At 57.7% G+C, this 57,671-nt stretch carries 45 protein-coding genes and 1 tRNA gene (1 of these 46 running past the window's edge); 12 read left to right on the forward strand and 34 right to left on the reverse strand.

The window, feature by feature from the left end; all coding sequences use genetic code 11:
* Window positions 1-219 precede the first annotated feature (219 nt).
* Complete coding sequence (locus tag HMPREF2894_RS02765) at window positions 220-756, forward strand: GTPase (RefSeq protein ID WP_231840270.1); 537 nt, start codon at window positions 220-222, stop codon at window positions 754-756.
* A gap of 47 nt (window positions 757-803) precedes the next feature.
* Window positions 804-2,237: a D-mannonate dehydratase gene (locus HMPREF2894_RS02770; RefSeq protein ID WP_070593888.1), complete on the forward strand. Its 1,434-nt coding sequence runs from the start codon at window positions 804-806 to the stop codon at window positions 2,235-2,237.
* Window positions 2,238-2,261: 24 nt separating this feature from the next.
* Here HMPREF2894_RS02770 and HMPREF2894_RS02775 read toward each other — a convergent pair whose 3' ends face one another.
* Window positions 2,262-2,894, reverse strand: coding sequence for a LysE/ArgO family amino acid transporter (locus HMPREF2894_RS02775; RefSeq protein ID WP_044150899.1), 633 nt, complete (start codon window positions 2,892-2,894; stop codon window positions 2,262-2,264).
* Window positions 2,895-3,102: 208 nt separating this feature from the next.
* On the opposite strand from HMPREF2894_RS02775, the gene HMPREF2894_RS02780 reads away from it, so the two are divergent.
* Window positions 3,103-4,020, forward strand: a complete 918-nt coding sequence (locus tag HMPREF2894_RS02780) for a LysR family transcriptional regulator ArgP (RefSeq protein WP_049350261.1) — start codon at window positions 3,103-3,105, stop codon at window positions 4,018-4,020.
* Window positions 4,021-4,219: 199 nt separating this feature from the next.
* Here the strand turns inward: HMPREF2894_RS02780 and HMPREF2894_RS02785 are convergent, their stop codons facing one another.
* Window positions 4,220-4,534, reverse strand: a complete 315-nt coding sequence (locus tag HMPREF2894_RS02785; protein WP_005507388.1) for a cell division protein CrgA — start codon at window positions 4,532-4,534, stop codon at window positions 4,220-4,222.
* Window positions 4,535-4,693: 159 nt separating this feature from the next.
* On the opposite strand from HMPREF2894_RS02785, the gene HMPREF2894_RS02790 reads away from it, so the two are divergent.
* The 3 genes from HMPREF2894_RS02790 to HMPREF2894_RS02795 are packed head-to-tail and all read left to right on the forward strand — an operon-like array spanning window position 4,694 to window position 6,271.
* The gene (locus HMPREF2894_RS02790) at window positions 4,694-5,443 is read left to right on the forward strand and encodes a class E sortase (protein ID WP_070593887.1); all 750 of its coding nucleotides are present in this window, start codon (window positions 4,694-4,696) and stop codon (window positions 5,441-5,443) included.
* Between the two features lie 18 nt (window positions 5,444-5,461).
* A complete protein-coding gene (locus HMPREF2894_RS09090; protein WP_005507386.1) occupies window positions 5,462-5,623 on the forward strand; it encodes a hypothetical protein in 162 nt (53 codons plus the stop codon).
* A gap of 15 nt (window positions 5,624-5,638) precedes the next feature.
* Entirely contained in the window at window positions 5,639-6,271 is a 633-nt protein-coding gene (locus tag HMPREF2894_RS02795) for an aminodeoxychorismate/anthranilate synthase component II (protein ID WP_070593885.1), read from the forward strand.
* A gap of 212 nt (window positions 6,272-6,483) precedes the next feature.
* Here the strand turns inward: HMPREF2894_RS02795 and pknB are convergent, their stop codons facing one another.
* The 14 genes from pknB to HMPREF2894_RS02865 form a co-directional block, all read right to left on the reverse strand.
* Window positions 6,484-8,643 (reverse strand): Stk1 family PASTA domain-containing Ser/Thr kinase, encoded by a 2,160-nt coding sequence (pknB, locus tag HMPREF2894_RS02800; RefSeq protein ID WP_049345746.1) that lies wholly within the window; start codon window positions 8,641-8,643, stop codon window positions 6,484-6,486.
* Between the two features lie 47 nt (window positions 8,644-8,690).
* Complete coding sequence (locus tag HMPREF2894_RS02805; RefSeq protein ID WP_070505496.1) at window positions 8,691-10,448, reverse strand: protein kinase domain-containing protein; 1,758 nt, start codon at window positions 10,446-10,448, stop codon at window positions 8,691-8,693.
* Window positions 10,445-11,884, reverse strand: coding sequence for a peptidoglycan D,D-transpeptidase FtsI family protein (locus HMPREF2894_RS02810; protein ID WP_049345751.1), 1,440 nt, complete (start codon window positions 11,882-11,884; stop codon window positions 10,445-10,447). The genes HMPREF2894_RS02805 and HMPREF2894_RS02810 overlap by 4 nt, the downstream gene beginning before the upstream one ends.
* Window positions 11,877-13,337 carry an FtsW/RodA/SpoVE family cell cycle protein gene (locus tag HMPREF2894_RS02815; RefSeq protein ID WP_005507381.1) on the reverse strand — a complete coding sequence of 487 codons (1,461 nt, stop codon included), beginning with the start codon at window positions 13,335-13,337 and terminating at the stop codon, window positions 11,877-11,879. Before HMPREF2894_RS02815 ends, HMPREF2894_RS02810 begins: the two co-directional genes overlap by 8 nt.
* Window positions 13,330-15,111 carry a PP2C family protein-serine/threonine phosphatase gene (locus HMPREF2894_RS02820; RefSeq protein ID WP_070677706.1) on the reverse strand — a complete coding sequence of 594 codons (1,782 nt, stop codon included), beginning with the start codon at window positions 15,109-15,111 and terminating at the stop codon, window positions 13,330-13,332. The genes HMPREF2894_RS02815 and HMPREF2894_RS02820 overlap by 8 nt, the downstream gene beginning before the upstream one ends.
* A 3-nt stretch (window positions 15,112-15,114) precedes the next feature.
* Complete coding sequence (locus tag HMPREF2894_RS02825) at window positions 15,115-15,579, reverse strand: FHA domain-containing protein FhaB/FipA (protein WP_070677708.1); 465 nt, start codon at window positions 15,577-15,579, stop codon at window positions 15,115-15,117.
* Window positions 15,579-16,460, reverse strand: coding sequence for an FhaA domain-containing protein (locus tag HMPREF2894_RS02830; RefSeq protein ID WP_049357188.1), 882 nt, complete (start codon window positions 16,458-16,460; stop codon window positions 15,579-15,581). Before HMPREF2894_RS02830 ends, HMPREF2894_RS02825 begins: the two co-directional genes overlap by 1 nt.
* 228 nt (window positions 16,461-16,688) lie before the next feature.
* Window positions 16,689-16,775 (reverse strand) — tRNA-Leu (locus tag HMPREF2894_RS02835).
* 88 nt (window positions 16,776-16,863) lie between these two features.
* Window positions 16,864-17,205, reverse strand: a complete 342-nt coding sequence (locus HMPREF2894_RS02840) for a PLDc N-terminal domain-containing protein (protein WP_049341963.1) — start codon at window positions 17,203-17,205, stop codon at window positions 16,864-16,866.
* Between the two features lie 209 nt (window positions 17,206-17,414).
* The gene (locus tag HMPREF2894_RS02845; RefSeq protein WP_070677711.1) at window positions 17,415-18,977 is read right to left on the reverse strand and encodes an alanine/glycine:cation symporter family protein; all 1,563 of its coding nucleotides are present in this window, start codon (window positions 18,975-18,977) and stop codon (window positions 17,415-17,417) included.
* A 337-nt stretch (window positions 18,978-19,314) separates the two neighbouring features.
* Complete coding sequence (gene lysX, locus HMPREF2894_RS02850; protein ID WP_080975569.1) at window positions 19,315-22,665, reverse strand: bifunctional lysylphosphatidylglycerol synthetase/lysine--tRNA ligase LysX; 3,351 nt, start codon at window positions 22,663-22,665, stop codon at window positions 19,315-19,317.
* Window positions 22,666-22,717: 52 nt separating this feature from the next.
* A complete protein-coding gene (gene nhaA / locus HMPREF2894_RS02855; RefSeq protein WP_049341966.1) occupies window positions 22,718-24,070 on the reverse strand; it encodes a Na+/H+ antiporter NhaA in 1,353 nt (450 codons plus the stop codon).
* A gap of 245 nt (window positions 24,071-24,315) precedes the next feature.
* Complete coding sequence (locus tag HMPREF2894_RS02860; protein WP_049341967.1) at window positions 24,316-24,840, reverse strand: ferritin; 525 nt, start codon at window positions 24,838-24,840, stop codon at window positions 24,316-24,318.
* Window positions 24,841-25,354: 514 nt separating this feature from the next.
* Entirely contained in the window at window positions 25,355-25,906 is a 552-nt protein-coding gene (locus tag HMPREF2894_RS02865; protein WP_083309903.1) for a MarR family winged helix-turn-helix transcriptional regulator, read from the reverse strand.
* A 1,497-nt stretch (window positions 25,907-27,403) separates the two neighbouring features.
* Between HMPREF2894_RS02865 and HMPREF2894_RS02870 the strand changes: the two genes are divergently transcribed.
* Window positions 27,404-28,027: a superoxide dismutase gene (locus HMPREF2894_RS02870; protein ID WP_005507370.1), complete on the forward strand. Its 624-nt coding sequence runs from the start codon at window positions 27,404-27,406 to the stop codon at window positions 28,025-28,027.
* A gap of 135 nt (window positions 28,028-28,162) precedes the next feature.
* Here the strand turns inward: HMPREF2894_RS02870 and HMPREF2894_RS02875 are convergent, their stop codons facing one another.
* The 5 genes from HMPREF2894_RS02875 to HMPREF2894_RS02895 all read right to left on the reverse strand — a co-directional run bounded on the left by HMPREF2894_RS02875 (window position 28,163) and on the right by HMPREF2894_RS02895 (window position 34,437).
* Complete coding sequence (locus HMPREF2894_RS02875) at window positions 28,163-29,638, reverse strand: ATP-binding protein (RefSeq protein WP_210398970.1); 1,476 nt, start codon at window positions 29,636-29,638, stop codon at window positions 28,163-28,165.
* Window positions 29,639-29,899: 261 nt separating this feature from the next.
* Window positions 29,900-31,723 (reverse strand): ATP-binding cassette domain-containing protein, encoded by a 1,824-nt coding sequence (locus tag HMPREF2894_RS02880; protein WP_070677713.1) that lies wholly within the window; start codon window positions 31,721-31,723, stop codon window positions 29,900-29,902.
* Between the two features lie 602 nt (window positions 31,724-32,325).
* Window positions 32,326-33,138, reverse strand: coding sequence for an NUDIX hydrolase (locus HMPREF2894_RS02885; protein ID WP_070677714.1), 813 nt, complete (start codon window positions 33,136-33,138; stop codon window positions 32,326-32,328).
* A 262-nt stretch (window positions 33,139-33,400) separates the two neighbouring features.
* A complete protein-coding gene (locus tag HMPREF2894_RS02890) occupies window positions 33,401-33,721 on the reverse strand; it encodes a putative quinol monooxygenase (protein ID WP_049350269.1) in 321 nt (106 codons plus the stop codon).
* A gap of 137 nt (window positions 33,722-33,858) precedes the next feature.
* A complete protein-coding gene (locus HMPREF2894_RS02895; protein WP_049350270.1) occupies window positions 33,859-34,437 on the reverse strand; it encodes a TetR family transcriptional regulator in 579 nt (192 codons plus the stop codon).
* Window positions 34,438-34,613: 176 nt separating this feature from the next.
* Here HMPREF2894_RS02895 and HMPREF2894_RS02900 point away from each other — a divergent pair, with 176 nt between their 5' ends.
* Complete coding sequence (locus HMPREF2894_RS02900) at window positions 34,614-36,179, forward strand: MFS transporter (RefSeq protein ID WP_070677716.1); 1,566 nt, start codon at window positions 34,614-34,616, stop codon at window positions 36,177-36,179.
* Window positions 36,180-36,371: 192 nt separating this feature from the next.
* Entirely contained in the window at window positions 36,372-37,691 is a 1,320-nt protein-coding gene (locus HMPREF2894_RS02905) for an ICP22 family protein (RefSeq protein WP_060824076.1), read from the forward strand.
* 490 nt (window positions 37,692-38,181) lie between these two features.
* Here HMPREF2894_RS02905 and HMPREF2894_RS02910 read toward each other — a convergent pair whose 3' ends face one another.
* The 6 genes from HMPREF2894_RS02910 to HMPREF2894_RS02935 form a co-directional block, all read right to left on the reverse strand.
* Entirely contained in the window at window positions 38,182-39,252 is a 1,071-nt protein-coding gene (locus HMPREF2894_RS02910) for an alcohol dehydrogenase catalytic domain-containing protein (RefSeq protein WP_070677717.1), read from the reverse strand.
* A 292-nt stretch (window positions 39,253-39,544) separates the two neighbouring features.
* Window positions 39,545-40,399, reverse strand: a complete 855-nt coding sequence (locus HMPREF2894_RS02915) for an anchored repeat-type ABC transporter permease subunit (protein WP_070677719.1) — start codon at window positions 40,397-40,399, stop codon at window positions 39,545-39,547.
* On the reverse strand, window positions 40,396-41,298 hold the full coding sequence (locus HMPREF2894_RS02920) for a metal ABC transporter ATP-binding protein (RefSeq protein WP_070677720.1): 903 nt from the start codon (window positions 41,296-41,298) through the stop codon (window positions 40,396-40,398). The genes HMPREF2894_RS02915 and HMPREF2894_RS02920 overlap by 4 nt, the downstream gene beginning before the upstream one ends.
* The gene (locus HMPREF2894_RS02925) at window positions 41,295-42,362 is read right to left on the reverse strand and encodes a TIGR03773 family transporter-associated surface protein (RefSeq protein ID WP_070677723.1); all 1,068 of its coding nucleotides are present in this window, start codon (window positions 42,360-42,362) and stop codon (window positions 41,295-41,297) included. The genes HMPREF2894_RS02920 and HMPREF2894_RS02925 overlap by 4 nt, the downstream gene beginning before the upstream one ends.
* Window positions 42,363-42,455: 93 nt before the next feature.
* Window positions 42,456-44,201, reverse strand: coding sequence for an anchored repeat ABC transporter, substrate-binding protein (locus HMPREF2894_RS02930; RefSeq protein ID WP_070665787.1), 1,746 nt, complete (start codon window positions 44,199-44,201; stop codon window positions 42,456-42,458).
* Window positions 44,188-46,536, reverse strand: a complete 2,349-nt coding sequence (locus tag HMPREF2894_RS02935; protein ID WP_070677725.1) for a TIGR03773 family transporter-associated surface protein — start codon at window positions 46,534-46,536, stop codon at window positions 44,188-44,190. Before HMPREF2894_RS02935 ends, HMPREF2894_RS02930 begins: the two co-directional genes overlap by 14 nt.
* A gap of 290 nt (window positions 46,537-46,826) precedes the next feature.
* Between HMPREF2894_RS02935 and HMPREF2894_RS02940 the strand changes: the two genes are divergently transcribed.
* The gene (locus tag HMPREF2894_RS02940) at window positions 46,827-49,829 is read left to right on the forward strand and encodes a choice-of-anchor M domain-containing protein (protein WP_070677727.1); all 3,003 of its coding nucleotides are present in this window, start codon (window positions 46,827-46,829) and stop codon (window positions 49,827-49,829) included.
* Between the two features lie 96 nt (window positions 49,830-49,925).
* On the opposite strand, the gene HMPREF2894_RS02945 is transcribed toward HMPREF2894_RS02940, so the two are convergent.
* The 7 genes from HMPREF2894_RS02945 to HMPREF2894_RS02975 all read right to left on the reverse strand — a co-directional run bounded on the left by HMPREF2894_RS02945 (window position 49,926) and on the right by HMPREF2894_RS02975 (window position 54,766).
* Complete coding sequence (locus HMPREF2894_RS02945; protein WP_070677729.1) at window positions 49,926-50,237, reverse strand: hypothetical protein; 312 nt, start codon at window positions 50,235-50,237, stop codon at window positions 49,926-49,928.
* Window positions 50,238-50,326: 89 nt separating this feature from the next.
* Entirely contained in the window at window positions 50,327-50,983 is a 657-nt protein-coding gene (locus tag HMPREF2894_RS02950; RefSeq protein WP_070665797.1) for a hypothetical protein, read from the reverse strand.
* Window position 50,984: 1 nt separating this feature from the next.
* On the reverse strand, window positions 50,985-51,686 hold the full coding sequence (locus tag HMPREF2894_RS02955) for a hypothetical protein (RefSeq protein WP_070665800.1): 702 nt from the start codon (window positions 51,684-51,686) through the stop codon (window positions 50,985-50,987).
* A 178-nt stretch (window positions 51,687-51,864) separates the two neighbouring features.
* Window positions 51,865-52,539, reverse strand: a complete 675-nt coding sequence (locus tag HMPREF2894_RS02960; protein ID WP_070665807.1) for a hypothetical protein — start codon at window positions 52,537-52,539, stop codon at window positions 51,865-51,867.
* Between the two features lie 24 nt (window positions 52,540-52,563).
* A complete protein-coding gene (locus tag HMPREF2894_RS02965) occupies window positions 52,564-53,229 on the reverse strand; it encodes a hypothetical protein (protein WP_070665810.1) in 666 nt (221 codons plus the stop codon).
* A gap of 192 nt (window positions 53,230-53,421) precedes the next feature.
* A complete protein-coding gene (locus HMPREF2894_RS02970; RefSeq protein WP_070665813.1) occupies window positions 53,422-54,081 on the reverse strand; it encodes a hypothetical protein in 660 nt (219 codons plus the stop codon).
* A gap of 214 nt (window positions 54,082-54,295) precedes the next feature.
* Window positions 54,296-54,766, reverse strand: a complete 471-nt coding sequence (locus tag HMPREF2894_RS02975; RefSeq protein WP_070665816.1) for a DUF4190 domain-containing protein — start codon at window positions 54,764-54,766, stop codon at window positions 54,296-54,298.
* A gap of 302 nt (window positions 54,767-55,068) precedes the next feature.
* Here HMPREF2894_RS02975 and HMPREF2894_RS02980 point away from each other — a divergent pair, with 302 nt between their 5' ends.
* Both HMPREF2894_RS02980 and HMPREF2894_RS02985 read left to right on the forward strand, forming a co-directional pair.
* Window positions 55,069-55,353 (forward strand): pyrophosphorylase, encoded by a 285-nt coding sequence (locus tag HMPREF2894_RS02980; RefSeq protein WP_005507345.1) that lies wholly within the window; start codon window positions 55,069-55,071, stop codon window positions 55,351-55,353.
* A 623-nt stretch (window positions 55,354-55,976) separates the two neighbouring features.
* The coding region annotated (locus HMPREF2894_RS02985) for a DUF6531 domain-containing protein (RefSeq protein WP_246826998.1) crosses the window boundary (this coding region is incomplete at its 3' end): on the forward strand, window positions 55,977-57,671 show 1,695 of its 3,238 nt. Its footprint extends 1,543 nt past the window's final position.

Raw genomic sequence — 57,671 nt, forward strand, 5'->3', positions numbered from 1 at the left:
GCGTTCACTGTATGGTTTTTGGATAACAATCCAATAGGCAATAAAAAGAGCCCGCTTGCGCGGGCTCTTTTGCTTTAACAGCTAAAGTTAGAAAGGGGGCAGACCCGCATGGGTCTGCCCCCTTTTTTTGTACCCTCAGACCCTTGTCTATGGCTCTGACTACAAGGAAGAATGCTCTTCACAGACACACTGGGATAGAGTAGAACCATGCACTACCCCATGTTTTCCCACGCACCAGAGCCCGTCGATCAGCAGCACCAACACAACGGTGAAGAACGAACGGCAGCCCTCTACGTAGAGAGCACACTGGAGCCTCACGAAACCTGGGCGGCACTGACCGAATACATTCACCTCTGGTGGCCCAGGCAGCTCCTACAGAGCGAGGAAAGCCATATCGACCTCTCCACTGAGCTACTGCTCGAAGAGACCGCAGCCGGGGATATCATTCCTGTCGCACGCATTATCCAATGCGAGAACGAAGACGTCCTCACCATCGCACCCTACCCGGGTACACACTTGGGACGCCTCCTGGGAGTAGCTGAAGAATCAGAAGAAAGCCTGAGCTTCATCCTGGATGCCCTGGCACCGGAGACCGCAGAAGGACCGTTATCCCTGCTCGAAATCAGTAGCGGCACCTACACTGGTCGTGAAGACGAGGAACTGGGCATCTACGCTGAACAGGAAGCAGCAGCAGCCCTACTTATGGGTGCCTACAGTCGTTTCATTGGAACTGAACTCCAGCGAGAAGAGCTATAGGGGCCTTCGGATAAAAGAGGTTCTCAACCCCTGTAGAGTGGTATGTCATGAGCACACAGGACCAGAACACCCCGCAGCAGAAGGACGCACGCCCCATCTGGGCGCGGCTGCGTACTAAAGCCACAGCAGAAGAGGCGCAACCTCACCATTACACCAGGGCTGACATGCTAAAGCAGAGCAATATCTGGTTCCGTAAACAGGGCGTGCCCCTCATTATTCCTGCCCGTCAACGTGCTCTCGATGCGTTCCCACGCTCCGTGCCGTGGATCCTGTGGGCTGGCATCATGCATATCTGCTATATCTTCCTGCGCGACATTCTCCTCTTCGTCGTAGAGGACGTGAAGGGTTCCCTACCGAACTACATCAAAGCTCTCACAAGCGATAGCGCCCTCAGCAACGAAGTACTCCCAGTGCTCGTACTCGGCGGGATTTTCCTCGTTATGCCGATTATCTCCGGTGCGTTCATCGCTCTTGCTCACATGCTGATGGTCCGTACCCCGCAGTGGGTTCAAATCACCACGGGTATTCTTACCCTACTTTTTGCCGGAATGCTCTTCACCACCGGCGTCTTCGAAGCAAGCACCCTTGAAGGCATAGACTTCGTCTATGACGGCGGACAGGTCTTCCCCCTGATTGTTATCGGAATCTACCTCGCCATCTTCTTGGGCGTAGATACCGTACTCGGCTGGTCCCTCAAGCACGCCATCCACCAGCTCGCATCCCTGTCGCCCATGATCGCGAAAGTACTGCCCGTACTCATGGTGTCCGTACTCTTTATCTTCGTGAACGCAGACCTCTGGAAGCTCGCCAACGGACTCAGCTTCCCGCGGACCTGGGCGGTTCTGGGCCTCATGGGGCTACTCGCCGTGTTCGTGGTCGTCACAACCTCCCTGGAACGCACAGCGCGCCTGCTGGGGCGCTCCAGAGGCGACGACATCGCACGCTTTAGCGACAACGACTACGAGTATGCCGCAGCCCTCGAAGGCGGAATCTGGAACACTGCCCAAGACTGGGTCGAAGAGAAGAAAATCCTCGAACACCGACCCCTCAAAATCGCGCCCTGGAGCAACCTCATCATCATCCCCATGATCGGGCAGATCATTCAGGCGACCCTCTTCATGCTGCTCGTCTTCGGATTCTTCATGGGCTTCTCGTCCATCGCCATTAGCGACACCACCATCGAATCCTGGATGAGCATCAAACCCGAACACCTCAAAATCCTCGGCGTAGACACCAACATCAACGCCGTCGTCATCAAGGTGTCCATGATCGTTGCCGTGTTCTCCGGGCTCAACTTCGTTGCAACCACCAGTAGCGACGAAAAATACGCCCGAAGCTTCCTCAAGCCCATGATTGAGCGAATCAAACACATCCTGATCATTCGCGATATCTACCTGGGCCTACTCACCATGCCCAAAAATGAAGTGCTCATACCCCTCGAAGAGGAGAAGAGCACTGAAAAAGAGACTGACAAAGCATAAAGAGGCAAGTCAGGGGGATAAAAGCTAATGAGTCGACAGGTTCACTGTCAGCAGGTTGAATACCAGATACACCATGAGTAGGGCCACCGCCGCATCAAGTACACGCCAGGCCTCCGGGCGGGCAAAGAGCGGACGTAAAATTCGTGAGCCGTAGCCAATCATGAGGAACCACAGCACGCTACCGCAGCAGCATCCCAGGTAATACCACCAGCGGCCGGGATCGCCCTGCGTATTAGCCAGAGAACCGAGGAAAATCGTTGTGTCCAACCATGCCAGCGGGTTGAGGTAGGTGACCGCCGCCGTGGTCAGCAGGGCCGCCTTCAAAGACTGCGCATCCTCGGTACCCTCCTCAACGACAACCGCATGCGGGATGAAAACACGCTTCGCCGACTCGTAGCCGAACCACGCCAAAAACGCCGCACCCACGTAGCGGAACACCTCAATAAACCACGGCGCCGCATCCAACAGGGCACCCAGACCCACAACGCCCAAACCAATCATCAGAGCATCCGACAGAATGCAGAAAATAATAATCGGGGTAATATGCCGACCCAAAATACCCTGACGCAGCACAAAAGTTCCCTGGGCGCCAATAGCCGCCACCAAAGAAATCGTGGTGGTAGCACCCAGAAACAGCAGGGAGAGGGATGCGGACATCGTGAAACTTTCTCTGTTGATCAAACGGGGTATGAACCCGCGTACGCAGTGGTGGGTAGCGGCTCTCTTACTACCAGCTTGCCAGGCAAAAGCTCGCGACGCAGGGATAAAGCCTGCGTTAGCTGAAGTGTGAAGTGCCAGAGACGAGAATACGGGAAAAAGGACCCTAAATCTATCTAAATATTTTCACACTGCGTAAGATATTCTTATGACACGTTTCAGTACCGACCAGCTCACCACCTTCGCCACCGTCATTGAATACGGCACCTTCGACGCGGCAGCAGATATCCTGCGAGTGAGCCCCTCCGCCATCTCCCAGCGCATCAAAGCCATGGAACAGATTGCCGGAAAAGTCCTGGTACGCCGAAGCAACCCCGTCACCCCCACCGACGCCGGACAAAGCGTACTGCGCATCGCCCGACAAAGCGAATTCCTGCAGCAAGAAATGGAACGCGAACTCATGGGCGCCGGCGGCTTCCAGAGCGTCTCCGTTGCCGTCAACGCCGACTCACTCGCTACCTGGTTCCTCGACGCCGTAGGAATCCTCAGCCGCGAAGACAGCATCTTCTGTGACCTGCGACGAGAAGGCGAATTCCACTCCTCCGCTATGCTCCGATCCGGAGAAGTCATGGCAGTCATCACCTCCAAACCCGAAAAAATCCCCGGCTGCTCCGTCGAAACCCTCGGTGTGGCACGCTACTGGTGCGTTGCCACCCCCGACTTCGTGCAGCGGTACCTGCCCGGCTGGCCCAAGACCATGAGTCGCGAAGAGCTCAATCGTGCCCCCGTCGTCGAATATGACCGTAAAGACTTTGTGCAGGATGTGGCGCGAGCCCTCATCGAAAAAGAGGTAGGTCTAGAGGCTGAAGAAACCTTCACCCAAAGCCCCACCATCTACATTCCCTCATCTCCGGACTATGCGCGAGCCGTCAGCTCCGGTATTGCCTGGGGTCTCATTCCTGAGGCGCAATGCGCCGAAGAGCTCGAAAGCGGGCACCTCGTGAAGCTCGCCGCAACCCCGGTAGAATTCCCCCTCTACTGGCAGCGCTGGAACATCAACTCGCCCGTTATGGAGACCGTAACCCGCCGCGTCCACGAAGCGGCACGAGGCGACCTAATCTACTAAAGGGTTCATTGATTCAAGATTCTGAAATTAACCAAATTGTTAAAAATATATGTCTGACTAGACTATATTCTTATATAAGAATATAAGAACCGGGTAATAAAACCCTATAACACCCCACCACACATACAGAGGCGGCCGCCCCACACGGGACGGCCGCCTCTCTATAAGCTCTAACGCCTAAGTCATAACGCCTAAAACTCTAGCGCCAACGAGTCATCATCAGCATGCTCACCATCATGGCGCCCACACCAACACTCACATTCCACATACCCAAATCAGGAATCGGGAACAGGCCCTGCGTAATGTAGAAAACAATAATCCACAGAATGCCCACCGCCAGCAGCGAGAACATAATCACTCGGTACCACAACGGAGTCTGCTCCTTCAGCTGCGTGCCGCTCTCCATCTCACGAGCAATCTCACGCAGACGCAGCTCGCTTGCATCCTCCACCTCAGACTTAGCAGACTTCTGAGACTTCTTCTTGGACGATGCCTTAGCCGAGTTGGTCGACATACTTCCTCCGCTTATTGTTGTATGGGTAACCTAAAAATATATGTTCACACCTATCTTTGCAGACTTACGGGATGATTTCACCTTCTCCGTGCGTTGAAAGATAAGGAACGCCACCCGGCGCCCAAGAACATACACAACCCAAAGGACAAAGGAGAACGCATGAGCCAAGGAACGGCACCCACCGCAGAGCGCCGCCCCCGCACCGTGCTGCACTGGATCATCCAGATTACAGGCGAACTCCTTATCACCGTCGGCCTCCTACTGTTGCTCTTTGTTGCCTGGCAACTCTGGTGGACCAACATCGACGCCGACCGCACCCAATCCCAAGCCGTCAGCACCCTCGTTCAGGAATTCGACTCCAATCCCGGCGAACCCGTCCCCGACTGGGACCCCAACACCCCTCCCGCAGGTCTGAGCGAACCCGGCCACGGTGAAGTCTTCGGCGTCGTCTACATCCCCAAGTTCGGATCCGACTACCAGCGCCCCGCCACCCAGGGCACCAGCTCCGACGTGCTCGACTCCCTCGGACTCGGCCACTACGAAGGAAGCGCCATGCCCGGACAGGTCGGCAACTTCTCCCTCGCAGGCCACCGCCAAACCCGCGGTAAAGTCCTCAACGACATCGACCTGCTCACCGAAGGCGACCACATCTACGTGCGTACCAAAGACGGCTACTACACCTACACCGTCTACAGCCACGAAATCGTGCAACCCGACCAGGTAGAAGTCATCGAACCCGTCCCCGGACAGCCCGGCGTAGCACCCACCGAGCGCCTCCTGACGCTCACCACCTGCCACCCGCGCTACGGCGACACCGAACGATACATTGTCCACGCCCGCCTCGAATCCTGGCAGCCCGCCGCAGCCGGAGCACCCGCAGAAATTGCCGCCTCCGTTGCAGGATCCTAAATCTGAGAGGAAAAGCAGATGTACGCATGGATTTTCCGCCACCTTCCCGGCCCCCTGTGGGTTCGCATCATCATCGCCATCGTGCTGATACTCGCCGTAGTCTACCTGCTCATGGAATTCGTCTTCCCCCACTTCGCAGAGTACGGCCCCTTCAACCTGAACGTCACCATCAACCATTAGCGCTAAGGACGTGCCATGACCCGCATCCTTGTTATCGACAACTACGACAGCTTCGTCTTCACCCTCGTCGGCTACATCCAGCAGCTCGGCGCTGAAACCACCGTCATCCGTAACGACGAATACGAGCTCGCCGAAGTCATCAAGCTCGCCGAAGAACACGATGGCGTGCTTGTCTCTCCCGGCCCCGGTGCCCCCGCAGAGGCAGGCGTCATCATTGACACCATCCGCTGGGCAGCCGAAGCGAAGAAGCCGCTACTGGGTGTCTGCCTCGGCCACCAGGCCATCGCGGAGGCATTCGGCGGCACCGTCACCCACGCCCCCGAGCTGATGCACGGCAAGACCTCCCGCCTCGTGCACGAGAACGTCTCCGTGTTCAAGGACGTGCCCTGCCCCTTCACCGCGACCCGCTACCACTCCCTGGCGGTTATACCCGAAACCATGCCCGAGGTCCTGGAAACCACCTCCACCACCGACAACGGCATCATCATGGGCCTGCGCCACCGCGAGGCCCCCATGCACGGCGTGCAGTTCCACCCCGAATCGGTCCTGACCGAAAGCGGATACCTCATGCTTGGCAACTGGCTCGAAGAAACCGGCCTGCAGGGAGCCGCAGAGCGCGCTAAGAGCCTCTCGCCCCTCATGGCCTAGTACTTCTAGCCTAAGAAGCCCTCAACGGCTTATATCGCCTCCAGAAGCCCCGTAGCAGACACGCTACAGGGAAACTGGAGGCGATAGCTATATCTGGACCCCTAGCTACGAGCAAACCCAGATACACGAACAAGCCCAGATACGCGAAAAGGGGCGGCACCCCACACCCAACGGTGTGGAGCGCCGCCCCTTTTGCTAACCGCTAGAACCCCTTAGCGGGCGTTAGCGTTTGCATTATTAGCGTTGTTCGCATTGGTATTCGCGTTAGTACCCTGAATCGTACGGGTACCCGCAGTAGCGGACGCAGCCGGTGCCGGAGTAGCCGTAGCGGTAGAACGCTGCTGGTTCTGGTTACCAGTGGTAGCGTTCTGGTTACCGGTCGCCGCCGCAGGCTGAGTAGCCTGCTGGTTAGCCGCGGTAGAACGCTGCTGGTTCTGGTTACCAGTAGTAGCGTTCTGGTTACCGGTCGCCGCCGCAGGCTGAGTAGCCGCAGTAGTCGGAGCGGTCGTCTGAGTCGGAGTAGCAGCCACACGGATCGTCACAGTGCTGTTCTGAGCCACCAGAGTACCCGCCGCAGAGCTCTGCGAAAGCACAGTGCCCGCAGGACGCTCGTTAGTCTGAACAGTCTCAATGTTGGTGTTCAGCAGAACATCCTGAGCGGTCAGAGCAGCAATCGCCTGATCCTTGGTCAGACCCACCAGCGAGGGGACCTTTACCTTACCGGAGGACAGGACAATGTTCACGGTGCTACCAGCCTCAACGGTCTGAGCGCCCTTATCGTCGGTCGAGCCCTTCTCCGGGGACAGCTCCACAACCATACCGGCAGGAACGGAAGCGCTCTCCACAGTGGAGACGCGGCCATCCACCAGACCCAGGTCCTTCAGAGCGTTACGGACATACGCCTCACTCTGACCCTGCAGGTTATCCGGCAACTTGACCTTCTCCGGACCGCTCGAAACAGTCACAACCACGGTCGAGCCCTTATTAACCGTAGAACCGACACCCGGCTCAACGTTGATAACGTCGCCCTTCTTGATGTTGTCCGAGTAGCCCTGACGGTACTCCACCACGAAGCCTCGGTTACGCAGCTGGTTATCGGCATCATCGCGGGAAACATTCACCACAGCCGGAACCTGAACCTGCGGAACCTCATTGAGCTTGTTCTGGTAGTACAGAACCGAGCCGACACTGAAAACCAGCAGAGCCACAATCAGAGTACCCACAAGGAAACGAACCCACGCACGCTTACGCGGCGAAGACTCATCGTACTCTGCGTACTCCTCCTCGTCATACAGTTCCTCATCGTCTTCATACTCGAAGAAGCCGTTGAGGCCGCCGTCTTCCACCGAAGCCTCAGTAATCGAGGTGGTGTACGGGGCGTAATCCTCACCCAGGGAAGCAGTAGTCGCCGAAGGAACAAAAGCAGTAGTCATCGCTGCATCCTGAACCACGGTCTCTTCACCCGGGCGAACAACCGACGCCAGAGCCTGAGCGAACTCAGCAGCACTCTGATAACGCTCATCCGGGTTCTTCGCCAGACCCTTCAGAATCACAGCATCCAGACCAGCAGGAACCTCAAGCGGGGTGAACTTGCTCGGAGGCTCAGGGGCATCCGAAAGATGCTTAGCCGCCAGATCAACATTCGACTCAGCGTCAAACGGAGAACGACCAGCAATCATCTCGTAAATTACGCAAGCAGCAGAGTACAGGTCGCTACGGGCGTCAACTTCCTTGCCGCTCACTTGCTCAGGGGACATGTAGCGTGCGCTACCCATCACCACATTAGCCTTGGTCAGCGCCTCGCCAGCTTCCTCAATGGCACGGGAAATACCGAAATCCATGACCTTGATCTGGCCCGGCTGACCCTTAGCGATATCCTCGCTGGTACGCTCCAGCACCATAATATTCGCCGGCTTAATATCGCGGTGAATGATGCCCATCGAGTGGCTGTACTGCAAAGCACCCAGCAGCTGCTCGGAATAACCCAAAGCATCACGGACCGGCAGATGACCGCCACGGGACAGAATGGAACGCAGAGTATGACCCTCCACGTACTCCATCACGATATAAGGAATAGCGGTGCCCTCTTCCGAAGAAGCAGACTCCCCACCATCCTGCGAAGGGTTATACGAACCGGTGTCATAGACAGCAACAATCGCAGGATTGTTCAGAGACGCCACAGCCTCCGCCTCACGCTTAAAGCGTGCGCGGAACGTATCGTCCTGGGCCTGCTCCGGGCGCAGAATCTTAAGCGCAACCTTGCGGCCGAGGCGAGTATCCTCAGCAGCATAAACGGTTGCCATCGCACCGGTACCGATTACCTCGAGTACCTTGTAACGGTTATCAACCGTGTCGGGAACCGACAGGTCCATAAGTTCTCCTGGATCACTAAGACTAAAACTAAATCAAAATGTAGGGGCTAACGCGCCGACGCAGAAGCGGAAGCAGAAGCCGACGCAGACGGTGCAGCAGAAGCGCTCGCACTCGAACCCCTACCCGAACTGGAAGAGGCCACATACATGTCTACATTACTACCAACCGTGACCTTGGTGCCAGATGAGGGGGTAGTACGAAGCACCGTACCGGGGGCCGCCGTGTCCGAATTCTCATAATGCAGAGAAACATTCACACCCAGAGCGGCAACAGCCTTCGACGCCTCATCAACGTTCTTACCCTCAAGGTTCGACGGCAAAGTCACCGACTTCGGACCGGTGGAATAGCGAACAGTCACGCTATTACCCTGCTCCAAAGTACCCGTCGGAGAAACCGAAATCACCGTGTTCTCCGGCTGAGTAGACTCAACACCCTCAGTCTTGGGGGACAAGCCAAGGTTCTTCAGCTCGTTCACCGCATCCTGCAGTTCACGACCCTCATAGTTAATCGCGTTGATGGTCACCTTCTGCTTTGCAGCACGGGCAGAAGCAGACTCAGTCGGCTCCACCGTCGAAACGGTACCCGTGTTCGTCGGAACAACAGACGAAGAAGCGCTCGGAACCGGATCAGTCGAACCGCCACCACTATTGGAGGAGAGGACCGTCCAAATACCGCCAGCAATCAGCACGATTGCCAGAAGCAGAGCAACCCACATCCACACGTTCGATCCACGCTTAGCCGGAGGGGCAACAGCAGCCTTCACACGACCCGAAGCTGGACGCATGGTCTGCGCACCCGTACGAGGAATAGGCGCCGTCGTCGGCTCCGGCGAGAAACGACCACCAGAACCAAAACGCGGAGTAGCAGAAGCGCTAATCGGCTCCGCCGCCACATCCATAGCAGTCATAGCGACAGTACCGTCGTCAGCATTCTCCTCAGCCAAGAACTGCGCCAGCGGAGGAACAGCCTTCACCGCTGCCTTCAGATCGCGGCGACGAATCGCATCCACCGCAGACGCCAGAGCGGTCGCATCCTTAGGACGCTGAGCCGGGTCCTTCGCCAGCAGACACATAATCAGCGCACGAGCAGGAGCCGGGATGGTCTCCGGAAGCGGCGGCGGCGGGTCATTCACCTGAGCCAACGCAATCGCAATCTGCGACTCACCTGTAAACGGACGACGACCCACCAGGCACTCATAACCAATAATGCCCAATGAGTACATATCCGAAGACGCGGTAGCCGCCTGACCGGTTGCCTGCTCCGGCGCCAGGTACTGGGCGGTACCCATCACCTGGCCGGTAGCCGTCAACGGCACCTGGTTAGCCAGACGAGCAATACCGAAATCGGTCACCTTCACACGGTCATCCGGAGTGATGATGAGGTTACCCGGCTTCACGTCACGATGCACCAGACCCTGCGAATGAGCCGCAGCCAACGCGCGAGCGGTCTGAGCAATGAAGTTCAGAATACGGTCCGGCGGCAGGGTAGTCTCATGCTCGATGATGCTCGAAAGCGGATTACCCGGCACCAGTTCCATGACCAGGTACGCGGAGTTGTCCTCCTCACCGTAGTCAAAAACATTCGCTACGCCGGGGTGGTTCAACAGCGCCGTATTACGGGCCTCAGCGCGGAAACGCTCCAAGAAGCCCGGGTCACCGGTGTACTCCTCCTTGAGGATCTTGACCGCAACGATGCGCCCAAGCACCTTGTCGCGAGCTTTCCACACCTCGCCCATACCGCCAATCGCGATACGTTCGGTTAGGGTGTAGCGCCCGCCCAAAGTGATATCAGCCGCAGGCCTCACTTGTTCAACACCGCCTCAAAGAGTTGCTTACTAGTACTGGTTGCCAACTGGGCACCGGTCGCCACGTCAATATCCTCATAAACCACAGCAATCGCAATCTGAGGATCATCAGCCGGCGCGAAACCGGTAAACCAAGAATTATTCAAACCTGCCGTGGTCTCCGCGGTACCGGTCTTACCCGCCACCTTCACACCGGAGACACCAGCATTACGTGCAATACCATTATCAACCGCATTCACCATCCACTGCTTCACCTGGTTAGCAATTTCAGGGCTAGTGGACGTACGCAGCTTCTCAGGAGAGAACTCCTGCAAAGTGCTCAGGTTGCTGGTCTTCACCGAACGAATCAGGTTCGGCTTCATCTGCACGCCGCCATTTGCAATCGCTGCAGAAGTCATCGCCACCTGCAGCGGAGTGGTCTTCACGTCGTACTGACCAATCGCCGACTGGGCCAGCTGGCTCTGCGTCAGATTCGACGGGAAAGACGACTTAGAAACCGTCAACGGAATCTTCAAATCCTGGCCGTAACCAAAATTCTCAGCGGTCTTCGCGATACGCTCCTGACCCAAATCCATCGCAATCTGCGCAAACGGCGTATTACAGGACTGAGCCAAAGCCCACTCAATCGTCACCTGAGTGCGGGTCGAACACTGACCGCCCGTATAGTTCGGCAGGCTGATGTTCGTGCCCGGCAGCGGCAACTGCGCGGGGTTCGCAATGACCGAAGATGCGTTGTACTTGCCGGACTCCAGCGCCGCCACCGCATCAATAATCTTGAAGGTCGAACCCGGCGAATAGGTGTTACCCGCAATCGCACGGTTAAACAGGGGGCTGTCCTCATCAGAAGTCAGAGCCTGGTAATTTGCCAACACCGAAGAGCTCGTATGAGACGACAGAAGATTCGGATCATAGGACGGCGAAGAAGCCATCGCCAGAATCTCACCAGTCTTCGGGTTCAACGCCACCACAGCACCCTTACGGCCCTGCAACGCGTTATAGGCAATATCCTGAAGCTTCGAATTAATCGTCAGCTCCACGCTAGCGCCCTGCGCAGAAGAACCACTGAACAGCTGCGCCACACGGTCGTAGAACTGGCTATCGCTCGTGCCGGCAAGCTCCTTATCCATAGCAGCTTCCAAACCGGTCGCGCCATAAATCGTGGAGAAATAACCGGTCAGAGCCGCATACTTAAGCGGGTGGTTATACACACGCTGGTAGTTGTACTCATCATCAGACTTCACCGACGAAGCAATCTCCGTACCATCAACCACAATCGAACCACGTGCCGAACCGTAATTGTCGTAGAGCGCTCGAGAATTCCACTGATTATTCATCAGCGTCTTCGAATCGAAGAACTGAATATAGCTGAGGGTACCCATCAGCAGGACAAACACGCACGCGGCAGACATCCACATGCGGCGAATAGCCCTATCCATTCTTCTCACCTCCAGAATCCTTAGCCGTAATACGCGCCAGAACGCTAGTAGCACCCTCCGGCTCGTAGCTAGTGTCCGCATGGTCAATACCCTGCGGAGCATCATAACCAGCCACCAGGTGAGGTGCGCGGGCACTATGAGAAATCGACAGCCACAGCGCCACAATAATCCAGTTAGCCACCAACGAGGAGCCACCGGCAGACATGAAAGGAGTCGTCAGACCAGTCAGCGGAATCAAGCGAGTCACGCCACCAATCACCACGAACAGCTGCAGAACCATGACCGTAGACAGGCCAGCAGCCAGCAGCTTACCGAAACCATCACGAGTACCCAACGCCGCACGGTAACCGCGCGAAACCAGGAGCATGAACATCATCAGGATCGCGCCCAGACCAACCAGGCCCAGCTCCTCACCCAACGAGGAAATAATCATGTCCGAGTTAGCGTACGGGACGAGGTTCGCGCGGCCCTGACCCCAACCGCGGCCAAAAAGACCGCCATAAGCCAGGCCGAAAACGCCCTGCAGAATCTGACCCGAACCGCCAGGAGACGCCTGGTAAATCTCCGGATCAAAAGCATGCACCCACGCATAAATACGGGCGTGCACGTGCGAGACATAGTGGTACGCGAAATAGCCACCCACAGCCATACCGATACCCGCAACCACCAGCCACGAAATACGACCGGTCGACAGGTACAGCATCGCCATGAACAGACCAAAGAACATGATTGCCGAACCAAGGTCCTTCTGGAACACCAGAACACCCAGGCTCACAATCCACGCCAAGAACACCGGCGCCAAATCACGCAGACGCGGCAGATTAATCGGACCAATACGGCGGCCAGCCACCAGAATCAGGTCACGGTGCGTCGCCAAATAGCCGGCGAAGAAAATCGCCAAAGTAATCTTCGCGACCTCACCCGGCTGGAACGTGCGGTTACCGATATGAATCCAAATACGAGCACCATTAAGCTCCATACCCAGACCCGGAACCAGCGGCATGATGAGCAGAATCATCGACAACACCAGCGAGGTGTACGTGACCTTACGTAGCAGACGGTAATCCCTGAGCACGAACACGATAATCGCGCACAGCACCATAGACACGCCGGTCCACATCAGCTGACCATCACCCACCGGCGCCGCAATCTGCGGGTCCAGACGATAAATCATGGTCAAACCAATACCGTTCAGCGCCACCACCAGCGGCAGAATAAACGGATCAGCATAACGTGCGCGGAACTGCATGACTAGGTGAATCAGAAGAGCACCGGCACCCAGCACCACCGTGCACGGCAACCACTGGCTCTTCGACGTATCAAAAGCATGCTCCGGATCAATCAGATACATGCCGAACGAGCTGATACCCACCGCCAAAACCAGCAGGAAAAGCTCCGTGAAACGGCGTGCACGAGGCGCATCCGACTCACGACGGAACGAGAACTTAGCCATTATTCTCACCGCCTACCGCAGCAGGAGCCTCCGAAGAAGCCTGCTCAGGAGCCGGGGATGCCGAATCAGAGCCCGGTGCTTCAGAGCTCGGAGCCTCACTGGGAGCCTCAGAGCTCGGGGAAGCAGATGCCGAGGCAGACGCAGAAGCCGAGGCAGACGCAGAAGCTGCAGCCTGCTCAGCCTTCTCACGCGTCTGATCCGCCTGAGTCTTCAAACGAGACACAATCTGGTGCGCATCATCCAGGTCCTTCGCCGTAATCGCATTACGCAACAAAGAACGCGTATGATCGCTCAGCTCACTCGTAGGAATATCGGTATTCTCCACCACGTGAGAAAGGCGAATCGGGCCCAACGCATGCGGAATACCGTTGTACACCGCAACCGTGCCGTCACTCTCACCCACATAGTAGCTACGCTCTACATAACGCAGACCGGTCCACGCAGCCAACGTCAAAACAGCCGCAACCAGCAGAGTAATAAACAGGCGAATCGGCCACGACCTCGGACGCGAACGCTCCTCAGTGTCCTCAGCAATCAGCTCCTCCAGCTCAGCCGGCAGGGCCGCCTCATCAGACTCAACCTTCAACGGCACACGCTGAGCCACCGTCGCACGATGCTCCAGGGTACGAGAAGTCACCGCCGGAATCATGCCGGTCTCAGTAGCCACCGAAGCGGCACCAACCAGCTGATGCGGGCGGGAACCCAACTCGCTACGCAAAATCGCAGCGTTCGTAAGAGCCGCATCCACGGCGTTATCGTACGTACCGATATGGTGACGAACCGCCCCAGAACCGCTGTGCAACAGGGTGCCAGAGAAGTCACGAGCACGACGGAAACGGCGCAACGACCGACGATGATGCTCCTCAGAGTCCTCATCATGGTGCGCACCCAAAAAAGCCTCAGCAGCTTCAGCCGTGGCAGCAACCTCGGGAAGCTTCTGAGTGTTCGTGCTGACCTCCTGCTCCGCCACAATCGAATCAGGCAGAGCAGACTCAGGCAGGCTCGAAGGACCCACCGGCTCATCCACCGGCAGAACCTCACGGTCAATCACCTGCAGAGACACAACCGTGACATTGTCCGGAGCGCCACGCTCCAAGGTCATCGCAATCAGAGTGTCAGCAATCTCAGACAGGTCATCGGTAGAACGCATGACCTGCTCAATCTCCGACAGGGACACCACAGCATCCAAACCATCCGAAGAGAGCACCCAGCGCTCGCCGGGAACAGCGTCCAGAGTCTTCAACTCCAGCTCAGGGGACGCGTCAACATCACCCAGAACGCGCATAATCACGTTCTTATGCGGGTGGTTCTCCGCCTCCTGCGGGGTAATACGACCCTCATTGAGCAGGCGCTGCACAAACGTATGGTCAGTAGAAATCTGCTCAAACTCGCCATCAGCACCCGGACGCAGACGATACGCACGCGAGTCACCAATATGGGCGAACTCAATGCAGTCACCGTCAATCAGCAGGGCAGTACAGGTCGTACCCATACCCGCCAGCTGCGGATCATTTGCCGCCAGCTCATTAATAATCAGGTTCGCGCTCTGAATCTCATCAGCCAGGTAAACGCTGCCGGTACCATCCTCAAAGTCAGGGTGGTCAAGCGGAGTCAGATTCAGAACCGTCGTAGCCGACGCGACATCGCCGCCCACGTGACCGCCCATGCCGTCAGCAACGACCGCAAGGAAACGACCACCGTAGCCGGAGTCATCATTCTTCGAGCGTTTCAGACCCGTATCAGAGCGGGCCTCAAAACGAAAAGCAATCTTCATACACTAGCCCCTCAACTGCATGGTGGTACCGCCAACGCGGAAATCATCACCGGGCTCAATCGGGGTCGCACGAGTCAGACGCTCGCCATTGACGAACGTACCATTAGTAGAATTCAAATCCTCCAGGAACCAACGGGAACCCTGAGGGAACAGACGCGCATGGCGGCCCGAGGCGTAATCATCCTGCAGGGACACCTCAATGTCATTAGCGCGGCCAATAGTAATCGGCTGGTCGCCCAGCTGCATCATGGCGCCAGCCTGCGCACCGGCAGTAATCACAAGCTGCGAAGGGCGAGTCGGCGGAGGCGCAATATGGGTAGCCTCCGGAACCGCATCAACCGGTGCCGCACGATAGTTCTTGCCCAAACCCAGGTCACAGCGAGCCGCCGAAACCACCAGGAAAACAAAGAACCAGATGAGCGCCAGAAAAGCGTAACGAAGGATAGTAACGGTCAATTCAGACGCCATTAACGGACACCTCCGGTCGAACTATGGAAAATGATGCGGGTATTACCCATGCGAAGCAGCGAACCGTTCGCCAGCACCACCGGCGCACGCAGAGGCGCACCGTTAATCAACGTGCCATTAGTAGAACCCATATCGGAGGCGACCACCGCACCACCCTGCATCGAAAGCTGCAGGTGACGGCGAGAAACGCCCTTATCATCCAGACGAAGATCAGCATCAGAACCGCGGCCCAGCACAAACGGCAGGTGGTTCACCGGGTGCATGCGACCCTCAATCTCCAAGAAGAAACGGGGAGCTGCCGTTGCCGGGGGTGCTACAGGCATGCTCGGGCGACCCACAGGAGCCTGCGGCTGTGCAGGCTGCGCGGGCTGTGCAGGGTGTGCGGGCTGGGCCGGCTGAGCAGCCGGCTTCGTAATGCGGGTCGGCAAAGAAGACTCGCGCGGCGGACGCACCGGCGCATAGTTAGTAGCGCCGCGCAAAGACGGGGACGCCGGAGCCTCCGGCACAGAGAACGGCTCGAAGGTCGCAACAACCTCAAACTCGCCCTCAGAGAGAGAATCAAGAACGTTGAACGTCACGCGAACCGCACCAATCAGGGTGTAACCCTGCGCGCGGGCGTGCGAAATCGCCAAATCGCACAGCTCAACAGCGAACGGGTTGCCCCACTCGCGCACGCGAGGGAAATCAACCGGTGCGAAACGGAGAGTATAGACATTAGGAGCCATAGTGCGGCCACTGCCGTCCACATAGGACTCGTCATCCATCATGATGCGGACGCGGTTAGCGACATCCGCCTTCGCAAAGGTGCCGAAGCCCTTGGAAAGGCCGACAGTGCGACCGATGCCTTGCTCCAGCTTGCCCAGCTTGTCGAAAAACTTCATGCCGCCTCCTTCTCAACGACCATTCCGAGCAACAGACCGCGCAAACGGTCTTTATCCGAAAGGCTCAGTTTAACGAGCGTGTCTGTGCGTTTGCTGTGTGCTCTGTGAATGAACACACCCGATTCTATTTTAGGTGATGCACTCGCCATCGCTCTGGAACCCCGTCATTTAGCGGGGGATTGGTTATGGATATGAAAAAATCCCCGGTTCTTTCGAACCGGGGATCGTTGGTGCGCGAGGGGGGAGTTGAACCCCCACGCCCTCACGGGCACACGGACCTGAACCGTGCGCGTCTGCCTATTCCGCCACTCGCGCATGTGTCTTACGGTGTATCACCGCAGGCAACACATAAAACTATACGGACTGCATGCGGTGCTGTCCAATTGAGATGGTGTGACCTTCGTTACTTAGTGTTGGTGGGGGTGTCAGAAAGAGCCTCCGAAGCACTATCGGATGTACTACCGGACACTTCACCGGAAGCAGCTGCAGTAGAAGTAGCCGCGGAACCCTGCGCCATACGCTCCTGTTCAGCACGCTCCCGGTCAATACGCTCCAAACGCGCACGCAACAACCACGTCACCGGACCCACATACGGCAGGCACAACACCAGCAGAAGCCACTTCAGCTTCTGCACCTCCGAAAAATGCGGGTTCCGATGAATCGTCACCAAGCACAGCAGCGCCAACGCAATACCAGCCAGAAACACAACCGTGACCACCAGTTCCAGTACGGCACGCCATTCCATAAACCCTCCTAATATCCTTCCTAAGCATACAGACCCATTGGGACCGTATTAGGAGCTCGCAGACACTCAGAATAGTCCGAGGAGGCGCTCAGCGCCCACCGCGCTGATGGGCGCCTCATACACCCTCACACACGCCTCGGGCGTGTAAAAGGGTCCGCCCCGCACACAGCAGGACGGACCCTCCACAAAGCCTATACAAAGCTTAGAAACTAGCGCTTAGCCTTCTTAGCCTTCTTCGCCGCACGACGCTCAGCAGCCTTCGCATCATACTCAGCCCAGAACTCACGGGTAGTCACCGCATCAGTACCATCCCACGCCGCAAGATTCTTCAACTCAGGCATATCCGAAGCCTTGAAAATCGGTTCCAAACCAGCCTTACGCTGAGCCTCATAGTTCTTCAACACCGCAACAACCTGCGGAGTCATCAATAGAACCGCCGTCAAGTTCACAATCACCATGCCGGCATTCAACATATCCGCGGTAGTCCACACCAGATCCAGCGAAGAAATCGCACCGAAGAACACGAATACCAGAACCAGTGCACGGAAAATATTCATCGGCAGCTTACGCTCAGTCACGAAACGCATATTCGACTCGCCGTAGTAGTAGTTACCAATCACAGTCGAGAACGCAAACATGAAAATCGCGATAGTCAGGAAGTGAACCGCCCAATCGCCCAGCTGCATAGCCAACGCCGACTGAGTCAGCGACGCACCACGAGAACGATCACCATAGGTCGGGTTCGACAGCAGCACAATAAACGCGGTCACAGTACACGCCATCATCGTGTCAAAGTAAACACCCAGAGTCTGCACGTAACCCTGCTTAGCCGGGTGAGAAATAGTAGCGGTCGCACCAGCGTTCGGAGCAGTACCCATACCCGCCTCATTAGTCAGCAGACCACGCTTCATACCCCAAATCACGGCACCCATGGTACCGCCGGTCACGAACTCCTTAATACCGAAAGCACCCTGGAAAATCATCAGCAGCATCTCCGGAACCTTGCCAATGTTCAGCAGAACAACCAGCAGACCCAGCAGCAGATACAGTACCGCCATAATCGGCACCAGCCACTCAGTCACCGAAGAAATCGCGCGAATACCACCGAAAATAATAGCCGCAGTCAGCGCCACCATAATCAGACCAATAGTGATGCGGAAGCCCATCGAGTTAGTACCCGAAACATCAATGCTGAACGAGTTCGCCGCAGCATCCACCACAGCATTCGTCTGAACCGCCACAAACACGAACGCATAAGTGACCACAATGAACGCCACAAAGATGTAACCCATCCACGGAGCATTCAGGCCGCGCTTCATGTAGTACGCCGGACCACCAATATAGGAATCCTTACCGCGCTCCTTATACAGCTGACCCAGAAGGGACTCCGCAAAAGCAGAAGCCGCACCAACAGCAGCAATAACCCACATCCAGAACACAGCACCCGGGCCGCCCATAGCAATAGCCAAAGCAACACCCGCAACAGTACCGGTACCCACACGAGAAGCCGCCGAAACAGTAAACGCACGGAACGAAGAAATGCTCTTCTTACCGTCAGCCTCACGAGCAACCGGGTCACCCAGGACGCGGATCATTTCCTTAATGGAACGCCACTGCACACCGCGAGTACGGATCGTAATGTACAGACCAGCCGCAATCAGAGCGTAGTAGAGGAAATTACTCCACATCCAGTTCTGCACGGCATCCACGGAGGAAGTCAGTTCCGCAGTCTGCGTATTAATGTCCCCGATGATATTCAGAAGAAAATCCACTCGGCACTCCAATCTTGAAAGCAAAAAGCCCGCACGCTCAAATCCGAAAGACGGACAACGTGTGGGCTACATTGCTGGGTGGCGCGGACTCAAAGCCGCGTAACGGAGACAGATACACTCCGTATGATTAGTCACCTCATTGTGGGGTGCGCAACCCTCACGGAGCAACTTAAAAAAGGGGTCAAATGCAAAATGTAACGAATACTTAATATATGGACAGAGTAAATATAGACTCCGTGGAGGTGTTGACGGCACCGGCAGGGCGGGCACAAAAAGCCCGGCACAAGGTACAAAACCTCGCACCGGGCTTAGCGGAGAAGCGTGGGTATCAGTCGGGCTACGAACGCTCAGGCTTCACAAACGGGAACGACAACACCCCACGAATCTGCGTCTGAGCCAACAGCATCACCAAACGGTCCACACCCAGACCCAAACCACCCGTCGGCGGCATACCCGTCTCCAAGGCGTAAAGGAAATCCTCATCCACCTCCATCGCCTCCAGGTCACCCGAAGCCGCCTTCAACGACTGCTCCGTCAGGCGCTCACGCTGCACCAGCGGATCCGCCAGCTCCGAGTAGGCACAGCCCATCTCCATGCCGTTAATCACCAAATCCCAACGCTCCGCCAAACCCGGAACACTACGATGCGGCGCCGCAAGCGGACTCGTCTCCGCCGGGAAATCCGTATAGAACGTCGGCTCCACCGTATGCACCTCAACCAGCTCACCATACAGTTCCTCAACGATGGCACCCGGACCCATACCCTCGTGAACACGCACACCGTGCTGCTGCGCCAAAGCCAGCAACTCCTCAAAATCCGTCTGCACATCCACTCGGCGACCCAGCGCCTCCGACAGAGCATCACACACCGACACCACACGCCACGGACCCGACACATCACGCACCACGCGCTCGCTCGAAGCCTTACGACCCAGCGGCAAAGACACCGAACCAAACACCGCCTGAGCGGCATCCTTAATCAGACGCTCCGTCAACTCACGCATCTGCACATAATCCGCATACGGACGATACGCCTCAAGCACCGTAAACTCCGGATTATGGGTCGCATCAGCACCCTCATTGCGGAAATCACGACCCAGCTCATACACCGGACCGCTACCGCCCACCACCAGGCGCTTCAGGTACAGCTCCGGCGCAATACGCAGCGTCAGATCCTCACCGTACGCATTGATATACGTGCGGAACGGGTGCGCGCTCGCGCCACCGTGCACCGTATGCAGAATCGGGGTCTCCACCTCAAGGAAGCCCTCCGCATCCAGGCGGGCACGCAGTGCCTTAATCACCGCGGTACGCAGGCGCAGATTCTGCATCTGGTCCGGATGCACCAACAGGTCTGTGGAACGGCGACGCAGGCGCGCCTCCGGGTCAGTAAAGGAGTCGAAGGGGATGGGGTGCAGGCTCTTCGACGCCATGTACCAGGAGGCGGCAATCAGCGATGGAGTGCCGTTACGGCTCACCCCGTAAGTGCCCTGCACGATGATGATGTCGCCGGTATCCAGGTTGCGGGAGGCGAGGCTCAACGGGCGCTCGCCCACCAGGCTGCGTTCCATGACGACCTGAAGAGTTTCGCCACCCTCAATCAGGGTCGCAAAGAGGACTCCACCGTGGTTGCGAAGCGCGCGAATACGCCCCGAAACCATGAATTCTGAATTTGGAATATTTTCAGAAGAGAATATACGCAGGGCATCCTTCACGCCCAGAATAGGCGCACCATTACTGCGTATCTCACCACCCAGCGGATACGGATCCATGCCCGCCGCACGCAGTGCTTCCAGATGGCGCAGACGATGCTGAGTCTGATCGCTACGCGACACCTCAGGAAGCTCTTCCACAGTAGCGAGCTGCATCTGGCGAAGAGCCTCCAGCTCATCTGTAGAAAGAACCTGCTCCTGATCCTGCAAACGGCGCGCCGACAGATTCGGCAAAAAGCCCTCCGCCATACCCGACGCAACCACAACATTCGCCATCGCCAACGTCGGCTCCGTCGCCAAAAAACGAGGAACCCACAGCGGGGCAAACTTCAGATTGAAACGATACAGGCGGCGCAACTGCAGAAAACGATCCAGCACACCCAAAGAGCGGGAAGCAAAACGGTTCCACGCCGACGCACCCACCTGATCAGCAGCCTCAAAAATATGGCCAAACATCGCAAAATTCAGCGACACCCGACGCACACCCAAAGACGCCGCCTGCTCCATGAGCGAGGCCACCATAAACTCCACCACACCATTAGGTGCATCAGGGGAGCGGCGCATAACGTCCAGCGATAGGCCGATAGGACCCCAGGGGACGAAGGACAGTAGGGCCACCATCTGACCAGCCTCATCATGCGTAGAAACCAGCAGAGAGGAAGAATCCGCCGGATCATTCACACGATTCAGAGCCATCGAAAAACCGCGCTCCACACGCCCATGACGCCACGCAGAAATATTCTCCGCAACCTGCTGACGCTGCTGCTCGTTCAACTCTGAAAAACGGCGGATCTGCACTGTATACCCGCCGCGGCGCACACGCTGAACCGCCTGACGCACCGGCAACATCGACGTGTCATTGAGCGTGAAACGATCCGCCTCAAGGACCGCCTCCTCACCCATCTGAATAATCGACAGCCCCGCCCGGTTATAGGCGCGCGCACCCGCCTCACTCACGCTCAGCGCCGCAGGAACCCAACCGTAACTACGTGCCTGTAGCATCCACTGCTCGATCGCGGCATCCCACGAATCGGGGTCACCCACCGGGTCACTCGACGCCAAGCACACCGAACCCACCGAACGGTACGTAATCGCCGCCCTCTGATCCGGAGAGAAAATCACCTGCTTATCGCGGCGCGTCGAAAAATAGGAGAGTGAATCATTGGCGCCATACTGCTGCAGCAGAGCGCGAATCTTCAGCTCCTTCTCACCGGTCCAGGCGTCCGGGGCACGGTAGCCGCGCGCCAACAGGTACAGCGCCGCAACCAGCGAAGCACCGTAACCAAACGACGCTAAGAAAGCCACCACATCGGCAGCCCAAACACCAGGATGCGTACGCTCAATACCCATGCCGTGCATGAGTAGCTCCCACGGGGTGATGAAACGCAACGGCTCCCACACGCCGATGTGGCAGAGGTACCAGAGCACCAGAGTAGTCAGCAGGATGCCGCCAACAGCCGTAGCCGCCGCACCCGCCCACGAGAGGCGACCAATGCGTGCCGGGAACGCCGAACGAATCGAGAAAAGGAAAGGCACCAGCGCACACGCAAACACGATGGAGAGCGTATCGACCGTCGAGGAGAAAATACGGTCCTTCGGCATAATCCCCGCGGGGAACACCAGCGTGAAGGCGCTATGGGTCGCAATCAGCGCGCCAAGCACCTGAAAAACGATGGCGGCAATGAGAGCGGCACGCTTGCGCACAATCAGCCCGGACACAAGCACAATCATCGTAATGGCGCTGGGTAGCGTGTGCGTGGAGGGAATATTCAGCAGGTCAGCGGTGACTTCCCACCAAGTGAAGCCGCGACCGTGCCGCAGAGGAGAGATAATCCACGCGAACGTGGTCAGTAGCGCGGCAAAAGAATACACCCCGATCACCACGCGTGCTGATATCTCTGCATACCTTGAGGGAGGCGCAGGCGCCTGTCTTGCTCGTGCTGTACGGCGACGTGAGGTAGTGCGGTGAGACATCATTATCAGCGAGGAATCGGGGTGTAGAGAAGGTAGTAGACCTTAGAGGTTCTGGCTAGGCTTCAGCCTTCGGGTCACGGTAGGTGCCCTCGAAGACGTCGGGGATGCCGTTGTCGTCAGCGTCCACGCTTTCCTTCTCAGCCAGGGCACGGTAGTGCTTGTTACGGCGAGACAGGATAGCCGCGCCCACAATGGCAGCCAGAACAGAGCCAACGAGAATCGCAATCTTTGCGTCTTCGGTGTGCGGAGAGCCGTGCGGGAAGGACAGCTCAGCGACCAGCAGGGACACGGTGAAGCCGATACCGCCGGTTGCAGCCAGACCGATCACGTCAATCCATGCGATGTCCGGATCGAGGTTAGCGTTCTTGAAGCGAGTCACGAGCCAGGTGGTGCCGAAAATACCGATGGTTTTACCGGCAACCAGTGCGACCATAATGCCGACCGCCACCGAGTCGGTGAGGGCGCGTCCGAGGCCTTCAAAACCGCCCACAGCCACACCCGCGCTGAAGAATGCGAAAATCGGCACGCAGATGCCGGTAGAGAGGGGACGGAATCGGTGCTCCAGCACCTCTGCAAGACCGTGTTCAGCCTGTGCCGCCTCAGAGCGAGCGGACATCTTCACGGGCACCAGGAAGCCGAGAACCACACCGGAAATGGTCGCGTGAATACCGGACTCGAGGAAGAGCGCCCAGGTGATAATACCCAGGGGCAGAAGTAGCAGCCAGGCAGCCAGCGGCTTCAGGTGCAGCATGGTCTCACCGCGGTAGGCAATGAACGCAAAAAGAGCGAGGGGAATGAGCGCGAAGAGCAGGTACTCGCCGTGGAAGTTATTGGTGTAGAAGATCGCGATAATGCAGATCGCAATCAGGTCGTCGACCACTGCCAGGGTCAGCAGGAAGACACGCATCGCCGAGGGGAGGAAAGTACCCACGGCGGCGAGAACAGACACCGCGAACGCAATATCGGTTGCGGTGGGGATCGCCCAGCCGTGCAGAGCGGTGGGGCTGGTGAAGTTCAGCGCCGTGTAGATAATCGCGGGCACTGCCACGCCACCGAAGGCGGCCGCAATCGGCACAATAGCGGTGGAGGGCGACTTGAGGTCACCAATCACGAATTCCTTCTTCAGCTCCAGGCCGGTGAGGAAGAAGAAAACGACGAGCAGACCGTCTGCTGCCCAGGTTCCGATGCTCATCTGCAGGTGGTTGAAGCCGGGGATGACCGGACCAACAACGGTGTCTCGCAGACCAAAGTAGAAGGTGGATGCGGGGGTGTTGGCGAGTACTACTGCCAGCACCGTCGCAATCAGAAGTACGGTACCGCCGACTGATTCTGCACGCAGAATGTCGGCTACGCGGCGTGAGTTGCTATATGAGCCGCGGCTGAGGGTATCTGGGTTGGTGTGAGTCATTCTCTCCTCTTTCTGCCGCGATATTATGCGGCATCTAAGGCTTTTAAGTTTACTCTGCACTGTATGAGTATTCGAGTACCGGCTGGCGGCTTTTAGCTCCTGGACGGTGCACCGCGGTGTGCTTTTATGGCGTATATGCATAAACGTTCCGCCCTCGCCGCGTGGTGCGGTGAGGGCGGAACGTTTTAGTATTTCTGCAGGTATTCTGCGTGGTCGACTAGGTGTCTAGCCGCCTGAACGCAAGATTAGGAACCAGCGATTGCGGGTGCGCCGGACTCCTGACCGTGGTCGTGTGCCAGCTCGCGTGCAACGTAGTTCTCCAGGTCGAAGAGGTTGCCGTTTGCGCGCTTCACGATGGTCACCAGGGTCTCCATGGTTGCAACTTCCTCAACCTGTTCCTTCAGGAACCAGAGGATGAACTGCTCGCCCAGTGCGTAGTTCTCAGCGCGTGCTGCGGAGAACAGGGCCTCGATCTGACCGGTGACAGCCTTCTCCTGTGCCAGGGACATGTCAACGATTTCCTGAACGTTCTCGAAGTCGTTCTTGACAGCGGGAACAGCGGGGATCTCGACCTTGTGGCCGCGGTCCAGCTTGTACTGAACCATCATGAGTGCGTGCTCGCGCTCTTCGAGGGACTGCTGGTAGAAGAACTTAGCCAGCTGGGGAAGGTCCTCACCGTCGAGCCAGATAGCCATGGACAGGTACTGGTGGGATGCAGCGAACTCGTGGCCGATCTGCTCGTTCAGAAGGTCGTAGAAAGACTTAGACATATGGTTTCTCCTTATCTGGTGGTTGCTTTTGGGTGCCGGGATGGCGCGGTGCAACCTGTTGATATTTATCGTAAGGGGTGGGGTGCGCCATGTACAGAGAGAAAAGGCTAATCGGTGAATCAGATAAGGTACCCCTGACATATTGTCACCACAACCCTTAGTGTGGATAGCCTGAATATTTTCTTTGGATTGTGTGGTATTGGGTGTGTTTCCTTGAGATTTCGCGGTTTAACAGGGATAGACAGCGGGTTTAAAAACCACAACCCCTACGGCTCAAGGTAAACATAGAGACACCATGTTGGGTGCCTGCGCACGGGGCTAGAGGGCGCAAAAAAATCTTAAAAATCTCTCGAAAATGCGGCGAAACTGATGTGGTCAGAACCCCGATGCGCCCCCAACCACCTCCGTAAAGGTTGTTCTGCGCGCGCCTTTAAAGAGATAAGGCACGTTCCCAATGGGAATGTGCCTTATCTCTGGTTCTCTCAACTCTCATCCCTCTGTGGGGTGGAGGAGGTTAGTGTGCGGGGTAGTCCCCACGCTGCAGTGCATCAATCGAGATGATGTTTGAGGGGGTGTTGCCGAGGACTGCCTCGCCGATTTCTGCGAGATGCTCAACCTGTTCGGTAGTCAGGTGGTCGAAAATTTGGCGGCGTACTTCGCTCACGTGGCCGGGTGCGACCTCCTGCACCTTCTGCTCGCCTGCGGGGAGCAAATGGCAGATGCTGACGCGGCGGTCTTCTACACTGAGGGAGCGGCGGACGTATCCATCCTTCTCCAGGCGTGCTACAACGCGGGAGAGGCGTGCCGGGAGGGTGTTGGTAGTAATTGCCAGCTCGGTCATGGTGAGGGAATGATCCTTGGACTCGGAGAGCATCGCGAGCACCATGTATTCGACAAAACTAATGCCAGCTTCGCTCTGCAGCTGGTTTTCCAGTTTGCGGGTGAGGCTGAAGATGATGGAGCTGATAAAGAGCCACCCTTCTCGCTCTTGCTGGGAGAGCCACTGGATGGATTCGCTGTGTGCGGTATTGTCAGACCGCTGCGCAGACGTGGTTGGTATGGACACGGGATTGATTCCTCTTTTATCGGATATGGAGCTCTCTTATTAAAGAGAGAAGTGGCGTGTTGGCACCCATTGTAGCGAAAGGTCTGACTAGGTGACTCAAAATTGGTACGGTCAAGTAATGCTTGACACTTTGGTGCTAATTTTTTGAGGGGTGCCAGGGGTATCTTTTTGCACGCAGTGACTGCAAATACCCGGGGTAAGCAAGTGAAATACGACATATTCAAAAAGATTTCCGGTACAAGTATAGACAAGACCGTACCAAGAAGCACTTCCGTGCATAATGCTAACTTCCGCGGAATATCAAGGTTTTTAGGGGGTTGAGTGAAAATTCTAGGGAGTGTAAAGAGCTTGCCAAGGGTGAAAAATAACGAAACGATAACAAAATTTTTAAAAAAATCTTGGTTTTGGCTTTGCAACCGTAATGAAACCGTGTACACTAATTACATAACGGGGTCGAAGGAAGCCTCCGAGGCGAGACCGGAAGCTCGCTTCGATAGGTTCGACTCTCTATTTATCGGTGATTGTCGTCGGTGTACGAGTAACTCGTATTTCTACCGACGGATGTGCGGTGCGGGTGCAGTTCGTGGTTGGGCTGCATTCCGTACCGTATCTTTTTAACTCGAATTTCTATCAACTCACTCTAAGAGCATCCAATGGTCGGGTGCTCTTTTTCTTTGCCTTCATATCGGCGCCGCAAGAGCGCTGTACGAGTCGGGGCAGAGTCGGGGGAGGAAGCGTAAACACCTGTGCTGTGTAGCTGTGGGGTGTAGCTGCACGGTGTGGTTTGTGTTGTGTGGTGGTGCCGTGTGTCCGCGGTATTGTTGCGCCGTATCGCGTCAGAAGTGTTATCCACAGGGGTTATCCACAGTGTGGAGAACTTACACGCATGTGATTTGGCAGAGCAGAATCGAGGTCCTCCCCAGGTGTAATTTAAGAGTGCTACAGAAAAATTCTTGTAATTACAGGCTTTCACGGCCATTAAAACCGAGGGTAAGTTCTTAAACAGAAGGCCTTTTCACCTTTAAATCCGCGGAACCTGAAAATTTCCACACCTGTGGATAACCCTGTGCACTTAATCCACCGCCTCCACCCAGAAGAAGCGTATAAGGCTGTTCAGAGCCCCTTTTAAAGCTCAATATTTTGGCTAGTAGAAGGAAAAACGCCTCGAATGAGGGCGAAAATTCTGCAGTTTATCCCCCGCGCATCCCCAAAATAGGATGTTATCCACAGTAGTTATCCACAGTGTGGAGAACTTACAGCACTGTTATTCATATGAGTGCATACCCCGGTATTTCAAGGCAGAATAGGGTGCCAAACCTGAAAATCCTGTTGATACACAGGGTTATCCACAGGTGTGGGGAAAAGTCTTTGCCTAAAATCCACAGGTTCGAGCGAGGTCTTACATAAATGTGACGCTCCCCAACTCATGAAAAGTAAAGTAAACGCTACGCTGGTAATCTTTAATACAAGCCAAGTTTTCTAATGAAAGGCATCATCATGGCTGAAAAGTACACCCTCCCCGAGCTCCCCTACGACTACGCGGCGCTCGAGCCCCACATCTCCGCAAAGATCATGGAGCTGCACCACGACAAGCACCACGCAGCATACGTTGCAGGCGCTAACGCAGCTCTCGAGCAGCTTGAAGAGGCACGCGAGAACGGTGCATACGGCAACGTCTCCAAGCTCTCCAAGGACCTGGCGTTCAACCTGGGTGGCCACACCAACCACTCCATCTTCTGGAACAACCTGTCCCCCGAGGGTGGCGACAAGCCCACCGGCGAGCTGGCAGCAGCAATCGACGAGTTCTTCGGCTCCTTCGACAAGTTCCGTGAGCACTTCACCAACGTTGCACTGACCATTCAGGGCTCCGGCTGGGCAATCCTCGCATGGGACACCGTTGGCAAGCGCCTCATCATCGAGCAGCTTTACGACCAGCAGGGCAACATCTCTGTTGCACTGATCCCCGTTCTGCAGCTGGACATGTGGGAGCACGCATTCTACCTGGACTACCAGAACGTCAAGGGCGAGTACGTCAAGGCATTCTGGAACATTGTGAACTGGGCTGACGTTCAGGCTCGCTTCGAGCGCGCAGTGTCCCAGACCAAGGGCCTGGTCCTCTAATCTAGGTTTTCGTCAGCGCGGTGAAGTGGCCGCGGTGAGGTAACTGAAACGGGTGCCCGGCGCCTCCATATTCGGAGGTGCCGGGCACCCGTTCGTTGTATTCAGATGTTGTTTCGCGGGGTTCAGGGCTGAGCCCTAGAGCGCCAGCGTGCGGTATACCGAGCCGCGGCGTCCCGAACGGACTTTTTGCTCTACCAAACCTCGTTGGATTAGCTTGGGCAATGCGTAACGTACCTGCCGTGCACTCAACTCGGTGCTTTCCGCAATATCAGCGACTGTAGCAGGTCCGCGAGTCAAAGCAACGTACACCTGGGATTCCGTGGGGGATAGATTTTCCGGTATCTCAGCAAGCTGAGGAGTAGAGGATACCCCCATTGTGCTCGTAGGCTGCGTGTTATCGGCAGGACGGTAGATAATGACGCGTACCTGGATACCCTCGTCGATAATATGCGCCTTACGCAACCCAGCATCAACCAGGGCCTGTTGCGCAGCTAGGATACCGCCGCCTTCGCCCTCGATTAGTCGGTGACCGTCGCTGAGACGAATATTCTGGCAGATAGCATAGAGCGCCTCGTTTACAGCCGCAGGGCGATGCACGATGCCTACCTGACTCGGCAGGATACCCCAAAAACCGCCGGGGCTGATGATTTCAATACGGCCGCGTTTGATAAAAATCTGTATAAATTTTCCGGATGCATCCCGTTCATAGCTCCGGTGGACGAGTGCGTTGGCTACGAACTCACGGAGAGCTACCAAGGGGATTTCTGGCTGATCGATGAGCCCCGCACCATTGGGAGCTGTGACGGTGCGGTTCTTAATGTTGCGTATAAGCCATGCAAGGGTATCTTCAAGCATGGCGGGAATAGGGCCTTCGCTTCGAAAACGGTCATCATTGCGGGTGTTGCCGCTTGTAGACACTATGCCAATAACGCTCGCCCCAGAATAAAACTGCTGAGGGTAGTCACCCAGAGCGCACATCCCAGCCAAGGTTAAATGATTATCTGCAGCTAGTACATTGCGTTTATACAAAATTTCTTGGTCAGAGCTCTGACGCAAACGGGCTGAGGAGAGACGTACCTGGCGCAGGAAGTCCTGCGTGTAGGACTTGTCCAAATCATCAATGGACGTGTGAGCGATGCTTTGTAAGTCATTGTGCGGTTTGTGGCGCTGCGCGTACATTAGACTGAGCGCGTAGCCATCCATTGGGTAGTCACCATCCCCGAGCCGTTGGTAGGCTATATTACCTTTGAAACAGGGACGTTCCTGTACCGGCAGGCCCGGAACGGTTACGATGAGCAGCTGATGGCCATCCAGAGTTATATCGTCGGTTTCCACTACGATTTTTGGCTTAAGATTTTGCGCGGCATCAATAATTTTTGCCCGCAGATCTTCAACATCATAAACGCCTACAGGTGCAAACTTCTGAGATTCGTCGACACCGCATATGATTGTGCCTCCGTCGGGAAGGTTAGCATAGCTGCAGATAGTTTCCGCCACGGAGGAGGGATAACCCATGTGGGCTGATTTAACCTCTACGGTCAGGCTGTCTCTACCTAGAAGCCGTAGCTCGTTGAGTGTTCGTGTTAGTTCTTCAGGCGTATACATGTACATATTGTAATTCCTGGAGTGACATTTTAGGCCTCATGCGGGACATTAGTTACAAATAAGATGGATTTTGGTGACAAATATGTAACTATTGAGGATGATTTGTTACATAAACAAGAAGCGGCCTGCGATGTTGGGCGGATGCGTTCCGGCTGTTGCTATGGTGGGTGCCCGGCGCCTCCAATATTCGGAGGTGCCGGGCACCCGTTCGTTAAGCCCCGGGTAGCACCCGCGGGGTTGGGTTCGGAACCTTAGACGGAACCCTAGTTAGAGCGCCATCGTGCGGTCAATGCGGATGCGGCGGCAGAAATCCTCATCATGGCTCACCACGATGAGCGCACCGGTGTAGGCTTCGAGTGCCTGCACCAGCCAATCCACCGAAGAAATATCGAGGTTATTCGTCGGCTCATCCAGCATGAGAAGTTGCGGCACCGGGTCGGCCAGAAGCACCTGCGCCACCGCCGCGCGGAAACGCTCACCACCGGAGAGCTCACCGGTCTTATGGTGCACGCTCTCGCGGCGGAAAAGCAGGCGCGCCAACTGGTCACGCAGATGCTGCTCGCTCACTCCGGGGTTTGCCCGCTGCACGCTCTGTAGGAGGGTGAGCTGCGGGTCGAGGGTGATGCGCTGCGGAATGTACGCCCCCTCGAGGCAATAGCCGACCCGGTAGGCGGGCTGCACGGGGGAGCGGTAGTCAGCCTCGCCGGCGTGGGCGATAGCGTTCAAGAGGGTGGTCTTGCCGCTACCGTTTGCACCGGTGATGCGCAGATGCTCGGGACCGCTGAGAATCAGGTGTTCTGGGCGTTCCGCCGGGGTTCCCTGATTGCTCTCGCTATCAGCCTCGGCGGGTGAAAAATGCAGAGAATCAACCTTTGTGGGTTGCTTAGTGGTAAATGTTTCACGTGAAACCTGCCGGGCATCAACCCTGCTCAGCTCCAGTACCTTGCGACCCGCGGGTAGGGGCTGCTGGCTCAGTTCGGCGTAGATCTTCTCCTGCACGCGCACCTCATCCTGAGCCTTCTGGTATGCCTCCCGGGCCTGTTCCTGCTTGCCGACGCGCAGCCCGCGAAGCTTCGCCGCCGCCTGACGTGAGGCATCCTTTGCCAGGTCTAGAATTGTATCCGGCTGGTCGTCCTTCCAGACCTGCGCCATGTTCTTCGAGATAATCTCCTGCGCCTGCACCCACTCGCGATGCGCCGAACGCACCCGGTTCTTCGCCTCGGTCACGCGACGCTGAGCCGCCTGCTGCTCGGTGTCCAGCGCCTGCCGGTAGGTGCTGTAGTTACCTTCAAAGAGACGCAGATGCGCCAGCCCCTGGCGGTCGGCGTGAAGCTCCGCAATCACGTTTACACGCTCCAGCAGATCGCGATCATGGCTGATGATGAGTGCCGGGCAGGGCAGTGCTTCCAACGCGGTGAAGAGCTGAGCCTTCGCTGAGGAGTCCAGGTTGTTCGTCGGCTCATCCAGCAGAATGAACTCGGGGTCAGAAATCATCAGCGAGGCAAGCGCGGCAATGACTGCCTCGCCACCGGAGAAACTGCGCATGCTGCGGGCAAAGAGCGCGCGAACCGCCTCCGGGTTGTCTCGATCAATCAGTGCCGCCGGGGTGAAACCGTAGGTCGCAAGAGCCGCCAGGGTGCGCTCCTCAACGTCCCAGTTATCCCCGATGGTCTCGTAGAGTTCGGGGGAGTATTCGCCGGATTCCACCGCCTGCAGTGCCCGCAGAATCTCGGAGATTCCGCAGAGCTCAGCGAGGGTCTGTTCCCGATCCAGACCCAAATCCTGAGGTAGATACGCCATGCGCTCCGGTGCCGCCAAAGAACCGGAATCCGGGGTCAAATCACCCAAAATCAACCTCATGAGGGTTGTTTTTCCGCAACCATTGTCACCGATGAGCCCGGTCAGAGGTGCCGAAAACACCGCCGAAAGGTCCGCAAAAAGCGGAGGCTGGCTCGGGTGCGCAAAGTGTAGATGGGCGATACTAACGTGCGCCGCTGCATGGGAAACCATGTGGGAAGTGGCGTGCGAGCGGGCATCGCGGGAAGAAGCGGAACGGGGAAAGGTCGCCTGCGGCTGAAGTACGTGTGTCATACGAGCTCCTTGAATCATAGATGCGAGTCATGGATGCTCGGGTGCCCTCGAACTCTGGCGGTGGTGCGTTGCAGTAGTATGCCTGCAGTATGGCTACCCACGCTGAGTGTGTGACGGTAAGAGGCTCGCCCTGGAAAAGGGCGCGAAAAAACCCGAGCGTAACGGTGAATAGACCTATGCCCGGGTGCGTGCGCGCTGACAGAAATACGCAGGATAAAGCGACTATATGGCTGTGCCTATAAACCTGCTGCGTGAGCGCGCGAAAAATTCTGTGAGGTCCGGGCTTATGCTCGGTGGGTCATTTCTTTGATGCCTCCTAGATTCCGAATACCACCCCGGTCGTGCCTTGGGTGGCTTCGGTCAAACATTGCGTTCAGCCTCTTAGGTTGCCCCACGGTGGGGCAACACGGATAAAGAGCTGAGGTCTCCAGCATAGGAAGCGCACGGGTGCTGAGTCAAGCACCCCCACGCAAAACCCGCCGACAAGGGGCGATGCAACCGGTGATGTAATCCCAGAAGACACAAAAGGAGGGGCGACACCACTCGGTGCCGCCCCTCCTTTTAGGCATTAAATCTGCGCGCGTACAACGCGCGAAACGCTATTACGCCTCGTGGCGCTCACGGTACATGCCCAGCGGGCCCGCATCCGCGTACGCTTGAGCGTCGTTGTAACGGTACAGGCGCGGCGGGCGGTGGCGGGTGCCCTCCACGCGGCGGCCGGTGTCAATAATCGACTTCGACGCCGCAATCTGGCGGCGGAAGTTTGCCGGATCCAGGGTGCGACCCAGAATCGCCTCGTACACCTCACGCAGCTGCGCCAGGGTGAACTCCTCACCCAAGAAAGAGTGCGCAATACGCGAGTACTCGACCTTGTTCTGCAGACGGTAGAGCGCGTACTCAATGATTTCGTTGTGGTCGAATGCCAGCTCGGGCAGTTCATCCACCGGGAACCAGCGGATGTTCTCGTGCACGCGAGTGTTCGCAACCTCGGTGGCGGGAATCGATGCCCAGTACACCACAGAAACCACGCGCTCGTGATCAGTGTCGGGTGCCGGGTCGGGCTCGCCCACAACGCGGGCGGCACGCGCCTCGGGGGTGCGCAGGACATCACCGAATGCGTAGAGCTGCTCCAGATAGCCGGGCTGCAGGTTGGTTGCGCGCTTCAGGGTCGAAGCGGCTGCCTCTTCGAGGGAAAGATTCGGGTTAAGCGGACCGCCAGGAAGCGCCCACTGGCCCTTATAGGGCTCGCGGAGGCGGCGAACCAGCGGCAGCCACAGGGTCGGGTGGGTCTCGTTTTCCTTGGGACGCAAAGCTAGAATCACGGTTGAGACAGCGAGAGATACAGAGGTGTGGTCCACGTCGTTGTGCTCTTCAGTGGCGACTGCGCCGGGAAGAGGCTGGGATGCGATGCTCATTCAGGCCTCCTGTGCGAATGGGTATCGATAGGTGTGCATACTCTACCCATTTTAAGGGGTTAATAGGGTAAAAATGCACGCAAGGCACCCGCTGACCCGAAAACCGGTACCATCCGCGTCGTGTCAAGGGGAAAAAGTTCAGGTACCGGACACATCAAAGCGCCCCTCCGGCATGTCCAATAGAACAATGCGGAGGGGCGCTCTAGAGTCTAACTATGCAGTGTCTAACTATGCAGTTTTAGATGCAGAGTAGGGGTGCAGACTAGTCGATCTGCAGCTCGCCCATAGCGTCCCAGTCCTCGCCGTCAATCAGGCGAGAAATAATCTTCGGGGTTGCGGTCAGCATCGGACGCATGTCCTTCATAGCCTGCTGGAAGTGGTCAGAGTTCACGTGCGGGCCAGCTGCGTCGTCGTTGAAAGCCTCGAGCAGAACGAACTCGTTCGGGTCCTCAACGCTGCGGGACCACTCGAAGAACTTGTTGCCCTCCTCGGCGCGGGTTGCCTCGGTGAAAGCGCGGGTCTTCTCAATCCACTGGTCGGCGTATTCGGGCTTGACGGGGAACTTTACAGCAATGAAAATCATCGGAACTCCTTAGGTTGAAGAGTAGATACGTGCCCTTCCAGTTTAAGCCCCGGGTGCTCGGTGGCGCTGAAGAATAGGGTGTGAGGCAGCGGTTTTAGCTTGTGGCTTTAACCGCTGTATAGAGTGGCTTTTGTGGTTTAACGAGCCGCCGCCTTGAGAACCTGCAGGGCGCGTTCGAGTGCCGCACGGTCTGCCGCGATGGCTGCGGCCCTCTGCGGGCTGGCGGAGTCGCCTCCGAGTGCCGCGTTGTAGTACATTCCGTCACCCAGAAGCAGCACGGCGCGGGCGATGCGTTCGTCACCGAGCTCGGCAAGAATGAGCGAGTGCCAGCCCTCCTGCACGCGGGCTAGGGTTTGCTGGGCGAGCTCGTTGTTATTCTGTGCCAGGCGGCTGAGGGCAATGAGGGCCCGGTCGAAGGGGGTGTCACTCGGAATGGAGGAGTTGATGTAGTAGGCGCTTGCCCCTTCGGGTGCCTGCGCCATGGTCTCAAAGTCTTCTTCCGCCAGGGTGACGGTGCGTTCGGCGAGTGCCTCGAGGAGCGCCTTCTTGGAGGAGAAATGGTAGAGCAGCCCGCCCTTGGACACCTTGGCGGCGGTGGCGACGGCGTCGAGGGTTGCGGCGCGTTCTCCGGTGTGAATCAGCAGGTCGACGTAGGTGTCGAGGATGTGCTCGCTAGAGTTATTGGCTCGTTGTTTGCGGTGGTTGGGAGTGCTCATGGGTACCAGTCTAACCGCTTGAAACTATACCGTCCAGTTGGTATAGTTAATCTTCGCCTGTTGGGCCGCGCCGGGAGCACACCGTCCCGGACCACCCCAAAAAAGACAGGCCGAGCTGATGCCGCGCCCGCGTCCGCCACATCAGCCGAAACCCAAAAGACGCACGAAAACAACCCATGACGAATCACAACCCGCAGACCACGGCTCTGCCCATTCACGCCCCCGACCAGAAGACCAAGCGCTGGGCGGCACTCGGTGTGCTCATGCTCCCGGTGCTCCTGGTCTCCATCGACAACACAGTGCTTGCCTTCGCGGTGCCCGCAATCGCTAAGGCGCTGAGCCCCTCCTCCGCGGAGCAGCTGTGGATCGTTGACTCCTACTCCCTGGTGCTCTCCGCCCTGCTCGTGCCCATGGGCGCTATCGGTGACCGCATCGGTCGCCGCAAGCTGCTGCTCATCGGCTCGACCGGCTTCGCGGCAATCTCTGCGCTCGCGGCATTCGCGCCCTCCGCGCTGATGCTCGTGGTTGCCCGCGCCCTGCTTGGCATTTTTGGCGCCATGCTCATGCCGGCAACCCTGTCGATTATTCGCAATATCTTTGTGGATGCGACCGAGCGCCGCATCGCTATTGCCGTGTGGGCTTCGGGCTTCTCGGCGGGTGCGGCGCTGGGCCCGATTGTGGGTGGTTTCCTGCTGGAGCACTTCGACTGGGGTTCGGTGTTCCTGCTCGCTGTGCCGATTCTGATTCCTCTGCTGATTCTCGCCCCGATTATGGTTCCCGAGTCGAAGGACCCGAACCCCAGCCCGGTGGATCCGCTGAGCATCCTGCTGATTATGACCGGCATGACCGGCATTACCTTCGGTCTGACTCACACCTCCGAAACCGGGTTCGATGCGGTGGCTATCAGCACCATCCTTGCCGGCCTGTGCTTCATTGTCCTGTTCGTGCTGCGTCAGCTCAACCGCGAGAAGAACGATATTCAGCCCATGCTGGATGTGCGCCTCTTCCGCAACACCGTGTTCACCGGCGCGATTACCGCAAACCTCATCTCCATGATGGTGGACGTTGGCTTCATCTACTTCGCCTCCCAGCACCTGCAGTTGGTCTCCGGTCTGCCGCCCATGTACGCCGGTATGCTGCTGATTCCCGGTACCCTGGCGATCATTATCGCCGGTCTGGTGATTGCGCGCGTGGCGGTGCACTTCCACCCGGCGCAGGTGGTGTCTTTCGGTCTGGCGCTCCACGCTGCCGCGTTCGCGGTGCTCGCCTTCCTGGGTGCGCACAACGACTTGGTGATTATCCTGATCTTCATTGTGCTCGGTACCGGCATCGGTATTGCGCAGACCATTTCGAACGACCTGATGCTCTCCAGCGTGCCGCCGCGTAAGGCCGGTGCGGCATCCGCGATCTCGGAGACCTCCTACGAGACAGGTACGGTGCTCGGCACCGTCATCATTGGTGGCATGCTCACCGCCGTCTACCGCGCAAATGTGGTTGTACCCGACGGCCTGGATGAGACTCTTGCCGACCACGCTCACGAAACCCTCGGCGGTGCCGTGACGGTCGCAAGCCAGGTGGGTGGCGAGCAGGCGAACCAGCTGCTCTCCTCCGCATTCGCTGCCTTCGACTCCGGCGTGGTGCTGAGCTCCGCATTCAGCGCCGTGCTCATGGGTGTTATGGCCGTCATTAGCTACTTCATGATTCGTAAGGCACCGCGCGAAATGAAGCCCGCTGAACACTAAACCAGCGCACTAATACGCATACGTAAGCCTCGCCTCCTGACGCTCTACGCGTGAGGAGGTGGGGCTATTTTTACGCACCCACCTGCGCATTTAAAGGTTCAGCACAGGTGCCGGTGGTACGGTAAAACAGCGGGCATCAGCCCCGACCGCAGAGGAACCAGCGGCTCCACACAATCAAGGAAGAACGCCACCATGGGACTCAAAGACTGGATAGCACCCTTTATTACGCTACTCATTGGTGCTAGCACCATCTTCATCTCCTACAAGAACTACCAGGCGCAGGCTGCAGCAAAACCCTCCGAACTGGCGCGACTGGAACTGTGGAGCAAGCTCCTCACCGAAGCCGGCTTGGACCTCAACGCCCTACCCGACCCCGAAAAGCTCACCTCCGACCAGCGCGTCGTCCTCGAAAACTACCGGGTCTTCCTCAAGCGTGCGTCCCTCGAATCGAAGCTGCGTAAAGTTGGCATCGACAGCAACCGTATCTTCAGCCTGCTCATGAAGCGTGCGCACTCTTCCGTGAAGCCTACGCCCATCCCCATTGGCGACTCGATTAGCTACTACCGCCTGATTCTACGTGCCCTGCTGTACATTTGGGTTCCGCTGGCCGTGATTTTCATCGGCGTGCCCATCATCGTGGTCACCATCGCCTACCTGATTGGCCTGTTCACGAACCACCGCGGCAATCTGTCTGACTTTGCACTCTCCCCGCTCGCCGTGGTGCTCCTGATTGTTGGTGCGGTCGCCGTCGGTGCCCTCGTGTACCTGCAGAACCGCATTATCTCCGCCATTATCGCGAACAATGTGTACTTCTACTTCTGGGATATTTACGGCTCCAAGAAGGGCGCTCGCGACTCCAAGGACGCCTACAGCGAGCGCCTGGCGGCTAAAACCTACGCCGACCAGCTGTTCCTCGGTCAGCAGGAGTTCGCTCACCAGTTCCGCGAGAACATGTACATGGCGGGTATTCAGGAGATTGATGAGTACCCGCGCGTGCTCAGCGACAGCGTGATGCTGCCGCGCAACTACCGGGTTGCGGAAACCACCGAGGGTGAGGACCGTATCGACCGCTTCGTGAACTGGGTGCGCTCCAAGATTGGTTTTGAGCGCCTGGAACCGCGCATCATCTACAGGCTCGAACATAAGGACGCGCACAAGGATGCGAAGAAGGAATCCGCGCACGGTGAGCCGGTAGCTACTGAGCAGCCTGTTTCTGAGCAGTCTGTGGATGCTCAGGATGAGCAGAAGGCCGCGGAAGTACCCGCCTCAGAAGAACCTATTGTCGCGGAGGTGCCCGTCGAGGCTCCTGCCGAGAATCTGGCTGATGCGCCCACCGAACCCGTCATCGGAGGCGCCACTGACTCTTCTGCCGCAGCTGGGGTATCCGCCGCAGCTGGGGCAGACGACCCCACGGAGGCGTTCACCCGCATCCCAGAAGATGCCGTCGACCATGAGAGCGCCGGTGAAAAGAACGCCGGTGAGAAACCCGGTACTGAGAAGCCCAAAAACTAAATAGCCCGCCCGGGGGCACCGAAAAACCGGGCATGAGAAAAGGGTCGCAGCCTACGAATTCGCCATTGAACCGTAAGCATGCGACCCTTTTCCTTTCCCTTCAAGGTCGAGCAGAATCGGAGGTACCGCCCGACCAAGAAGAGTCATATGATGCGCCCCTCCACCGGTAGAGGTTGCCTGGCAGAAGAACCCGCCGAAGCGGGTCGGCAGAGCGCCCGGTAGAGGGTGCATCACGCTTGAGGAACCGCCCCAAACCCGCCAAAGAACGGGCTGAGGGAACAGAAAACCCCGAGCTGGCGCATCGTCTACATCATCAGAAAATAACTACATCTCGGGGTAGGGGAGGACGATTCGCGCTCCGGGCGGGACCTACCCACTCCCACCCGGAGGCGAATCCTAGGGATGTTCGCAGTGTCATGAATACATCCCACCGAAATCCCTCACAAACGTTCGGGGTTTCAGTATGAGCGGTATATGAGCCTACCGCAGTCTATGCCGCAACCTCGGGGTTACGGGAGATAACAACCTTCACCACGTTGTGCTCAGCAGCGTGGGAGAACAGGTCGTAGGCTTCCTCGAACTGGTCGAAGGTGAAGCGGTGGGTTGCCATTGCCTTAGCGTTCAGACGACCCGAGCGGACCATGTTCAGCAGGTTACCGACGGTGTTGCAGTTGACCAGGCCCATGTTGATGCTCACGTTAGAAATCCACATGGTGTTCAGCGGCAGCTCAACGGGCTTGCCATGCACGCCGGCGTTCGCGATGTTGCCGTAGGGGCGAACAATCTTGGTGCAGGTCTCGAAGGTCTGCGGAACGCCCACAGCCTCAATTGCCACGTCCACGCCCAGGCCGTCGGGGGAGAGAGCCTTAATCTTCTCGATGAAGTCCGGGTCGCCCGCATTGACCTTATCGGTTGCGCCCAGCTCCAGCGCCTTGTTCATGCGGTTGTCGTCAAAGTCGACAGTAATGACGCGGCCAGCACCGCAGAGGTTAGCGGTCATGATAGCGCCCAGACCCACGGGGCCTGCACCCACCACAGCGACGGTGTCGCCGGGCTTGGTGTGACCGTTCAGAATACCGATCTCGAAGCCGGTGGGCAGTGCGTCGGTGAGGAAGAGGACGTCCTCATCGGACAGGCCCTCTGGAACCAGGTGAACCGAAGTCTCTGCGTAGGGAACGCGCACGTACTCAGCCTGGGTGCCGTCAATCATGTAACCGAAAATCCAGCCGACACCACCAACGGTCTGGCAGTGCGAAGGCTGGTTCGCCTTACAGTAGGAGCACTTACCGCAGCTGGTCACGGCGGGAATGATAATGCGGTCGCCGACCTTCAGATCAGTCACCGCGGAGCCAACCTCGGTGATGGTGCCGACAGCCTCATGGCCGAGGATGCGTCCGTGGTCCACCTCGGGGCAGTCACCCTTCAGGATGTGCAGGTCAGTACCGCAAATGGTGGTGGTGTCGACACGGGCGATAACGTCCGTGGGCTCAAGAATGGTGGGGTTCGGGACTTCCTCCCAGGCGCCCTTCTGGTCGGGGCCGTGGTATACATATGCCTTCATGATGACTCCTTCTTTGAAGCTCTAATGAGGGTGCAGTGACTGCTTTATCACTACATGTATCAACCCATAAGAAATATTTGATAGGTTGTATTTTCATTAAACCCGACGTGTTGAATTATGCGCTTTTATTACGCGGAGTGTATCTTTTGGTTCTTTAAACATGAACATGATTCACTTTGGGTATTTAAGACCTGTAAAAAACGCACGAGGCGCACCCCTGAAAATAGGGATGCGCCTCGTGCGTTTAATCGAGAAAAGTTGGGTTGAGCTGTGCCTAGCTCTTCAACTGGATTTAGCTCTTCAGCTGGGCACGCGCTCGCGAACGAACCGCCGTCACCGCCCACACCAGCACAAAAGCCGCCACCATCGACAGCACAATCGTGCCACCGGTCGGCAAGTTAAACGCCCACGACAGGTACAGGCCAACAATCGAGCAGATACCGCCAAACACCGGCGAGAACACCATCATCGACCCCAGACGGCGGCACGCCAGGCGGGCAGCCGACGCCGGAATCACCAGAAGCGCCAACACCAGCACATTACCGAGCGTCTGCAGGCCCAGCACCACAGAAATGGTCACCAGAACGTACAGCACAATATCCAGGGCAAGCACCGGCAGGCCCATTGCGCGGGCACTCTCGCGGTCCAGGCTGACCGTCACAATCTGGCGGTGGAACAGCCACAGTACCAGCAGGATAACGGCACCCATAATCGCGGCGTTGGTAATGTCCTCATTCGAGACACCCACAATCGAGCCGAACAAGAAATCCTGCACCGACCCCGAATAGCCCGGCGCCAAAGAAATAATCACAATACCCAACGCAAAGGACGCGGCAAAGAAAATGCCGATGACCGAATCCTCGCGCAGCCGCTGATTCTGACTAAAAATAGCCACCAGAATAGCCGTCACCACGCCCGCGGTCAGGCCGCCCACCATCAGGTTGCCGCCCAACACGAACGCCACCGCCAGGCCCGGGAACACCGAGTGCGCCACCGCATCGCCAATGAAGACCATGCCGCGCATCAGCACGTGACAGCCCACCACGCCGGTGACCACCGACGCGAGCAGTACAGCCGCCAGGGCGCGCGGAAGGAACGCCAGGGACGGGTTGAACAGGTCGGCAAGAAAATCGATAGGAGTAATCAACGGGCACCCCCGGTAGAAGCAGAATCAGCGTGGGCGGGGGAGAGAGAAAGATCAGAAGTGCAGGAATCGGGTAGCTCGTGGCCGTACTCATCCAACGCACCACCGGCACAGGTGAAGCCCGTGCGGGCGTGACCCTGCGCCTCCTCAATATCGTGACCGTGCAACCACGTATGCAGCTGCTCCAGGCTAAAGGAGTCCGCCGGACCATCCAGGTGAATATTGCCGCGCACGCCGCACAGGCGCGAACAGGATTCGCGCGCCGCCAGCATGTCGTGCGTGGACATCAGAATCGTGATGCCCTCGTCCGCCAGCTCGCGGTACAGGCGGGTCAGCGTGGTCTGGGTGGGGGCATCCACGCCCGTGAACGGCTCGTCCAGCAGCAGTAGGGAGGGGCCGGCCGCCAGGGCGCGCGCCAAAAGAACCCTCTGGCGCTGACCACCGGAAAGCTCCGCAATGGAAGCATCCTGCAGGTGCAGGACATCGGTGCGTTCCATCGCCGAAAAGACCTGCACCCAATCTTTCTTCGCCGGGCGGCGGAAGAACCCAATCTCACGCACGCGGCCGGTCATCACCGTATCCTTAACGGTCAGCGGAAAATCCCACTGGAACTGGTGTTTCTGCGGCACGTAACCGATGTGCGCACGCGCCGCGCGGGGCGACTCGCCCAACACGCGAACCTGCCCGGATGCGGGGCGAATCAGGCCCAAAATGGTGCGCAGCAGCGTGGTCTTACCGGCACCATTAGCACCAATCAGACCCGCAAACTCGCCGCGCTCCAGGGTCAGGGACAGATCCTTGAGGATGGAACGGCGCGCGTAGCCGGCGTACAGGTTTGAAATCTCTAGGACGGGCCCGGAGCTTACCGATGACTTAGTACCCGCTGTTACCGATGCGCTCACGAACGGTCACCGCGCACTTCATCCAGAGCCTCACGCTGAGCGGAGGCGCGGCGGCGACGGGAGGCGATGAACGCGCCCACGCCCACCACGACCACGATGCCAGCGACAATAGGACTCCAGGAAATCGTGAACTCAGCACGGAAACCGCTCTGGTCACTCGCTGCGGCGGCAGAAGAAGAACCGGACGCCTGAGTACCGGATGCCTGAGAAGCAGAAGAAGCCGAGTTCGAGGAACCGCGTGCCTGCGCCTCCATCGCGTACAGGGCATCAGCGCTCGCGGAGTCACCCACCGCAAACTTCAGGTAGCGGGTATCGGACACGGTCGAACCGTCAGAGAGCTCAGCGCTCGCGGTGACCTTCAGCAGGTACTCGCCGGGCGCGGTGAACACCCAGTTCGCGTGGGTGTGAGTGTTCTTCTCAACCCACAGCTTCTGCGGCTCACTCTTGGTCGAGGACCACAGCACCTGCGGCGCCGAGAAGTTGCCGTTCTCCAGGTACAGGCTGAACGTGCCGGGGCCACTCACCTGCTCCAGGGTCAGGTTCACGCCGCGGTTCAGCTTGGACACCAGCTGCGGATCCTGAGTGTTCCAACCCGGCCAAATCACGCCCTTAGTTTCGGTCTGCGGAATCACGTACACCTTAGAGCCGGCGGGCGCACCCACGAAGGAGTAGCGCGGGTCGTTCGGCACCTCAAGGATCGCCTGGTCGCTACCGCGGTAGATGACCTCGTCCAGGCTGCGCCAGACGGGGGTCTCGCCGTGGTCGTCGTGGAGCATGAGCTCAAACTTGCCGTTGTTGAAACGAGGACCCATATCCACGTGACCGGCAGAAATTTCGGTGCGACCGGATGCGACCGGCTGCTCCGCCGACAGGGTCTGGGTGAGGGCGCGATCGCCGCGGCTGAGGTTGCTGTCGCCCGGCTGAGCCGAGGCGCTCTCGGTGGTTGTCGGGGTGGTTTCCGCGTGTGCCATACCCAGGGGTGCGAGCATGAGGCTGGCGCCCAGAGCCAGGGCGGGCAGGGCGCGGCTACGTGAGGAGCGGGAGGGGGTGGTTGAGTTCATCATGAGGACTTCCTTGGATCATGACCGAAACGGTGTGTGAAAGATTATCTATATGCTGATACGACTATATAAGCTTGTGGGTAGCTTAAAACCGGGTTACGAGGTGCTTGCCTCCGAGCAGCTAGCACCCGAAGAATCGCCGCCAGAACTAGCCCCCGAGCACAGCGCAATCGTGTGAGCATTCGCCAACATCATCTGCGCGTAGTGAGGAGCCTGCGCATCCAGAGTGTCCGAATAGAGCACCCCGGTACGCACCTGAGCCTCCCGAGCCAGCTCCGTGAGAACCGGTGAACGCATCGCCGTGGACTTGTCCAGATAAATTGCTGGAACCTTCAAATCCTCGACCGTGCGACGCAGGCGCTGACGCTGCTGAATGCTCGGCTCGCCGCTGGCGCTGGCACTCACAAAACCGGCAATGTGCAACCCGTAGGTGCTCGCCAGGTAGCGGTAGCCGTCGTGCGTGGTGACCAGGTTGCGTGCCGACTCCGGCAGACCCCCGTACACCTGACGCAGCTGAGCGTCCAGGGCGTCAAGCTCCTTCATGACCTGCTCGGTGCGGGTCGCGTACTCGCTCGCACCCTCCGGGTCGGCGGAGATGAGCGCGTCACGAATGACCTGCACGCTCGCCTTCGCGTTCGGCACCGAATGCCAAATGTGCGGGTCGATTTCGCCGTGCACGTGCTTGCCCAGAACGGCCTGCGCCAACAGATACACCTGACCGCGATGCTCCGAAGCACCCGAACGCAGGAAACGGTAGCTGCCGCCGGCGGGCACCTCCTGCAGGGTGCGGGAGGGGACCGCGACCACGGTGCGGTTCAGTTCGTACTCTACGGCGCCCTGGGAGGAATCCGCGCGAAGCACGAGCCTGCCGTCGCCGGTGCGTGCCGTAATATCGGCGTGACCTGCGGAAAGAACCTTGATCTCGGCGGCAGAAACGTTCTGTTCTTTCGCCAGACGGTCCACCAGCTGTTGCGGGTCACGACCGACCGCGCAGTACAGGGTGCCGCGCGAAGAACGCACCGACTCCGGGGCCTTCACCGCGGTGGCGCTTAGCTCAATGGCGTACTCGCCGGCATCACTAAACGCCCACGACAGGTGCGTATGCGCCTGCAACGGAAGCTCCAGTGAACCCATATCGCCGGTGCGGATCGCGGTGTCCCCCTCACGGGTGAGGTTCACGCCGCGCGCATGCGAATCGCACAGCATCTCCACCGCGCCGAAGGTCTGCGTAATGAACGCCGCCAACTGCGCATTCGACGAATCGGTAGAGGTGCGCGCCCGCACGCTCTGCACCTCAAAGCGCATTCCTGCATCCGAAGAGTCGGCGGGGGCGGATTCGTTCTGCCCGCCCTCTTCAACACGCAAACCCAGCCAGATGGAGTCCAGGGAGGCATCCTCAACAATGGCTTCCAGCTTGCCGCCGTACTGCTCAATCTTCTCCGCAACCGCCACGGACACAACGCCTGCGGGCAGGTTCGCCTCAACCATTTTGCTGAGCTTACGCTGCTCCAGCAGCAGACCGTTCGTCAGGGCGCAGCGGGCGTAGGCGACATCGCGGATATCGCGCAGGCTCGGCTCATACGAGTGCGGGTCAGCACCGGCGGGCACCAGGGAGTGCACGCTGGCGCGCTCTCCTGCAATCTGCTGCGCTAAGTCCGCCAGGATCGGGGTCGTGGCGACCACGCGCATCCGGTCGGAGGAGGCGTTCACGGTGCTGGCGCATCCGCTCAGTGCGAAGGCACCAGCCCCCACCCCCGCACCCACCGCAATACGGGAGGCGAGGGTGAGGGCGGTACGCCGACTATAGGTGTGCGCGTCGGTATGCCCGCTATGCGGTGTCACCGCTGCGGCCCTTTCGGCGTGCCGAACGCAGAATCATGGCACCGAGTGCCAGCGCCAGAATGGAGGTGCTGACCATGAACGGGTCGATGACCACACCGGTGTTCGGCAGCTTGCCTGCCGCGGCTGCCTTCTGGGCGTTGGCGAGTTCCTGGCTGGTCAGGGCGCAATCCTCACCGGAGGCGGTCTTGCCGACGATGCGCACCTTGGATCCATCGGGCTTGGTGACGATGCCGGTGGCTTCGTCGACGGTGCCGTTGACGGGGTTCTTTGCGGTGCTCTTCTCGCCGCCGTTGTTGGCGCCGTTAGCGTTGTTAGTGTTGCCGCCGTCCTGCTTGGTTTCTGCCGCACCCTGCGCGTTGTTGCTTGCCGGGGCGTTATCGGGGTTGCCGACGGTGAAGTGCAGAACCGATTCGCTGCTGACCTGCTGGCCATTCTTCAGGCGTGCAGTCCAGCCGATGGTCACGGTGTAGCGACCCTCGGCGGTGAACACCCAGTTGCTGTGCTGGTGGGTGTTTGCAGGCACCTGGAAGGAGCCGCCGCTCCGCGAATCGAAGACCTTCTGACCGGCGGAACCGAAGTTGCCGGAGAGGAAGGTGGACATGGTGCCGGGGCCCTCAAAACCGTTGAGGCTCATGGTGACGGGGCCGTCGAGCTGCTTGAGCAGTTCGGGGTCCTGAGTGCTCCAGCCGAGCCAGGGCACGCCCTGCTGCTGGGTTGCACCGATCATGTGCACGGGGGTACCCGCCGGGGCGATGTTCTCCATGCCTGCGGGCAGGTTAATCTTCGCGGCGTCATTGAGTACGAACTCGAGGGCTCCGGGGGAGACGTGGCGGGCGGGGCTGGTGCGGTCGTCCTTCACACTGCTGGTGAGGTTGCCGCCGTTGAGGATCGGGCCCACGTCGAAGTGGCCGTGGGTGACTTCTTCACGGCCGCTGTGCTCGGCGGTGTTGACCACGGCGAGGGTGGGGATGCTGGTCGGTGCCTGGGCTGCCTGGTTGCTCTGCTTGTTGTCCTTCTGAGCGTCCTTGGAGTCCTTGCTGTCCTTGGAGCCCTTGGCATCTTCGGCGGGAACCTCGGTGGCGATGCACTGCTGGTTCAGGCTGCCGGGCAGACCGGAGGACAGCACGCCGTTGCCGGTAATGCCGCCGCCGTTGCTGCTGGGCGCGCTAATGTTCTGGGCGTTGGAGCCCTTCACACTGGATCCCTTCGCGCTGGTGGCGTTGCCGTCCTTGTTTTCACCCTTGTCAGAGCCGTTATTGGTGTTGTCGGTGCCGCTGATAGCGGTAACACCAGATCCGCCCTGGGCCGCCTGCTCACCATTTGCCGCCGCCTTCGCGCCGTTCGGGTCGGTCACCTGCGCGGCGTTCTGACCGTTCACGGATCCATCCACGCGGCGAATACCGGTGGATGCGCTCGCCTCCGCAGATGCACTAGCCTCAGCACTTGCGGAGGTAGATGCGCTGGGGCTGCCGGTGGCGCTCTCGGTGGCGGTGGAGGTCGCCTCGGGGGTTTCGGTCGCTTCCTTCGTTGCCTCGCTGGTTGCTTCCTTCGCGGCGTTCTGCGCGTTCAGGAGCTTGAAGCCGTCCTCGGCGTTGGTGCCCACGGCGATGGTGTAGGTCGCCTCGGAGCTGACCGGGGTGCCGTCGGCAAGGGTTGCGGTGGCGCGGAACGTCAGCTGGTAGATGCCGGCGCGGGTGAATGCCCAGCTGAGGTGCTCGTGGCCGCCAGAGGTGATGGTGTGCGGTGCGAGCTTGTCGTTGGTGCTGAAGACGCGCGGGTTGTCGCGACCGGATTCGGTGAAGACTTCGGCGCGGCCGCCTTCGGGTACGCTGCTACGCACGAGTTCAAGGTTGATGGTGTTGTCCTTGAGCGCGCCGGGGCGGATTCCTTCCGCACCGAGGCCGGGGTAGAGCAGGCCGCGGGTGCGGGTGGAGGGAATGTAGAAGATGTCGGTGCCTTCGGGGGCAATGTAGTCGTAGCCTGCTACGACGTTGGTGTGTGCATCCTCGACGTCGGGCAGGTGGAAGACGGTGCGGGCGGGGTTGAAGCGTCCCTGCTGGCCGGGGCCGGTGTCTGCGAGGGTGGCGAGGGTGAACTGGTTGCCGTCGAGGAATGCGTTGAGCATTTCGGTGTGTACGCCCGCGATGACGTAGTCACCTTCGTAGTTGACGTAGGCGCGCGACTCGGTACCTGCCTGGGTGCCGGTCTGGTTTTCCTGTGCCTGTGCGGCGGTGAAGGTGCCGACCTGGGGGAGGGCGAGGGGTGCCCCGAGTGCGAGGGTGCATCCGAGGGTGGTTGCGCTGAGTAGGCTCAGGGGTTTGGTGCGTCCTTGCATGGTGGCTCCTTGGATGACTGCTCGTTGGCTGGCGCGTTGCCCGGTGTTTTCGGGGCCCGTTGCTTTCGGGGCTTGCCCGATGCTGGGTCCGGCGGCCTGTTGCCGGTTTCCCTCTTGGGTTCGGGGTGCGCTCTGCCGTGTTTTTCTCTTTGTGGATGTACGTGGTGTGCGTTTTTGGGCGCGCCTCGGCGCACACGTGTTTCTGAGAATCACTATACTCACTTAGGTTCTAAATGACAATTATTTGCAAAAGAGCTACCCTAGGAAATAGAAAAATGAGAAAGGTTGTCATGAGCTCTCAGAAGCAGACCCAACGACGGGTCACCACACACACCCCCGCACTCTTCATCCCCGGCGGCAAGCCTGCCCTCCGCCGCGCCGCCGCATTCCTCTCCGCCGCAGCGCTGCTCGCGCTCGCCGGCGCTGCCCCCTCCCTGCCCGCCGCAGCAGGCCCCGACGACGGCAAAATCGTCACCACCAAGGGCCACGTTGACGCCCCCAAGGCATACTGGGACGAGCAGAACGGCACCTTCGTCCTCATGAACGAGGCGAACCCCTACAAGACCGGCGCAGACACCTACGAACTGGACAAGACCGTCAACTGGGTCGGCAAGGGCTACAGCACCAGGGACGGCAAGTCGCAGTACACCATGACCCTGGGCGACTCGCCCTCCCTGGCGTTCCTCGGCGAACCCGGCCAGACCCTCTACATGGCACCGCACCTGACCTACGGCAACCAGGACCCCATCTGGGCTGGCCTGGGCGCATCCACGAAGGTCCCCACTGAGCGTTTCCGTGATGGTGTGTTCGCCACTGACATTCTCTCCGTTGAGGGTCCCGGCCGCATGGAGCTCTTCCGCTACAACCCGGATGATGCCCCCGCTGACGTGTACCGCATGCTCTCCAGCAGCTCGAACGGTTGGCACTCCTGGCTGCTCGATAAGGGTAGCCACACGCACAACACCACGACCTTCACCCGCCCCGGCCGCTACGTGGTCACCTACCGCACCGTGGCGCGCTCCACCGACGGCCGCATCATCAGCTCCAAGCCGTCGAAGCTGGTCTGGCAGGTGGGCGGCATGCAGCCTGTGCTCGGTGACGGTACCCCCACCGCCGTGCCCACGGTCGACCGCTACAATGCGGCACCCGTCGGTGACCTGGACGCCGCAAAGTACGTGCTGTCCGTAGCACCGCACCGCCTGGACGCCGACCCGGCTAAGAACAAGGACGCTGACGACAAGCTCAGCGACATCACCTTCACCGCCGCGAATAAGAACCTCAAGGGCACCCTGACCCTGTACAACAACGGCTACTTCCTGACTGACCTGCCGGTCGTGAACGGTACCGCCACCTGGTCTGAAATGCTCGGTAGCGAGGGCTCCCAGCTGCAGGCGGTCTTCACCCCCGACACCTCCGACGCGAACAGCGCGGAGGCGTCCCGCTGGATCTCGCACAAGCTCACCTACGAACCCGGCCGCGCTGAGAGTGTGTACAGCGACGACGGTAACGGCTCCTGGCCCGAAGAAATCCCGGATCAGGCGAACACCGTACTCAGCACCCAGCAGTACACGCCGACCAGCATGGACTACGACGTGACCGTCACCCCGAACGGCAATGGCTTCAGCACCGTTGAGGTCCGCTTCAAGGACCCGAAGGTGCGCGGCTTCATGCGCGGCGGCTTCTACGCCCAAGATGACCCGGTCTACCCGTACCTCGACCTGGAAGGCTCCGTCGAGGATGGCGTGGCGCGCTTTACCTTCCGTGACGAGTCGTTCTACAAGGGCACGGCTCTGCGCGTGAAGATGCTGACCCACCCGGATATGAACGCTTCCGCCTCCACCACTGAGGTTGCGGCGAATTACGAGCCGGGCACAAAGTACACCGCGCACGGCGCGCTGGCTCCCGATAGCGCACCCATTAGCGATGCGCCGAAGCCTGCTCCGGTGGATCCGTCGCCGAGCGCTGAGCCTACCGTCGCGCCCTCTGCCGAGCCTTCTGCTGAACCGAGCGAGGCTCCTTCCGAGGCTCCGACTGTTGAGCCCAGCACCGTTCCGTCGGTGTCCCCCAGCGAGGTTCCGACCGTGCCTGCGGTGCCGACCGCCTCCGCAGAACCGAGCGTACCTGCTCCGGCGCCCTCCACTCCGGCGCCCGCGAACCCGACCCCGAGCGCACCTGCTCCGACTAGCCCGGCACCGTCTGCGCAGCCGTCCACCCCCGGAACCCCCGGTAACCAGTGCGTGCCCGGCCAGATTGACGGCCGCACCAAGATTTCGCACGGCCACCTGGACATCCAGGCGACCCTGAAGGACCGCCAGCTGTCCGTGGGTCTGCGTGATGACAGCGGCATCATTGACGCTGATTCGACCGTGCGCCCGCTCGATTCGGTCGTGTGGACTGTCAGCGAGAACGCCCGCCGTGTGCGCACTGAACGTATGGCTGACGAGAAGCTGAACTTCATGGGCCCGGTCGGCACCGCCTTCTATGGCCTGCCGCAGACCCAGCAGAGCGGCCTGCCCTGGCCCGGCTACAACACGCAGGACATTGACTACTCGCAGCTGCGCGGTCCGGTGCGCCTGCACGTGGTGCCGAAGGTCATGCCTGAGGGTGCACGCTTCGGCATGTTCACTGAGTCGCTGAATGGTGCGGATGTGCTGCTGGATTCGACGATCGGCAAGACCACGATCGACATTGATTACGCGACGCACGCGCACGCGAACTGGGTGTTCTCTGAGCCTGGCCAGTACATGTTTGACGTGCACTATTCTGCGACTTTGGCTGATGGTACTGAGGTGAATAGCCCGGTGCAGCAGCTTGCGGTTGCTGTGGGTAAGAAGGCGTCGGATGCGTGCTCGTTTGAGACTGCCGTGCCGAAGGACCCGAATGCTGCGTCGGATGACTTTAGCGGTGTGCGCCGTGTGGATTCGGCAACCCCGGGCGGTGCTGGCGGTAATGCTGGTTCCGGTCAGGCTGGCCAGTCGGGTCAGTCCGGTGCCGCGCAGTCTGGTCAGGCTGGTGCTTCTGGCGCTGCCGGTGACGTGAATGCGCAGGGCTCCTCTGATGGTTCGGCCGATGGTTCGGCTGGCGGCGTGTACCCGGGCGGTGTCTCCGGCGGTGGTACCGGTGGCGGCTCCCTGGGCCAGTCCGGTGTGTCTGCTTCTTCTGGTGGCGCTAGCTCCCAGCAGGGCGGCCTGGCGCGTACTGGTTTTGGTGCGGTGTCTGTGGCTGTGGGCGGTGCGCTGGTGTTGGGTGCGGGTACTGTGATGGTGCTGCGTTCCCGCCGCCGCGCCTCCTAACGTTTGCCGCGTGAGGACACGCTGATACGGTGAAGCCCCCGTGGCTGAGAGGATGACTCTCGGCCGCGGGGGCTTTATTTTTAGTTTATGAGGTTGTTATTCTTTGATTTCTTCAAAGCGGGTTGTATCAAAATCTCGTTCCTTTTTTAAAGATGAGTTTGCGACATGGAATAGGTATTTTTTGCCAGGCTCGACGGTCTCAATATACTCGGGAATCTTGCGACCTTCCGGAGGAACAATCATTGTGAGAGTACCGCATTCTTCTGTCTCAAAAATACCTTTGGGTCTAGTATCATTCATACCGCTTACTGTTCCGCCAATCTCTCTTGTATATGCCTTAGTTACGGTGCAGGTGGCGGTGATGCCGTCGCTGTCATCACGTGAGTATTTAGGGAAAACGAAGAACATGTACCAAAGATGATGAATGAAATAATGAGTGCCACTCTTTGGCGGCGTTTGTAATTAATTTCCATTAACTGCCTCATTTCTTGATAGATTTACATATCGACGTCAGCAAGGCCAGTAACCTTCTCACGGCCCCTGAAATAAGGAATGGTCATATAGCCATTGTCCAGCTTGTCTACCTGAGCTACATCAGTGGGATTATTCATGTCAGGCCAACGTTCTTGCTCAATCCTGAACCGCACAATCGCCATGAGCCGGTAATTCTTGTGAGTCATGGGACCAAAAGCAGCAATCTGCTCACCTGATCGGGTGTAAAACCCCACCATATCCTGGTCTTCAATATTCAGCGTTTCGTAATACACGATGCTGTCTATCGCGTTAATAGGGTAGCGGGTTGGGTTGGCTGACCAGACGCGTTGCTCAATACCCTCGGGGGAGAGCTTCACGTAAGCGACAAAAACATAGCGGGCATAAAGATAGCAGAAAAATACAAAAATAATATTTACTGTATTCGCCCAGATATTCACATTTTCACTTTGAATATTCGCTATAAAAGCAAGACAAGGGAACATCGGAATGAACAGGCAGAGTAACGTCTCGGCGCGAGTTACTCGCTTAATATAAATTCCCTGTGCTTCTTTTTTCTTATCTTGGCGTCGATTAATCTCATACCTAATAATGATGTAGACAGTAGAGATAACGGACAGCGCGAAAATAATTCCGGAGAAAATAATAAAGAAAATACGCATATTATTTGCCCTCCGTAGCGGTTTGCTCTTCGTCGTCTTCCTTCTCAGGAATGGTGATACCCACGGTGACGTACTTCTTCACCGACCACGCATTCATCGCTACCGAGGCAGCAAAGAACAGTGCAGGCAGCAACTCCAGACGTACCAGCGAATAGCCCACATACCCGAGCGCAATACACCCAGCCAGGCCAGCCACGCCAATACACACGGCACGCAGGGTACGGTACCCCTCAGACCCCTCCTCAAAGCGGGTGCTCTGCAGGTAGAAGAGGCCTTCACGCACAACACGCAGGAACCCAGGGGCCAGGAAAAGCGCAACCGCCAGAGCCGCCGGATCATAGCCTGCAGTCATGAAACTGGTCAGAGGAACCACGAGGCACAGAACCGTGAAAATAGCTGCCGCGACAACGCCCACACGGGTTGAGAGCCTATTCATCTGCTCCATGCGCAGCAGGTCAGGAATCTCATCATTAGGCTCGATGCGGTAGATGAGGAAGGCGACGATGATTAGCCCGCCAACCATGTACCAGGAAGCAAAGTTCGTCTCAGGGGTCCACGGAGCCGGGTCCCCCTGGAGTACACCGAAAGCCGTCAGAACCGTCAGAACAATCAAGCCCACCGCGTTGATGGAGTAAACGAAAATAAAGAAGCGGTGGAAGAGGCCTCCGGTCGCTTTATAGCCAATATTTTCAGCGTTAATCATATCTATGTAAGCAAGATTCAGAGGGCTTAAAACGAAGAACAGCGCACCCCAAGGCCATACCCCAATAACGGCCATCACTAGAGATGCAAGAGCTATGAAGCTAAAGCAGAACCACAGGAAGATTAGCCATAGGATTCTGAAGGTTTCAGAGATAGCGTTCATGCTATTTCCCTTTCAACTATTTGGACTCTGCCGCGGCGCGGTCGAGGATGCGCTGCAGGTGCTCCGGAATCTGTCGGTACTCCCCAGCCTCGGGGGAACCAATCTCATACTTGCGGGCGTAACAGATGACCTTGATCAGGGCGTCCATGTCCTCGTAATCACCGAACTCTACGAAGAGCTCAGGGATATACTTGGGCGGCCAAACGCCGTAGCGTTCACGGAAAAGAATCATGTGGTAGATATAGGTGGCATCAAAGAAGACCGGGCTAAACGCCAGACGACGCCTCCCCATCTGGCTACTGCTAATTACGAAGTAGCCGCCTTTTCCATTAGCTTGCATATGGATTTTCGTGATGCTGCTGTAGTCGAACTCGCGGGTTTTGAACCGCCAGTTTCGCCACTTCACGGAGGTCTCATTCTGCTGGATGTAGAAGGAATTGGTGTGAATAGCTAAGAACCAGAAGAACGAACCAATAATATTCATGAAAATAAATGCAGGAATATAATCAACGGGATTCTCGGCTGGAAAAGTTAGAGGAAGTAAAATGCACACCAGCAGCACGAAAGAATCTGCAGCTAGTACAGCCAGCAGTGGCTTTTTCTGCCGCTGTCCCAGAGGAATGTAGCCTTTGGGGCGGTTGAGTCCTATTGAGCCGTTGGTGACGGTTTCGGCAAGAAATTTTCTGAGCATGAAATGTCCTAGTGTGGTGGTTGGTTACATGCAAACGTCGGCAAGGTCGGTAACCTTCCCCAAATTCTCAAAGTAGCGCATCGTCTTCCCGGCACAATCTAAACGGTTCACCTGAGCCACATCATCCGGGTTGTCCATGTCAGGCCAACGCTCGTTCTCAATCCTGAACCGTACAATCGCCATGAGCCGGTAATTTTTATAAGGCAACGGGCTAAACAGGGCAATCTGGGTGCCTGATTTAGCGTAGAACCCCACCATATCGTCGTCTTCATAATTCGATGCTTTGTAGAACACGACGCGGTTGATCGCGTTGAAAGGGTAGCGGGTCGGGTTGGAGAACCAGATGCGCTGCTCGATACCCTCGGCGGAAGTCTTCACGTAGGCGACATGCACATACCGCAAGTATGCAGCAAATGGTACTGATACTAACAAGGCCGTTATGTCAATCGTTATCCTTGCTGACTCAGGGTCAAAAAATATATGACCTGCAAACATAAGGCACGGAAAAACGGGGGTAAATATCGTAATGAGAAGAGCTTCGATCCGAGTAACCCGTCGGATATAAATACCCTCACGTAGCCGTTGTTTATCTTTCCAGCGCTGCACCTCGTAATTGATGATGACGTAGAATGTCGCAACTGTTGTGAATGCGGCAAAGATACCCCAAAAGATAATCAGGAAAGTGCGCATGGTGGGATCTCGTTTCGTGTGGTTGGTGAATAGGAAGAGCACGCACCCCCACCCAAACTAGGCGGCGGTGCCTACGTGCTGAGGGTGCCGAGTTCTTAGGGCGCTGAGGGGCGTATGAGCCCCGAAAGCCCCGGGGGCAGCGCGGGGGTGAGCCGCGCATCCCCGGGAGCCTTCAGCCCACAAACCGGCAGGCTACATGTCGACGTCGGCAAGACCCGAAATCTCTTGATTATTCATGAAATACGGAATGACTTCAGCACGGTTATCCAGCTGGTTTACCTTATCCACGTCAGCCGGATTATCCAGCTCAGGCCAGCGACCATACTTAATCCTGAACCGGGTAATGACCAAGAGATAGTACTCGTCATAATTCGGGTTCAACGGGTTAATACGCGCACGCGACTTAGTGAGGAACCACATCCGGCTTGGGGTATCTTCATCCTTGGACTCGCTATAAACAACGCTATCAATCGCGCCGATAGGGCAGATCCTCGACCCGCGAACGGGGGTGTGCATATTAATACCCTCAGAAGAAATCTTCATGTACGTGGCGTTGACGTGCCACAGGTAGAACAAGAGGAAAGCAGTCATGAAGATGCAGATACCCTCGGTATAGGGGTTAGTCTCAGGGCCATTGAGCGACAAAAAATAGCGGATAATCGGGAAGCCCGGGATAAAGACAATAATGTACGCCAGCAGCCCTTGCAGACGACTAATGTAGATGCCTTCACGCTTCTTCTTCTCGTCACGGCGTCGATTGATGATGTAAGCGGCAAGGGTGAGAATCGTGAAAATAGTTGTGATGATGGAGCATACGCCCCAAAAGGTAATAGCAGATTCTTGAGACATCATTTAGCTATTCGCTCCTTCAATCAGGTAGGAGTCGGTGATGGTAGTGGAGTGCGCATCGAGGATGCGCTGCAGATACTCCGGGGTGTACTCGCTGCCAGATGCTGAAGCACCCACGGAGGATACGGTTGAGGGGCGCTCGCAGGCACGGCGACTGCCGCGTGAACGAACGCCCCCTCCACCAGCGACGGCTAATCATGGAACCAAATAAACCGGTTTACTTATCCATCTCGTAGACCCAGCCGCCCGCGTTGCAGTAACGCTTACCGTCCTTCTCAATGATGTAGTAGCCGGGCTCGTGGTTCTCGCACTTCTGGATAACCTCACGGGCCTCTCGGTTAGACTTCTCAAGGTTCGCCGCACGAATCTGGAAGAAAGCAAACGTAGCAATGTACGCCACCAGAACCAGTGCAAGAGCAGCGATCGCCATGCCCTTACCCTTGCCGGTGCCGTTCTTAACCATGACCAGAGCGATCACGGCGAAAATAATGGTCGGGATGGTCAGGAACGAACCAATGACAAAGATGCCGGTCAGGGCGGAAATAATGCCCAAGACCAGTGCGGTTACTGCCGCCCACTTCTTTTTCGGTGCCTCCACGGGTGCGCCGTATGCGGGCTGTACGGCGGGTGCCTGCTGGGTGAACTGCGGCTGCTGCGGTGCAGCCGGCTGCGGGGTGTTTTCAGACATGAAAGTCCTCGTTTCGTATGTGGTTGGTGATTCTAATGATAAGGTGCCACCCCCAGTGGGTTGGCATTTCCTAAGGATACCGTAGCGGGAGAAATCCCTTGATGAGAGTAGATAAATGTATATGCACGCACTGTTGTGCAATGTCTACTATGAGAAATTTTTCTCACAACAGGGTGTGGAGGATGCGCTTTGCCGCGAAATAGTGTAATGTTCGGAGTGGTGCAAAGCACTAACGGTGCGTATTTGATATTCGCGTATCTAATGCACATCTTCCGGCAACTCAACGACGAAAGAGGAACATCGTGTCCGATCGCGTACTCTCATCGCAGGCAGCCAAGGATGCCATTACTGCTCTCCAGAACATCATCAATGGCGGTCTGCAGAACGAAATCAACAACCTCAACCAGCAGGGTAACCAGCTGAAGGACCCCAACAACTGGGACGGCCCCCTGGCTGAGCGTTTCCGCAATGACACCTGGCCCGGCGTAGAAAACACCCTGCGTAACCTGACTCAGGAACTGACTGACCTGCGCGAGCAGCTCAACCAGATTTCTACCGATATCTTCCAGGCAGGTGGCGGCTCCTAAGCCTTCCCTGGTAAACGCCGTTTACCGCCCCGCTCCCCGGCTACGGGGCGGTGAGCGGTAGGCGGCGTTTTCTGTTATTCGGTTATACCCACGTTGTTTTCCAGACATGGTGTACATGTCTGTCTACATCTGTTTAATCACCACACTTCCGTACTAACCACATTGAAAGACAACAGAGCATGAATCTGAATACTGAAAAAGTCAAGTACGATGATGCTACGTCGGATGCCCTTGCCAATGCCTGCCGCACCGTCGCGCAGAATATTGATAATGCATTACCCCCTCTTAAGAACTCACTGACAACGGCTCTGGAGGAGTTTAGAGGTCACTACGCCGATGTTGCGGCGGCAAATATTGATACCACCATTAGCGATGGTCGTGATATCGCCAGCATCTTCCGTCAACTGGCTGATGTGGTGGATCGCCTCAAAGAGTCAGCTCATAAGGAAAATGAGAACCGCGACCTTATGTACCACTATGAGCATGACCTGGGTGGTTTCCGTAAATGGTGGGTTGAAACATTCGGAGGTGAACCGCCTAAGCCGACATCGTATAAGCCGGATACCTCGATTGACACCACATCGCTAGGTCATCGTGAGAGCACTGAGACCCGCTCAGGGAGTATGACTGTTTCTTCAGCGCGCCCTTCGACCGTGCGCTCTCTCTCTAATACTTTGGCGAACCTTGGTACTAGCCTTGATGCTGAGCCTGGCAAGCTGCGTAACCTTTCCACAGAGTTTATGGTTAAGTGCCAGTGGGGCTCCGTCGATGCTGAAAATCTCATCAGCACGTTTGAAGCATGGAATAAGTCGAACGCCAACGATAAGACCTGGCTGGGTATCGTAGCCGATACTTTTGAGAAGTACGGTAGCTCGAGCCAGGTTATTACCGTTGCCAATTCGACTCTGGAAGGTGCAATCAGCGCAGCTGGTGTTAGTACTGAGCGCCACGATTTGGAAGTTCCAACGCCGGCTGTAGTAGGAATGTCCACCACAAGCGGTTATGTGAATGACCCCGTGAACGTTGCAACCGGTAACTTCATTGAAGAAGAGACCGATATGGCGTTTGCTGGTGTGGTTTCTGCTTGTTCTGTAACTCGTATGTACAACAGTGTGGCTGTTTTTGGTCAGCACGCTGTATCCGGTGTGTTCGGTGCTGGCTGGTCTTCGAATATTGAGAGCCGTGTGCAGCTGAACGTTGAGAATGCTGTCTGGACTATGGCTGACGGTCGTGAGGTTACTTTCGACCGAATGATTCGTGAGGACGGCACCCACGGTTACGCTCGTGCTCCGCGTGAAGCGTGGTGGCTTGAAGAACTGCCCCTTACCCAGCTGATGGGTGAAGAGGGTTCTATTGCTGACCCCTCCCTGCGCTATATTTTGCACGCTACGGACTATGACGCCTCGTCCCTGCTGCGTATCTCTGACAACTCTGGAACCCAGCACATTTTCAGCCTCACCGGTGTTTACCTGGGTATGAGCGCTGGGGCAGGTACTGCTGTCGCATACCTGCGCGATGAAGAGGGTCGTGTTCGCGCTATCGTGCATCAGCGCGGTGCACGTATCAACGTGGAGTACACCGAAGGCGGCCTTGTCGGCGCTATTCATTCTTCTCGTGGGCAGTCGGTGCGTTACGAGTACGTCACCCTTGACGGTCGTACTCACCTGTGTGCTGTGCACGGTGACGCTGGTACCCGCCGTTATGAACATGACGCTGCCGGCCTGATTCACCGCGTGGTGGCTAGTACCGGCACTGTTGAGGTGACGAATTACTACGACCCTGCCGGCCGTATTACCGAACAGGACACCGAATACGGTCGTCGTGTTCGCTACCGCTACCTGCCGAATGGCATCACTGACGTTTCTAACGAAGACGCCTCCTACACGAACCTGTGGGTCAATGACCAGTACGCACGTCTGACCGCCATTGTTGATGCGGAAGGTGGGCGTACTAGCTATGCCTACGATGACTTTGGCAACCGCGTGAGCGTGGTGGACCGCGATGGTTCCCGTACTACTCGCTACAGCGATGAGCGTGGTCGTATTATTCGCGAGGTCACCGATGAGGGCACTGAAACCCTCTTTGCTTATGACGAGCATGACCGCGTAGTCTCCGTGGCAATGAGCGCTATTGAGACGGATCCGCGCGCTCGCCGTGCCGCCCGTCTGGCTCGTCGTGCCCGCCTGGAGGCTGAGGCTCAGGGCCGCGCCCTCGATGAGGCTACTTCGGGGCAGGAGTCTGCTCAGAGCCCTGCCGTAAGTCCGATGACTACGGTGACTTACGAGTACGCGAATGATTTTGAGCGTAACCCTTCTTCT

The organism is Rothia sp. HMSC066G02, from assembly GCF_001813145.1.
Lineage (GTDB): Bacteria > Actinomycetota > Actinomycetes > Actinomycetales > Micrococcaceae > Rothia.

Coding starts and splice junctions, on each gene's coding strand:
- HMPREF2894_RS02765 (WP_231840270.1), top strand. CDS start 220: ATGTTTTCCCACGCACCAGAGCCCGTCGATCAGCAGCACCAACACAAC.
- HMPREF2894_RS02770 (WP_070593888.1), top strand. CDS start 804: ATGAGCACACAGGACCAGAACACCCCGCAGCAGAAGGACGCACGCCCC.
- HMPREF2894_RS02775 (WP_044150899.1), bottom strand. CDS start 2,894: ATGTCCGCATCCCTCTCCCTGCTGTTTCTGGGTGCTACCACCACGATT.
- HMPREF2894_RS02780 (WP_049350261.1), top strand. CDS start 3,103: ATGACACGTTTCAGTACCGACCAGCTCACCACCTTCGCCACCGTCATT.
- HMPREF2894_RS02785 (WP_005507388.1), bottom strand. CDS start 4,534: ATGTCGACCAACTCGGCTAAGGCATCGTCCAAGAAGAAGTCTCAGAAG.
- HMPREF2894_RS02790 (WP_070593887.1), top strand. CDS start 4,694: ATGAGCCAAGGAACGGCACCCACCGCAGAGCGCCGCCCCCGCACCGTG.
- HMPREF2894_RS09090 (WP_005507386.1), top strand. CDS start 5,462: ATGTACGCATGGATTTTCCGCCACCTTCCCGGCCCCCTGTGGGTTCGC.
- HMPREF2894_RS02795 (WP_070593885.1), top strand. CDS start 5,639: ATGACCCGCATCCTTGTTATCGACAACTACGACAGCTTCGTCTTCACC.
- pknB (WP_049345746.1), bottom strand. CDS start 8,643: ATGGACCTGTCGGTTCCCGACACGGTTGATAACCGTTACAAGGTACTC.
- HMPREF2894_RS02810 (WP_049345751.1), bottom strand. CDS start 11,884: ATGGATAGGGCTATTCGCCGCATGTGGATGTCTGCCGCGTGCGTGTTT.
- HMPREF2894_RS02815 (WP_005507381.1), bottom strand. CDS start 13,337: ATGGCTAAGTTCTCGTTCCGTCGTGAGTCGGATGCGCCTCGTGCACGC.
- HMPREF2894_RS02820 (WP_070677706.1), bottom strand. CDS start 15,111: ATGAAGATTGCTTTTCGTTTTGAGGCCCGCTCTGATACGGGTCTGAAA.
- HMPREF2894_RS02825 (WP_070677708.1), bottom strand. CDS start 15,579: ATGGCGTCTGAATTGACCGTTACTATCCTTCGTTACGCTTTTCTGGCG.
- HMPREF2894_RS02830 (WP_049357188.1), bottom strand. CDS start 16,460: ATGAAGTTTTTCGACAAGCTGGGCAAGCTGGAGCAAGGCATCGGTCGC.
- HMPREF2894_RS02840 (WP_049341963.1), bottom strand. CDS start 17,205: ATGGAATGGCGTGCCGTACTGGAACTGGTGGTCACGGTTGTGTTTCTG.
- lysX (WP_080975569.1), bottom strand. CDS start 22,665: ATGATGTCTCACCGCACTACCTCACGTCGCCGTACAGCACGAGCAAGA.
- nhaA (WP_049341966.1), bottom strand. CDS start 24,070: ATGACTCACACCAACCCAGATACCCTCAGCCGCGGCTCATATAGCAAC.
- HMPREF2894_RS02860 (WP_049341967.1), bottom strand. CDS start 24,840: ATGTCTAAGTCTTTCTACGACCTTCTGAACGAGCAGATCGGCCACGAG.
- HMPREF2894_RS02870 (WP_005507370.1), top strand. CDS start 27,404: ATGGCTGAAAAGTACACCCTCCCCGAGCTCCCCTACGACTACGCGGCG.
- HMPREF2894_RS02875 (WP_210398970.1), bottom strand. CDS start 29,638: ATGTACATGTATACGCCTGAAGAACTAACACGAACACTCAACGAGCTA.
- HMPREF2894_RS02880 (WP_070677713.1), bottom strand. CDS start 31,723: ATGACACACGTACTTCAGCCGCAGGCGACCTTTCCCCGTTCCGCTTCT.
- HMPREF2894_RS02885 (WP_070677714.1), bottom strand. CDS start 33,138: ATGAGCATCGCATCCCAGCCTCTTCCCGGCGCAGTCGCCACTGAAGAG.
- HMPREF2894_RS02890 (WP_049350269.1), bottom strand. CDS start 33,721: ATGATTTTCATTGCTGTAAAGTTCCCCGTCAAGCCCGAATACGCCGAC.
- HMPREF2894_RS02895 (WP_049350270.1), bottom strand. CDS start 34,437: ATGAGCACTCCCAACCACCGCAAACAACGAGCCAATAACTCTAGCGAG.
- HMPREF2894_RS02900 (WP_070677716.1), top strand. CDS start 34,614: ATGACGAATCACAACCCGCAGACCACGGCTCTGCCCATTCACGCCCCC.
- HMPREF2894_RS02905 (WP_060824076.1), top strand. CDS start 36,372: ATGGGACTCAAAGACTGGATAGCACCCTTTATTACGCTACTCATTGGT.
- HMPREF2894_RS02910 (WP_070677717.1), bottom strand. CDS start 39,252: ATGAAGGCATATGTATACCACGGCCCCGACCAGAAGGGCGCCTGGGAG.
- HMPREF2894_RS02925 (WP_070677723.1), bottom strand. CDS start 42,362: ATGATGAACTCAACCACCCCCTCCCGCTCCTCACGTAGCCGCGCCCTG.
- HMPREF2894_RS02935 (WP_070677725.1), bottom strand. CDS start 46,536: ATGCAAGGACGCACCAAACCCCTGAGCCTACTCAGCGCAACCACCCTC.
- HMPREF2894_RS02940 (WP_070677727.1), top strand. CDS start 46,827: ATGAGCTCTCAGAAGCAGACCCAACGACGGGTCACCACACACACCCCC.
- HMPREF2894_RS02945 (WP_070677729.1), bottom strand. CDS start 50,237: ATGTTCTTCGTTTTCCCTAAATACTCACGTGATGACAGCGACGGCATC.
- HMPREF2894_RS02950 (WP_070665797.1), bottom strand. CDS start 50,983: ATGCGTATTTTCTTTATTATTTTCTCCGGAATTATTTTCGCGCTGTCC.
- HMPREF2894_RS02955 (WP_070665800.1), bottom strand. CDS start 51,686: ATGATTAACGCTGAAAATATTGGCTATAAAGCGACCGGAGGCCTCTTC.
- HMPREF2894_RS02960 (WP_070665807.1), bottom strand. CDS start 52,539: ATGCTCAGAAAATTTCTTGCCGAAACCGTCACCAACGGCTCAATAGGA.
- HMPREF2894_RS02965 (WP_070665810.1), bottom strand. CDS start 53,229: ATGCGCACTTTCCTGATTATCTTTTGGGGTATCTTTGCCGCATTCACA.
- HMPREF2894_RS02970 (WP_070665813.1), bottom strand. CDS start 54,081: ATGATGTCTCAAGAATCTGCTATTACCTTTTGGGGCGTATGCTCCATC.
- HMPREF2894_RS02975 (WP_070665816.1), bottom strand. CDS start 54,766: ATGTCTGAAAACACCCCGCAGCCGGCTGCACCGCAGCAGCCGCAGTTC.